The sequence below is a fragment of the Acinetobacter sp. TUM15064 genome (assembly GCF_008980265.1).
GTDB lineage: Bacteria > Pseudomonadota > Gammaproteobacteria > Pseudomonadales > Moraxellaceae > Acinetobacter.
In genome coordinates, this window is sequence record NZ_BKFU01000026.1 from 1 (window position 1) to 46242 (window position 46242).

Annotated in this window: 38 protein-coding genes; 24 read left to right on the forward strand and 14 right to left on the reverse strand. The window is 39.2% G+C overall.

Annotated features, from left to right (window positions below; genetic code table 11):
- Positions 1-105: 105 nt before the first annotated feature.
- Complete coding sequence (locus GBI16_RS09550; protein WP_151706971.1) at positions 106-738, reverse strand: AraC family transcriptional regulator ligand-binding domain-containing protein; 633 nt, start codon at positions 736-738, stop codon at positions 106-108.
- Between the two features lie 2 nt (positions 739-740).
- A complete protein-coding gene (locus GBI16_RS09555; protein WP_151706972.1) occupies positions 741-1637 on the reverse strand; it encodes a bile acid:sodium symporter family protein in 897 nt (298 codons plus the stop codon).
- A gap of 417 nt (positions 1638-2054) precedes the next feature.
- On the opposite strand from GBI16_RS09555, the gene GBI16_RS09560 reads away from it, so the two are divergent.
- Positions 2055-2915, forward strand: a complete 861-nt coding sequence (locus GBI16_RS09560) for a patatin family protein (RefSeq protein ID WP_171494552.1) — start codon at positions 2055-2057, stop codon at positions 2913-2915.
- A 96-nt stretch (positions 2916-3011) separates the two neighbouring features.
- Here the strand turns inward: GBI16_RS09560 and GBI16_RS09565 are convergent, their stop codons facing one another.
- Positions 3012-3632 carry a TetR/AcrR family transcriptional regulator gene (locus tag GBI16_RS09565; RefSeq protein ID WP_151706974.1) on the reverse strand — a complete coding sequence of 207 codons (621 nt, stop codon included), beginning with the start codon at positions 3630-3632 and terminating at the stop codon, positions 3012-3014.
- A gap of 195 nt (positions 3633-3827) precedes the next feature.
- Here GBI16_RS09565 and GBI16_RS09570 point away from each other — a divergent pair, with 195 nt between their 5' ends.
- Genes GBI16_RS09570 through GBI16_RS09580 form a run of 3 tightly spaced genes read left to right on the forward strand, consistent with a single transcriptional unit; the run spans position 3828 to position 6461 of the window.
- Positions 3828-4784, forward strand: coding sequence for a M24 family metallopeptidase (locus GBI16_RS09570; RefSeq protein ID WP_151706975.1), 957 nt, complete (start codon positions 3828-3830; stop codon positions 4782-4784).
- 1 nt (position 4785) lies between these two features.
- Positions 4786-5559, forward strand: coding sequence for an SDR family oxidoreductase (locus tag GBI16_RS09575; protein ID WP_110975065.1), 774 nt, complete (start codon positions 4786-4788; stop codon positions 5557-5559).
- 44 nt (positions 5560-5603) lie between these two features.
- Positions 5604-6461 (forward strand): N-acyl homoserine lactonase family protein, encoded by an 858-nt coding sequence (locus GBI16_RS09580; RefSeq protein WP_110975064.1) that lies wholly within the window; start codon positions 5604-5606, stop codon positions 6459-6461.
- Between the two features lie 129 nt (positions 6462-6590).
- Here GBI16_RS09580 and GBI16_RS09585 read toward each other — a convergent pair whose 3' ends face one another.
- A complete protein-coding gene (locus GBI16_RS09585) occupies positions 6591-7049 on the reverse strand; it encodes an SCP2 sterol-binding domain-containing protein (protein WP_151706976.1) in 459 nt (152 codons plus the stop codon).
- A gap of 203 nt (positions 7050-7252) precedes the next feature.
- Between GBI16_RS09585 and GBI16_RS09590 the strand changes: the two genes are divergently transcribed.
- Positions 7253-7792: an AraC family transcriptional regulator ligand-binding domain-containing protein gene (locus GBI16_RS09590; RefSeq protein ID WP_151706977.1), complete on the forward strand. Its 540-nt coding sequence runs from the start codon at positions 7253-7255 to the stop codon at positions 7790-7792.
- 135 nt (positions 7793-7927) lie between these two features.
- Positions 7928-8296 carry an AraC family transcriptional regulator gene (locus tag GBI16_RS09595; protein ID WP_151706978.1) on the forward strand — a complete coding sequence of 123 codons (369 nt, stop codon included), beginning with the start codon at positions 7928-7930 and terminating at the stop codon, positions 8294-8296.
- A gap of 84 nt (positions 8297-8380) precedes the next feature.
- On the opposite strand, the gene GBI16_RS09600 is transcribed toward GBI16_RS09595, so the two are convergent.
- Together GBI16_RS09600 and GBI16_RS09605 are read right to left on the reverse strand one after the other, a co-directional pair.
- Complete coding sequence (locus GBI16_RS09600) at positions 8381-9454, reverse strand: hypothetical protein (RefSeq protein ID WP_151706979.1); 1074 nt, start codon at positions 9452-9454, stop codon at positions 8381-8383.
- Positions 9455-9496: 42 nt separating this feature from the next.
- A complete protein-coding gene (locus GBI16_RS09605; RefSeq protein ID WP_151706980.1) occupies positions 9497-10018 on the reverse strand; it encodes an ester cyclase in 522 nt (173 codons plus the stop codon).
- A gap of 276 nt (positions 10019-10294) precedes the next feature.
- Between GBI16_RS09605 and GBI16_RS09610 the strand changes: the two genes are divergently transcribed.
- From GBI16_RS09610 to GBI16_RS09625, 4 genes are all read left to right on the forward strand, one after another.
- Positions 10295-10882, forward strand: coding sequence for a TetR/AcrR family transcriptional regulator (locus tag GBI16_RS09610; protein WP_215900683.1), 588 nt, complete (start codon positions 10295-10297; stop codon positions 10880-10882).
- Between the two features lie 65 nt (positions 10883-10947).
- Entirely contained in the window at positions 10948-11631 is a 684-nt protein-coding gene (locus GBI16_RS09615) for an NAD(P)H-binding protein (protein WP_151706981.1), read from the forward strand.
- A gap of 36 nt (positions 11632-11667) precedes the next feature.
- Entirely contained in the window at positions 11668-12531 is an 864-nt protein-coding gene (locus GBI16_RS09620; protein WP_151706982.1) for an SDR family oxidoreductase, read from the forward strand.
- 34 nt (positions 12532-12565) lie between these two features.
- Complete coding sequence (locus GBI16_RS09625) at positions 12566-13672, forward strand: metallophosphoesterase (protein WP_171494553.1); 1107 nt, start codon at positions 12566-12568, stop codon at positions 13670-13672.
- A gap of 74 nt (positions 13673-13746) precedes the next feature.
- Here GBI16_RS09625 and GBI16_RS09630 read toward each other — a convergent pair whose 3' ends face one another.
- The gene (locus GBI16_RS09630) at positions 13747-14592 is read right to left on the reverse strand and encodes an SDR family NAD(P)-dependent oxidoreductase (RefSeq protein WP_151706984.1); all 846 of its coding nucleotides are present in this window, start codon (positions 14590-14592) and stop codon (positions 13747-13749) included.
- Between the two features lie 148 nt (positions 14593-14740).
- Positions 14741-15199, reverse strand: a complete 459-nt coding sequence (locus GBI16_RS09635) for a DUF2147 domain-containing protein (RefSeq protein ID WP_171494554.1) — start codon at positions 15197-15199, stop codon at positions 14741-14743.
- 285 nt (positions 15200-15484) lie between these two features.
- Here GBI16_RS09635 and GBI16_RS09640 point away from each other — a divergent pair, with 285 nt between their 5' ends.
- Positions 15485-16315 (forward strand): N-acyl homoserine lactonase family protein, encoded by an 831-nt coding sequence (locus tag GBI16_RS09640; RefSeq protein ID WP_151706986.1) that lies wholly within the window; start codon positions 15485-15487, stop codon positions 16313-16315.
- 176 nt (positions 16316-16491) lie between these two features.
- Here GBI16_RS09640 and GBI16_RS09645 read toward each other — a convergent pair whose 3' ends face one another.
- Positions 16492-17820 carry a basic amino acid/polyamine antiporter gene (locus GBI16_RS09645; RefSeq protein ID WP_151706987.1) on the reverse strand — a complete coding sequence of 443 codons (1329 nt, stop codon included), beginning with the start codon at positions 17818-17820 and terminating at the stop codon, positions 16492-16494.
- 12 nt (positions 17821-17832) lie between these two features.
- Positions 17833-18708: a homocysteine S-methyltransferase family protein gene (locus tag GBI16_RS09650; RefSeq protein WP_110975047.1), complete on the reverse strand. Its 876-nt coding sequence runs from the start codon at positions 18706-18708 to the stop codon at positions 17833-17835.
- A gap of 503 nt (positions 18709-19211) precedes the next feature.
- On the opposite strand from GBI16_RS09650, the gene GBI16_RS09655 reads away from it, so the two are divergent.
- Complete coding sequence (locus tag GBI16_RS09655; RefSeq protein WP_404814596.1) at positions 19212-21809, forward strand: TonB-dependent hemoglobin/transferrin/lactoferrin family receptor; 2598 nt, start codon at positions 19212-19214, stop codon at positions 21807-21809.
- Positions 21810-22058: 249 nt separating this feature from the next.
- Entirely contained in the window at positions 22059-23117 is a 1059-nt protein-coding gene (locus GBI16_RS09660; RefSeq protein ID WP_151706989.1) for an asparaginase, read from the forward strand.
- A gap of 95 nt (positions 23118-23212) precedes the next feature.
- Here GBI16_RS09660 and GBI16_RS09665 read toward each other — a convergent pair whose 3' ends face one another.
- The gene (locus tag GBI16_RS09665) at positions 23213-24229 is read right to left on the reverse strand and encodes an AraC family transcriptional regulator (protein ID WP_171494555.1); all 1017 of its coding nucleotides are present in this window, start codon (positions 24227-24229) and stop codon (positions 23213-23215) included.
- 121 nt (positions 24230-24350) lie between these two features.
- Between GBI16_RS09665 and GBI16_RS09670 the strand changes: the two genes are divergently transcribed.
- Together GBI16_RS09670 and GBI16_RS09675 are read left to right on the forward strand one after the other, a co-directional pair.
- Entirely contained in the window at positions 24351-28337 is a 3987-nt protein-coding gene (locus GBI16_RS09670; RefSeq protein ID WP_151706991.1) for a molybdopterin-dependent oxidoreductase, read from the forward strand.
- A 219-nt stretch (positions 28338-28556) separates the two neighbouring features.
- A complete protein-coding gene (locus tag GBI16_RS09675) occupies positions 28557-29264 on the forward strand; it encodes an SDR family oxidoreductase (protein ID WP_171494556.1) in 708 nt (235 codons plus the stop codon).
- Between the two features lie 84 nt (positions 29265-29348).
- On the opposite strand, the gene GBI16_RS09680 is transcribed toward GBI16_RS09675, so the two are convergent.
- Entirely contained in the window at positions 29349-29996 is a 648-nt protein-coding gene (locus GBI16_RS09680) for a TetR/AcrR family transcriptional regulator (RefSeq protein ID WP_151706992.1), read from the reverse strand.
- A 274-nt stretch (positions 29997-30270) separates the two neighbouring features.
- Between GBI16_RS09680 and GBI16_RS09685 the strand changes: the two genes are divergently transcribed.
- The 3 genes from GBI16_RS09685 to GBI16_RS09695 all read left to right on the forward strand — a co-directional run bounded on the left by GBI16_RS09685 (position 30271) and on the right by GBI16_RS09695 (position 35632).
- The gene (locus GBI16_RS09685) at positions 30271-31611 is read left to right on the forward strand and encodes an LLM class flavin-dependent oxidoreductase (RefSeq protein ID WP_151706993.1); all 1341 of its coding nucleotides are present in this window, start codon (positions 30271-30273) and stop codon (positions 31609-31611) included.
- Positions 31598-32995, forward strand: coding sequence for an MFS transporter (locus tag GBI16_RS09690; protein ID WP_151706994.1), 1398 nt, complete (start codon positions 31598-31600; stop codon positions 32993-32995). Before GBI16_RS09685 ends, GBI16_RS09690 begins: the two co-directional genes overlap by 14 nt.
- A gap of 213 nt (positions 32996-33208) precedes the next feature.
- Positions 33209-35632: a TonB-dependent receptor gene (locus GBI16_RS09695; RefSeq protein WP_151706995.1), complete on the forward strand. Its 2424-nt coding sequence runs from the start codon at positions 33209-33211 to the stop codon at positions 35630-35632.
- A 237-nt stretch (positions 35633-35869) separates the two neighbouring features.
- On the opposite strand, the gene GBI16_RS09700 is transcribed toward GBI16_RS09695, so the two are convergent.
- Positions 35870-36961: a transcriptional regulator gene (locus GBI16_RS09700; protein ID WP_086210526.1), complete on the reverse strand. Its 1092-nt coding sequence runs from the start codon at positions 36959-36961 to the stop codon at positions 35870-35872.
- A gap of 256 nt (positions 36962-37217) precedes the next feature.
- Positions 37218-38192 (reverse strand): lipoyl synthase, encoded by a 975-nt coding sequence (gene lipA, locus GBI16_RS09705; protein WP_151706996.1) that lies wholly within the window; start codon positions 38190-38192, stop codon positions 37218-37220.
- A 342-nt stretch (positions 38193-38534) separates the two neighbouring features.
- On the opposite strand from lipA, the gene GBI16_RS09710 reads away from it, so the two are divergent.
- Genes GBI16_RS09710 through GBI16_RS09735 form a run of 6 tightly spaced genes read left to right on the forward strand, consistent with a single transcriptional unit; the run spans position 38535 to position 45358 of the window.
- The gene (locus GBI16_RS09710; RefSeq protein WP_005237630.1) at positions 38535-39497 is read left to right on the forward strand and encodes a thiamine pyrophosphate-dependent dehydrogenase E1 component subunit alpha; all 963 of its coding nucleotides are present in this window, start codon (positions 38535-38537) and stop codon (positions 39495-39497) included.
- 15 nt (positions 39498-39512) lie between these two features.
- Complete coding sequence (locus GBI16_RS09715) at positions 39513-40532, forward strand: alpha-ketoacid dehydrogenase subunit beta (protein ID WP_004979604.1); 1020 nt, start codon at positions 39513-39515, stop codon at positions 40530-40532.
- Between the two features lies 1 nt (position 40533).
- Positions 40534-42069, forward strand: coding sequence for a 2-oxo acid dehydrogenase subunit E2 (locus GBI16_RS09720; protein ID WP_086210528.1), 1536 nt, complete (start codon positions 40534-40536; stop codon positions 42067-42069).
- 11 nt (positions 42070-42080) lie between these two features.
- Positions 42081-43481, forward strand: a complete 1401-nt coding sequence (gene lpdA / locus GBI16_RS09725) for a dihydrolipoyl dehydrogenase (RefSeq protein ID WP_086210529.1) — start codon at positions 42081-42083, stop codon at positions 43479-43481.
- Positions 43482-43492: 11 nt separating this feature from the next.
- Positions 43493-44278 carry an acetoin reductase gene (locus GBI16_RS09730; protein ID WP_086210530.1) on the forward strand — a complete coding sequence of 262 codons (786 nt, stop codon included), beginning with the start codon at positions 43493-43495 and terminating at the stop codon, positions 44276-44278.
- A 21-nt stretch (positions 44279-44299) separates the two neighbouring features.
- Positions 44300-45358 carry a 2,3-butanediol dehydrogenase gene (locus GBI16_RS09735; protein ID WP_151706997.1) on the forward strand — a complete coding sequence of 353 codons (1059 nt, stop codon included), beginning with the start codon at positions 44300-44302 and terminating at the stop codon, positions 45356-45358.
- Positions 45359-46242 lie beyond the last annotated feature (884 nt).

Here is a 46242-nt window from a genome sequence, read left to right on the forward strand (position 1 = left end):
AAAATCATTTGAATGATTTCTTCTTGGTCTACGTGCCATAAAATACTCCATATATTGATGTTTATAACATCATTTGGGGAGCAAAATATCACTTATAAGTGTTGTTCAAATTTCCTGATCCACCTCTGAGCTATGTTTAGGATCATGGATAATAAGTTGTGTTTCAGGTTGATTCCATGAAATTGAACAGGGTAGAAAATGGAGTTGTTTGGCATGGCTCGGTATTGAAAACTCAAAATGGAGCTGTAAGTTCTCAATATCAAACAATTGGCTAAGCAGTCGAATGAGTAAGATGCTGATGACTTCCTGACTATATTGATAAATGTCCCCTAGAGGGATCATTTTACGATAGCGAATCACAAAATAATCTTGATCCTTTTCAACCTTAAACCATAATGCAGGATCAATTAGCACGCTATATCTTTCCAACACATAGAGTGCATCCTTGAGTGTTGGGCAGTGTTGTAATAATTGACCAATGAGACCCAAATCCTGCAATTGAATATGCTGTCCGACTTTGATGGACAATTGATTCAAATCAAGTGCTGAGAGGCAATTTCCCACCAAAATATTCATTTCCGAATAGGTCAATTTAAAATGAGGGTCACGTAATTGCTGAATACACAGTTCTAATTGTGCAAAAATCACATCTTCAGAAATATGCTCTTGCAGACACAACTCTACGATCGCCCGAGGAATATAACTCGGTAAGAACGATTCATGAAAATCAATGTGCATCCTTAAACCTCTTCTGATTGAACCAAACGGTGTTCATGGCTGAGAGGTTCTAAGCGTTGAATGAGTAGACCAAAAATAAAAGAAAATACGTACATAAACAGTGAATACACTGCCGCAGGCATTGCAATGGTGGTATTCATCAGCACAGTTAGTGCAATGGTCATTGCCAAAGTGCTGTTATGTAAGCCAATTTCAAAGGCACAAGCACGAGCTTGGTAGCTATTAATCTTAAATAAACGAGGGATAAAATAACCCACAGCCAAACTAGAAAAACAAAATAAGGCACTGGCGATACCGACTTGTTCTAGATAATTAGCAAGATTTTGACGCTCTAAGAAAATCGCACCAGAGACAATCAAGATCAGAAAAATCACTGAGAAAATTTTTACAGGTTTTTCTAATTTGTGCGCAATATTGGGAGAAAGGTGTCGAATGAACATACCAATGAGAACAGGCACAATAATAATCAGAAACACTTGGATGATTTTACTGAATTGTAAGCCCAGTACTTGATGATTCTCTGAAAAGAATGTAATTGCAAAATTAGCAATCAGAGGAAGCGTAAAGGCAGCCAAAACTGAGTTGATGGCTGTTAAAGAAATATTAAGTGCAACATCACCTTTGAATAAATGGCTATATAGATTCGCTGTTGGTCCACCAGGTGTCGCAGAAAGTAGCATTAAACCAATGGCTAGCAATGGGGGAAGTTTTAATACATGACAAATGGTAAAGGCGATGCCAACCAAGAGTACCAATTGACAAAATAAGGCCACTAAAATGGCTTTAGGATGTTTGCTGACACGTGAAAAATCTTTAGGTGTTAATTCTAAGCCTAAGCCGACCATAATAATTGCCAATGCTGCTGGCAAAAGAACGGTAATAATACTGAGCTGTCCCATGCGTTTATCCTAACTGGGATACAGCAAACGCAATCCTTGCGAGTTGAACAGTCATGATGGACTGTTTTCGTGATTATTCGATTTTACTCATTTCGATGCTAAGTAATTGGACGAATAATAGATTGTACGCCTTGCTGAATCACTTCATGCTGAATAGTGCTTTGCAATCAAAATTAATGTTTAGGCAAAGCACTAAAAAAGAAGAAAAATAAATACGGTTTATAAATTTCTCGCTATTCATCACAGTGAATGACTTATCCACAAATGTATTGAGCAGTACCCATTTTTCTTTCCAAATCTGTTGCTGAATTTTTGATTGTGAATTCAGTATTAAATACATTAACGCAAGTTTAATTGCGTTAGCAATAGGTTGTGCTATATTTAATGCAAGTTTTGTTGCTTTAAATGGTTGGAGATATGAGTAATGTCGACAAGGTGCCTACTGCACTGATCGTAGAAGGCGGTGGTTTACGTGGGATATTTTCAGCAGGTGTGCTGGATGCTTTTATTGAAAATGACTTCTATCCCTTTGAAATCTATATTGGTGTTTCTTCAGGATCGGGTGTTGTTGCCAGTTATTTATCAGGAAAATTAGGACGAATGTCAGCAGTTTTTTCTGATTATGCACGGCGACCACAAAGTATATCTATTGTTCGCTTTCTACGTGGTGGTCATCTGATGGATTTGGATTGGCTATGGGAGATTACACTCAAAGAGTTACCGCTTGATTATGATGCGATTTTTGAACGAAAGTCGAAGTTTCTGATTGGCTTAACCTCTGTTACAGCGGGGGGGGCAGTATATATGCAACCAACACCTGAAAATTTTATTGATTTGGTAAAAGCATCCTGTGCTATTCCAATGGTTTATCGAAATTTTCCTTTGATTGATACTCAGCCAATGGTTGATGGGAGTATTGCGGATTCACTTCCTGTACAAGCAGCGATTGCACAAGGTGCTCAGCGAATTATGGTGATTCGATCTCGACATCAGCATTATCAGAAAACATGGAATCCCATCACACATCTCGTGGCTGCCTATGCTTTACGAAAAAGCCCAGCACTCAAAGCGACTTTTGCACAACGTACCACTCGCTATAATCAAACTCTTGCACTCATGCGAAACCCGCCATTGGGTGTGGAAATCCTAGAAATATGTCCACCAAAGGCATACAAAGCAAGTCTATTTGGGCGAAGTGCCGTACATTTGGAACATGGTTATGCGCTTGGATTAAAAGCAGGTCAGCAAGCAATGGCGCAATGGAAAAATCTTGTGTAGTGATCATGATAAATCGCTTTTTTTACAACCTATTTCATATGCTTATATTGAATTAATGGGATTAATATCAAATTCCTATGGTGTTTGATTTAAATATTAATCTAGGATTTCAAATAAATCACGATCACGTAAAATCGACTGTACACGCTGCTGAATCATTTCATCACTGATTGGTCGCTGTAATAAAAAATAATGGGTCAGTAGAGGTCCAACGACCTCTGAAAAAACGCGATATTGATCATATTTTTTTGGCCATTCACCACGTTCTATCGCATGTTCAAAAATACTTTGACCAATGCGGATCCTATCTTCCCAAAGTTGAAGATTGAGTGCTTTAAACTCAGGAACAGTATGGGCTGTAAATCCAAGAAAAATCAGTGTACTTCCAACCGGTGTTTGAATGAGCTGCACGATGGAACGCATATTGTGTTCTAAATCTTTGACCAAACTTCCTGAGTCAATTGTTGTCAATTGTGAGTTTGCAAACTCGGAAATCGTATCCAAAATTAATTCTTCACGTGTCGGCCAGCGGCGATAAATCGTAGTTTCATGTACTTCAGCACGTTTTGCCACAGCAGCAATGCTAAACGCCAAATATCCATTTTCGCTGAGCTCTAATAACGCTTTTTCCAATACTGTATTTCTGACTCGGGCACTACGTCCTCCTGTACGGCGTTTCACTTCAGGTTGCTCAGTTTCTTTCTTTGATTCAGTCATTACAAATAATTTTCCAGCATGGTTTGCTCTATAAGTTCAATATCTTAAAGCAAAAATCCTCATTTTCCGTATTCATTATGAATCTGGTACGAAATAAATTAACGCAAGTACACTTGCATTAACAAGATATTTTGTTATATTTAATGCAAGTTTTATTGCTTTAATGAGTTTCACAAGACATGAGGTAGGTGAAAAATGGCAATTGGATACAAACAAAAACCGCAAGGTGTATTAGAAAAACTCTATCGCTTTGTGTCAGAGCAAGGATCGAAGCTCACCCCAAATACCGATGATGTCTTGTTGAAAGATGCGCAAGACGGTTTTCGTAAAGCACAACGTATCGCATATGACTGTGTGACCGAAGTTGGGAAAAAACTGCATCATGGAATGACTGAAATCGAAGCAGCTGATTTGCTCGATCAGTATCTAAAAGCCGCTGGCTGTGACCGTTATATTCATCGACCTTTTGCTTGGTTTGGCGAGCATACTCGTTTTGATCCTTATCAAGGCTATGGTGAATATCATCCTAGTGATAAGCAGTTGAAGCAGGGCGATGTGGTGATTTTAGATGTTTCACCTGTGGTGAATGGTTACACCGCTGACGTCGGCTATACCACGAGCTTAGAACGGCATGAAGAATTAAAGCAGGCACAAGATTTTCTATTGAATTTGCGAACAGATTTGCCTCGTATGTTTGAATCTAGCATGACACCAAAAGAAATTTGGGCGGCAGTTGATCGCAAAATTGCAGATGAAGGCTATGACAATATCCCTGCGAAATATCCATTCTGCGTATTAGGGCATCGTGTATTCAAGATAAAAAAACAAGCAGCTAAAGCCAAGCGTATTCAAGTCGGTTCTATGGGCTGGTTTTCAGTTGAAACCAATTTGAAATTTTTAAAAACTGGATTCAATGCTGCTTTATCCCCTGAAAATGTAGGCTCAAAAATAGGCTTATGGGCAATTGAGCCACATATCGGTTGGGCAGGTGCAGGCGCTAAGTTTGAAGAAATTTTAGTGGTCGATCATCAGGGTGCACGTTGGTTAGATGATGATGTACCGCATATGCAATCGAACAATCACGTCGTTAAGCAGATAAAAAAGCAAGCAGATGGGCAAGCGAATAGGCAAATAACGAAAGGAGAGCACTAAGATGACCACGGCTTTAATTACAGGTGCATCGAATGGGATTGGACTAGAAATTGCCAAGCGACTTGCGAAACAAGATATCAATTTGGTTCTGGTGGCACGGAGTGCTGAGAAGCTTAAACAAATAGCTGAAGAACTCACACAGTCTTTTCAAATTAAATGCATTGCTATGCCATTGGATTTAACGCAAACCAATGCTGTTGAAACACTATACCAGTCACTTGAACATACAGAAATTGATTTATTAATCAATAATGCAGGTTGTGGTGATTTCGGATTATTTCATGATGTGGATTGGCAGAAATACCAACAAACCATCAATCTGAACATGACCGTACTGACTGAAATGACGCATCGTTTTTTACCACAGATGATTGCACGTAATCACGGACAAGTTGTCAATATTGCCTCTACCGCAGCATTTCAACCTCTACCGTGGATGGCGGTTTATGCGGCGACTAAGTCTTATGTCCTCAGTCTGAGTGAAGCTTTGGCATATGAGCTGAAAGATAGCCAAATCAAAGTATTAGCAATCTGCCCAGGTGCAACCGATACAGGTTTTGCTTCAGCTGCTGAAGGTGGTCAGTCTAATAATTTTACCGATAGCAATATGTCAACGGTGAGTGATGTCGCTGATTTTGCTGTGCAAAAAATTTTAGAAGGACAAGGTGGTGTGGCAGTGCATGGGTTGAAGAATAAAGTGATGTCGATTCTTGCCCCAATGTCACCCAAAGCTGTCGTACTGCATATGGCAGCTAGTGTTATGAAACCTTTCTGATTTTTTTAATCTTCTTATTCATATTTTTAAATATAGGTGTCGTTATGATTCGCGTGACTCCAATCCAAACAGGTACAGTTTCAATCCGTCCACATCATCATTGTGGTGAAGAAGGTAAAGGGCCAATTCGACGTAAAATTGATATGTTGATGGATAAAGACTGGGTTGAAGATCTGCCAATTTTTACTTATCTGATTGAGCATCCAGAAGGGAATTTTTTAGTTGATAGCGGTGATACTGCTGAAAACTCAGCACAGGACTTTTTACCAAGTTGGCATCCATTTTTTAAACATGGTGTGGTGGTAAAAGTTGCACCAGGTGAAGAGGTAGGAGATCAACTCTGGAAGATGGGTTTAAATCCAAATAAAGATATCAAAGCTTTAGTATTAACTCACATGCATCACGATCATGCAGGTGGTTTACATCATTTTCCGCATATCCCAATTATTGTGACACGTGAAAATTATGAATTGGCTTCGAGCTTTAAAGGGAGAATCTTTGGTTGTTTACCTCAGTATTTTCCACGTTGGTTTAACCCCCAATTAATTGAATTCAACAATGAGCCCTTTGGTCCATTTGCACAAAGTTTTTATCTGACTAAAGATAAAAATGTGATTTGTGTACCTACCCCAGGTCATATGCGCGGACATATGTCGATTATTGTTAAATCACCTGATATGACCTATATCATTGCGGGCGATGCGACCTATGATGAGCGTTTTTTACTTGAAGAATTGGTGGATGGTGTGACTTATAATGTTGATTTATCAAAACAAACATTAAGAAAATTCAAAGAGTTGGGGCGTGAACAGCCAACGCTTTTACTTCCTGCACATGACTTGAATGTAAGAGAGCGTTTGGAAAAACAACTGATACTTCCATGTGATTCGCTGATTATTTAAATTGAGTGAAATAGCCAACATACATTTGGCGATGACATAACCTTGAAATAAAATGTGTTTATTTCAAGGTTCAGTGATATGAAGTTAACTTTAAGTACTCATGTTCGTGTCTATAGTAAACTGCAGTTTTTATAAGGTATCCCGAGCTACAACTGAATTGACCAGCTTTTGACGTTTGTCTTTATATTTGAAGATAAATCCAACTGCAAAAGCAAAGAAAATCATAATCACTGAATACACCGCAGCAGGGATGGCAATGGTGGTGCTGCCGAGTACCGAGATCGCAATAAAATAATCGCTAATTTCTTTCGCCAACATGATGTCGCCATCAATTTTGAGTTTGCCACTCATAAAGGCCATTGCACCTGCAATTTTGCCCGTGATCAATTCAATGAAGACCTCATCACTGGTGGTCAGTACAACATCGGCATCAGCATTTTCACCTTGCTGAATGTCACAAGTGCCATCATTAATTTGAATCACGTAAGGGGCAGAAAGCTGTAGCTGCAGAATGCATTCAACACCATCTGTATTTTCTGGGTTTAATGCAGTTGGCAGTTGATTTAAGATGAAATCATTGATATTCATGGTCTAATCCTTTAATGAATGATGTAAAAGTGTTTAAGTTTGTATTCAGACTCATCTTCAAATCTATGTTCATCGTTTGGATTTAAAGTTGAGTGCTGAGCTGACTATAGGGCACAATGCAAAAAGGGTATTGACGTGAAATGGAATTCATTGACCTGAGATTTTGAAATGATGTCTCAGTCGAGATATGGATATGTAGAAAAATGATGCAAGATATTGATCCTGTAAAGAAAAAGCATAGTGTTGCCGTGCACTATATGCGTTTGCTTTTCGACTATTTACAGCGAAAAAATTATCCTGTATCGCAGTTTTTAGCGGAAATTAATCTCGCACCAGATCTGTTTGATCGCCCCAATGATCGTGTCGATTTTCAGACGTTCAATCAGGCCTGTCATTTATTACAAGACAAATTTAAACAGCCTAACCTTGGAATTACGCTCGGGCAGTTGGTGACGACAGGACACTTAGGCCCACACGGTTTTGCACTCATGACTTGTGCAAATGCACGTGAAGTCATGCAACAAAATATCCATTATTCTGCGCTCACTATTGATGCGGGCAGCAATATTTTTGAACGGCATGGGAAAGAATATATCCGCTACTGGAAAAGTAATTTGTCAGGTGATCAGCCTTTAGGAAAACTGCAAGATGAATTACATCAAGCTTCTTATGTGACTTTATCTCGTCAGTTGTTTAATCGGCAGGATTTGAGCCCACTTTGGGTCTCTTTTCAGCATGAATAGCCTGAAGATATCAGTGAATATACTGCGCTGTTTCGTTGCCCACTGATTTTTAATGCCAAAGATACAGCGATTGGTTTTCATGAGGACTTTTTAGATTATCCATTACCCAGCTCAAATGAGTCGGTGCATCTGGTCATGAGTGATTTGAGACAGCAACTTTTAAAGCAATTGGGTAATCATCTCGAACCCTCTTGGTTAGCAGTCGCACGTAAAGCGATTATTGAATCGTTTCAGCTAGGTGGCTTGACCTTTGAAGAGCTGGCACAGCAGACAGATTTTACCGTGGATGAACTTAAAACAGAGATGCTTCGGCATAATTTGAACTTTAGGTATTTTGTCGATGAAATCCGTCAAAGCCTTGCGATGAGCTATGTGAGAAACCCTCAACTCAGTTTAGTGGAGATTGCATTCTTACTAGGTTTTTCAGAACAAAGTGCTTTCCAGCGCGCCTTTAAACGTTGGACAGGAAAAACCCCAAAAGAATATCGAAGTTTTAATACATAATACATCTGAGAATAAAAAAAATCGCTTGAAGCTCAAGGGTCTTCAAACGATATAAAAAGCATAAGCGAGATAAAAAATAAATGATTAAATCACTAATGTCCCAAATTGAAGTGCACCTAAAATTTCCGTTTGCTTAAGTCCAGGGAAAAGCCAATAGGGCGTAGATTCACTGCTACATGCACAACTTGGAAATGCAGGATTAGTTTTTAATGGGCCAGCGATGGTTTTTTCCATGACCATGGAAATATATTGATCATTACTGCCTTCTTGGGTATTTCCGTTCAGAATCACTTCTACACCTGTGCTTTCGGCATAGTCTCGAATCGCTTTGATTTTTGAACTTTTCGGCTCATAAGCATCTAAACTGATGCCATTTTCAGAAGAAACAAAAATCTGCTGATCGACTTTTGCCACCAAGGAATGATTACCTTCAGTATGACCTGGCGTATGAATTAAAGCCAAACCTTCCCCCAAAGCTAGACTTTTCTTAAATGTAATGACTTTATTTGCATCAATTCCTTCAACGGCATTTGGACAATACCAGTCCGATTGCACAGGAAGTAAGCCTTGAACACAGTTCCACTCTTTTTCATGCACCAGTAATTTTGCATTTGGAAAATAGGCAGGCTGATCCTTTGTACCGAGCCATTTGCGAAGTTCTTGGGTGTGCAAATGGTCATAACTAATATAATCCACTTGTTCAGGCTTAATCTTGAGTTTTTCCAGCGTTTGCTCAACAGAGGTGTATTGTGGAGCAAAAACTTTTGAGGCACTTTCGGGTAATGAACCTGCAAGTCGTTCAAAAAATGGCGTTTTACGATTATTCACCACATCGGTAGGTGAGAACAATAAAACTCTCAGTTGCCCATGAAAGTCTTTGTATTGAATCACGAACAAACGGTTGAGCAAATGTAAAAAAGGGAAGGTCAAAGACTTTTGTGCAAACACACCTGTGTAACCATACCAAGTCGGATAAGGTGCTCGAACCAAATCAATACTTTGATAATATTGCACATCTGCTTGTTGCATGAGTTTTTGTCGAAATTTTAACGATGCTGTTCTGACATTTTCCAAGCGTTGTTTAGGCGAAGGCGCATTACGAGTACCATCAAAATCCGAAATTTCCTGCATGCCTAAGGGTTTGAATAGATCTGCCATCAATTTTATCCTTTATTTAATATTACAGTGATCTATACGTTGTTAGCGCTTCGCTTTTGTGACTTTGCTTAAGTCTTTCATGTCGTGTAGAAGACCTGATGCTGCTTTGTAGAACTGCAAAATACCTTTGGGGGATTTGAGGTTAAAGCCTTTAAAGAGCTGTTTGATAATGCTTAAAGTATCGAAATAAATACGCTCACACACCAACTCTTCACCTTCAAAAATAAAGAAAGCACACATACGCACACGGAACGAATTTCCTGTAGGAGGTACAGAACCTAAATAACCTTTGTGTGTACCCAAAAGCCAAAATTCACAAATCACAGCATCTTCGGTATGACGTAGTGCGATTAACTCGTGATGTTGGTCGGGAAATGCTTTACGTGAGGTACGGTGATAATTTAGTACATCATCACGACCATCATGTACCGCACCGGTTGCAATCAGTTCATAGTGAGGATGAGGGAAGGTGTGTAACACAGCATCAAAATCCTGTTTGACTTCATCGGCAAAGTGATCCAGTACCAGCTTTTCGCGAAAATCCATTAATTTTTGATCTAACATATTGGCATCCATTCATATGGGCTAAGGTTAGTTTTCAATGTAATGAGATCTGCTCTATTGAGATGGTAGTGGCGTGTCATATTTATGGTGAATAAGTGCCAAATTTCATGAGGTGTTGAAGTGTTGCAAGGATCGAGCTACGCGATATAGGCAAAAGTCATTGTTTTAAAACATAAATAAAATATGCTTATACCGCATATAAATGACCAACTATAGAAAAGTTAAAAAATATTTGACTTCATTTTAAATTATATTAATAATTGAGTGAGTACTTAATTGTTTTATTCTGTTGATATGGCACGTCCTTTAAGTGAAGAAAAACGTCAAGCGATTTTAGATGCAGCGACTAATTTGATTGCAGAGCAAGGTCTCAGCGTATCCACAGCAAAAATTGCGAAGCTAGCCAATGTCTCTGAAGGTACGATTTTTACGTATTTTCAAAATAAAGATGAGCTTATTAATCAGTTGTATCTGAGTCTCAAACAACAGTTACGTTCAGCGCTCATTTTGCCTGAACAGTCTGTTGAGTTACGTGAGCAGGTTCAAGTTGCTTGGCGAGCTTATATTTCTTGGGGATTGTCTAATCCTCATGGACAGCAGGTTTTAGCCACATTGAGCTTATCTTCTATTGTGACAGATACAACCAGAGCGATAGGCAATGATGCTTTCTGTGATATCAGCATTGTTCTTAAAAATGCGATGGCAGAGGGAGCGTTAAGTCATCAGTCTCCTGATTATGTCGGCGCAATCATGGTGACGATGGCGAATACCACGATGGAATTTATGAAACTTGATGCAATCAATGCTGAAGCGTTATTACGCGATGGTTTTGCAGCATTTTGGCGGGTGATTGCATATCAGTAATTTTTTTAGATATTAAATGAGTAATTAATCACTCAATTAATATAAATTTAAAAGGCAATAAATTTATGAAACTTATTATTTTTGGTGCAACAGGCATGGTCGGGAAGAGTGTATTGCGTGAAGCCTTGCAGAAAGATGATATCGAAGCCGTTCTGGTGGTTGGGCGGCAAAGCTGTGGCATCGAGCATGCAAAACTAAAAGAGTTGTTGCTAAAAGATTTATTCCAAGTGACTGAAATAAAAAATGAACTTATAGGATGCGACGCGTGTATTTGGGCGATCGGGACAAGTTCTGTGGGTAAAAATGAAGCTGAATATGCCAAAGTTACCGAAGAGCTTACTGTATTTTGGGCTGAAAACTTAGTCCGAATCAATCCTCAATTTTCATTTTGCTATTGCTCTGCGGGTGGTGCTGGTGGTCGTGGTATGTGGGCACGAGTACGTCAGCGTGTAGAACAAAAATTACAGAAGATGCCTTTTCAATATGCCGGCGCTGTACGTCCAGGTTTTATTCGAGCAGGAACAGGAATTTCGAGTAGAACCAAAGCATATCAAATCGGTGTGGAGCTGATGAAACCTTTGAATCCTATTTTTCCATATCTGGTTCGATATTGCCCGTGGTTATTTACGACGTCGGAGATCTTGGGACAAGCCATGATTGGCATTGTACAAGGTCAAGCAGACCGTTTCATTCTTGAATCAAAAGACATCAACCAACTGGGACAACGTTTACTAAACAGTGCGGCTTAAAGCTTAATTTATATATTTTTATTTGGAGTTTCAAAAATGAAGCAAGATTTAATAGGCAAAATCATATTAGTTACAGGGGCGACCAATGGTATAGGCAAGGCAGCCACCACTGAATTTGCAAAACGTGGTGCATCTGTCACTTTAATTGGACGAGATCAAGAGAAAACAGAACAGATTGTAAACGAGCTCAAAGCTTCGACTGCTAACCCTAACTTGGACTATATTCTTTGCGATTTAACAAAGTTGGCTGACATTCGTCGTGCAGCAGAAGAGTTTAAATCTAGACATGATCGTCTTGATGTATTGGTAAATAATGCAGGGGCGACATTTAAGAAGCCAGTATTGGGTTCAGATGGTTATGAAATTACATTTGCATTAAATCATCTAGCCTATTTTCAAATGACTACGGCATTACTCGATTTAATTAGAAACACACCCAATGCACGTGTGGTCAGCACTTCAAGTTCTATGCAGGCACGAGGAAAGTTAGACCTTGCTCAAACGCCTTATAACACAGAAGTTTCTGGGCCAAGAGCGTATGGAACTTCCAAGCTGGCAAATATTTTATTTACCAAAGAATTACAGCGAAAACTTGAGGGCACTTCGGCCGTTGCCAACTGTTTTGAACCTGGCATGGTCAATACAAGTTTTGGTGCATTTGGTACAGATCAAGGTTGGTTCATCAATTTAGTTTACACCTTAGCACAGCCGTTTGCAGTTACTCCTGAACAAGGGGCTGATTCTTTGATTTGGCTTGCAACATCTGCTGAGGCAGCATCATTAAAAGGACAATATATTTCGAAACGAAAAATTGCTAAGCCAGCTAAGCAAGCATTAGATGACCAGCTTGCTACTGATCTATGGACTTTGAGTGAAGAACTCTGCGAAAAAGCCAAGTAATTTGAATTAAGAATCAAAGGGAGTCATGGTCATCATGCAATACATTCTTGTTATCGGAGTTCCATTACTCTTCTTTATTGGCATTGCTGCATCTGCAATTTATGTGGATGCTAGATTAAGAACATCATTCGGCCTAAACGCAAATAAGAAAACGGCGATGCTCGCTATTGCCGTCGTGACTATGCTGTTGATCATGATTATTTTAACTGCGACATCTGCAAGTAAAAATATGGGTTATTTGTATGTTGTCGGCGGTTATTTATTTACCTTTTATATTTTTTTATTACTGATGCTGGTATTTTTTCACCTTTTAAAATTAGTTAAATTTCCAAGTAATCAAATAACAGGAATATTGTCGATCGTTTTTGCAATCATCATCACGGTAATTGGTGCGATCAATGCACGTAGTTTTTCAATTACAAGCACTGAAATTAAGCTGAAAAATTTATCCAGCGATTTAAATGTTGTACAGCTTTCAGATGTTCATTTAGGTCATCATCGTGGTGCTGATTATTTAAGTAAAATCGTACAGGAAACCAATCAGCTCACGCCAGATTTTATTTTAATTACAGGTGATTTGGTTGATGCTGATGTTGCTTTGTCTGAAGATGAATTTAGACCATTAAACAAACTGCAAGCCCCAGTTTATTATGTTGGAGGAAATCATGAAAATGAAATTGATACCACCAAGACTTTGCAACTCATTCATCAAAATGGGGTGAACATATTACACAACCAAAGTGTAGAGACGCATGGTGTTCAATTGATTGGTTTAAACTATATGAAAGCAGATGACAAAACCATTGATTTACATCCATCAAATCAAAAGCAAAGCATTCAGTCTGTCATGAATCAGCTTGATATTTCACAGCATCAGCCGACTATTTTGATGCATCATAGTCCTGTTGGGATTGAATATATTGCAGATAAAAAAATTGATTTCATGCTTGCAGGACATACACATGCAGGACAAGTTTTTCCAGCAACTTGGATTGCAAAATATGTTTTTCCATTTAATCAAGGATTATATCGAATCAAGGATACTCAAATTTTCGTATCACAAGGTGCAGGAACGTTTATGCTACCTATTCGATTAGGGGCTAAAAATGAGATTAACTTTATTCAGTTAAAAGCTGAGTAAATGTCATAAATCAACATCATAAATTAATAAATCTCTAACGATATTAATGGTTAGAGATTTATAAATGAAACTGATTAGATTAACCCAGTCTTTTTGCTAATGAGATAGTCTTTTAAGCTCATTGGTAACTTACGAAGTAAATAATAATCGCGCAGTTTATTGGTATGGATTTCATATTGATATTCGGGTTTTTCTGCATCTAATATATCTACGATAGTATCTACCACAGCGATTGCAGGCAATCCAGTTTCAAAAGATTTTTTTGAACTGTCGTAAAAGCGTTGCATTGCTTTTCCATAGATTGGGTGTGATAAATATTTTTTCACGTCTTGCAATATTTTTTCTGCCATAGGGGTTTGAATTTGTGCAGGCTCGACGACGGAAACCTTGATGCCTAATGGCTGAAATTCTAATTTCATCGCCGTCGATAATGATTCTAGTGCAAATTTACTGGCAGAATAAAACCCTGTAAATGGTAAAGTGCGTAGCCCACTTTGTGAGCTCATATTAATAATTTTAGATGGTTCTGAATTGTGAGATAAGAAAGGGAGCAGTGCTTGAGTCATGGCATGTACACCAACCACATTAACACCTAAAATATGTTCAAACTGCTTTTTACTTAATTCCATGAGTGGTCCATTGTAGATCACACCTGCGATATTGATTAGGGCGTATAAGGGTTTTTTGTCTAGTAATTCAGACAATGCCTGTTTTACATTTTGTATATCATCTTCATTTAAAATATTCATGATGAATGGGTGGAAATTTTTTGGAATATTTTCTATTGAGTTTTTATGCTCTTGTTCATTAAGTACCGTGCCATACACTGTGTAGCCTAATGCAGATAAGGTTTTTGCGCATTGAAAGCCAATTCCAGATCCTGCACCTGTAATAAAAACGGCTTTATTTAAATTTTTCATGAGAAACTCCTTTTATCGTCATATCATAATTTATTATCTATTACAGATAAGAGATGGTAAGTCAGTGCCATTCAGTATTTCAGTTGCGCCAAATTATCTTTGGTGTGAAATTTAAGATTTTGGATGATTGAGAAGACTATTTTATCTATTAGTCAGTAGCTCTGAGCCAAGTTTCTGTTCTACCTAAAAGACTAGATCCAATATAGCCCCTCATGCTTAAACGTCTGCCATTTTGAGTGACTTTGGCTTTACCTCTATATATTTTCCCATTTGTCACATCTAAGGCATAACCCTGAATATATTCACCATTTTTTGTTGAGGGCTTTAAATCCCAAATTACTTTACTACCTAGCAATGGTTTATTTTTAAAAGGTTCAGGGCATTTAGAACAAACTGAATTTTGACCTAAATTTTCATCCAATATTTTAATGTTTGTGCCTGAAATGGTATGATCTGATTCTTCTTTAAATTCTACGATTGCCTTTACTTTTCCTGTTCCTGACTCAACAACCAACCATTTTCCAATAATGGGTTCTTCGGCAAATAGTGATGTAGAAAATAAAAAAATACAGGAAATGAGCATTTTAATGGACAAGTTGGAATTCATATTCATTCCTTGAATAATATAAAAAAATAGAATTGATTGATTGTGTTTGAAATTGATAACAGTCGTTAAAATTATTTTTAACGCTAATATATGCTTCTATCAAGGTTGCAAAATCTTTATTTGGCCTACCTTTAATGGGTTAATTTAGTTTTTGTTGTGATTTGTTAATGGTGAATGAGTGCCATTTTATATTGCATCTGTGCCAAAAAAGCATTGTTTCAGTATTCTGATATTGTCTATTTTTAATACTTGAATATCATTTCCTAATCATTTTAGGAGATAAAAATGAGTTCAAAAATTAAATTAAGGATTTTACATAGCGGTTCAACGATTGTGGATGGTTCTACTATTTTTGCCCCTGAAAAAATGCCGAAGTTTCCCAAATTGGCAATGTTGGGCATAATGCGAACGGATAGCGATAAACTTGAAATTCCTGTAACAGCCTATTTAATCGAACATCCGAAAGGAAAAATTCTGATTGATACTGGGTTTCATAAAGATGTTCGACTGCATCCAGTCAAGAATTTAACTCTGATTCATTATTTAGTGAATAAACCATTACAAAGTCGTGGGCAAGCAGTTGATGAAATGTTGGCAGAACTTGGGATTCAACCTGAAAACCTTGACTACGTTATACTCACACATTTACATACTGACCATGCAGGGGGCGTCAAACAATTCAAGCATGCAAAAAAGATTTTGGTGAATGATCGAGAGTTGGCTTATGCGCAGAAAAATAAACTCGAATTTGTGGCGAGTTTATGGGAAGGTGTTCCCTTAGAAACATTTAAATTTGATCGCTCAGATATCGGTCCTGCCAATGAATCTTATGATTTATTTGGAGATGGAACGATTCAGTTGGTTTACCTGCCCGGTCATACCCCTGGATTGACAGGTATACTCATTCAAAACAATGGCAAGTGCTTATTGTTAACCTCAGATTGCGGTTATGCTAGAAAATCTTGGGAGCAAATGATCTTGCCTGGGGTGATGGCTGATCGTGAAAATACCATCAAATCTCTCAAATGGATTCAACAATTATCTCAACAAAAGGATTGTATAGACTGTCTAGCAACTCATGAAATGGAGTTAGACGCGATGATACTTGAGATTTAGAGAGAATATATTTGATTTAAAGTCTTAAAAAATATGGATTTTTAGTATGTACTTTAAATTAAATTTCAGTAAATAGTCATAAGAAAATATACGAATAAATAAAATATAAAAGTGTTCTAATGATAATAGGATCATTAAAGCGAGAGCACCTTTAGGTGCTCTACTGTAGGATTTAGTTACAATACGATATTATTTTTGCGTTGATTGGAATATCTACTGTAGAAAAATACTGAGAGACCAATGATATATAAACACATTGAAAGTAAGAGCAAAGAAATCCCAGCAGCATAAAGTAGCCATGCTGCATAAATTACAGCGACTATTGCGATCAAGATATGTTTAGTTCGCCTATTTCTCCATGACTCTTTCAAATAAAAAGCTGAGACTAAAAAGTAGGGAAGTAAAATCATCACAGAAGAAATTAGTAATAACTGCGTATAGTTTTTATTGAAAAAATAAACAGAAATTAGTGCAATTTGTACAACTATTGATGTTAACCATAATGATGCAATTGGTACATTATTTTGATTCGTTTTTAAAAAGACCTGTGGGAATGCTTTATTTTTTGCTGCGAGAAAGGGAATTTCTGTGGCAAAAAGTGTCCAACTTAGATAAGACGAACTGACTGAAATTATCAATCCTAAGGTGATAATAATAGTCCCAGGCAGCCCAATCAATTGCTCTAAAATAGTAGCCATTGATGGGTTATGCATATTGGCTATGTCCGCACGATTTGCCACACCATAGGACAATACCGTAACCAATACATAGAAACTTAATGCGAGTAATACTCCAAATACAGTAGCACGACCAATGTCATTTCTATTTTTGGCGCGAGAAGATAAAACAACAGCACCTTCAATACCTGTAAAAACCCACAATGTAATTAGCATCAGATTTCTGACTTGTTCCCATACGGGCATCTGTAAAGAAAAATCAAAATAATTGGATGTGAATAAATCTAGCTTAAATGCAATATATGTGAAGACGATGAATATTAAAATAGGAACTGTTTTAGCGATGGTTGCAATTAAATTGACTACGGAAGCTTCTTTAATTCCTCTGCTAACTAACCAATGAACTAACCATACAAATATTGAAGAACCAATAAGTGCATAGATCGTGTTACCTTCACCAAAATAGACATGGTGGGGGCTGTCGGTAAACATACCTACGCCAGAGAATGCAATAACAACATAGCCAACAATGCCAATAGTCGTACACAACCAATAGCCCCATGCGGAGCAAAAACCGATGAGCTCACCGAAACCCTCACGTGCATAATTATAAATTCCGCCATCTAAATCTGGTCGTTGCCGAGTTAGATAGAGTAGTGCAAATGCAAGAAACAGGATTCCAATGCCCGTAATGAGCCAAGCAATAATTAAAGCTTGTCCATTGGCAACTAATGCCATATTTTGAGGCAAACTAAACACGCCAGAACCAACCATTGAGCTAAAAACAAGGGCTGTTAAGGACAGTAAGCCAATTTTAGATGTCGACATGAAAATTATTTACTATTTAAAAAATTTTGAAAGTTCTGCAATATGTTCTGGACCGATACCACAACAGCCACCCAATAGCGTTGCTCCAGCTTCTTGCCACTCCTGAGCAAATTTTAAATACAATGCTGGATTTAAATCGGCACGAACTTCATCTAAACCATCATTTGCAGTTGCTTCACTATTTTGTGGAGGAAAAGCATTCGCATAAGCACCAATTTCGACACCATTTGGTAATAAGGGTTTAATCGCAACGATTGCTTGGAGAATGACTTCAGGCTGGCAACAGTTAAAAAGTACAGCTTTGGCTCCTAGGCGTGTAATCGTGTCAGCAGCTTGTTGAATACTTTCACCTGATCTTAATCGTGGCTGTTCAAGTTGGACTTCATCTTGTAAGGTAAATGAAACCCAGAAATCACGTTGATCTTTAGGTAATAAAGCGTGAACAGTTTCAACTTCCTTTAAGCAAGATTGTGTTTCAGCTAACCAGAAATCCACATGCGGCGCTAGCGTTTCTATGATGGGTTTTGCAAGTTTTTCTGCTTCATTTTCCTGAAATAAATCAGCACGATATGAACCAAATAAAGGAGGGAGACATCCTGCAATTAAAACCTTTTTTCTGCTTTCTTCAACAGCTGTTTTGGCCTGCATAACAGCAATATTGACCAAATCTTTTACTTCAGCATCAAAGCGTTCTTGACCAATATGAAATGGAACGACAGCATAATTGTTTGTTGTAATGACTTCCGCACCAGCGCGGATAAAATCTAAATGAACCTCTTTAACAATTTCAGGTGCTTCAGTTAAAGCAAGTGCTGACCATTCAGGTTGTCTAAAGGGAGCACCTCTGCGAGCAAGTTCACGTCCAAAGCCGCCATCTAAAATTTTCATATCTTTAGTTTATCATTTAAAAGAGACAGCCATTATAGTTAACTCAGAAAGGGGATTATGGATTTAAAAGTAAATAAATTATATTTTTTTTGATTATAGTAAATTAAATTTTTTTATATATTTAAAATGTTTATAAATTAGATTCTGCATATTTTTAATTGCTTGAAAACTAATCACCAACTTATAAGGAGCCTCATTCTAAAAATAATTCTTTTCGGAGCTATAGTCCACTGTTGAACATGATTGATGTAATTATATTTTACATTAAATCAATACATTGTCATTTTATATCTTAGATAGACGTCAAAAAGGCAACAATTAAGATTAAACAAGAGCAATCGTTCAAAAATGACACATGGATGGTTATTTATACTAGATATTGGTGGATTGTATAAAAAAAGTACGATTATTTAATAAAATTGCGTCTTTTTTTTAGCTGGATCGTCTTATAAAGCTTAGAACATATTTTAAATTAGCGAAGTTTAATTTTTATTAAGCGCTGGATGACCCGACCAATGCCACAGTTTTTATATTGGAATTCCATAAAACCATTTGCTTTGACTGCTACAGTGCTAGCTGTTACAAGTTTGATGAACACACAAATTTATGCGGTGAGTGAAAATACAGCCAGTTATTATCAAGTTCAAACAGGTTCACTAACTCAAGCACTCAATAATGTTGCACAACAAGCCAATATCTCGGTGTTATTTGATCCTGCTAGAACCAATCTGTATCAAGTAAAAACCATTCAAGGAAAATATACCTTAGATCAACTTTTTGCACGTTTAATTCAAAATACACCATTCAAATTACAAAAATCAGTATCGGGCTACATATTGATTGAGATGCCTGATACGAAAAATTTGGCTGGAGTAGAATCTAAAAAAACAGATTTAAATCAATCTGTTTTATCAAATATGGCTCTGGATAATCAGATTTATCAAATGCCTGCTATCGTATTAGAAGCGGAAAAAGAAGATACAGTTAAATTTGGACAAAGTGTACTGAATCAAAAAGCAATTGACCGATACCAAGCCAATAATGTCGCACAATTATTAGACAATATGCCAAGTGTTGGTTCGGCTGGATCACCACGACCAGGTGGGCAGACGATCAATATTCTAGGGCGAGGTGGGGTTGCAGATGTGCCCATTACTCTCGATGACTCTGTTAAGAGTTTTGACAAATACCGACAGGGCTCAGTTTTTATTGAGCCTGAAATTTTAAAGAAAATAACAGTAGACAAAGGACCTCACAATGTTGAGGTTGGAAATGGTGGTTTTGGTGGCAAGGTGACATTGGAAACAAAAGATCCCAGTGATTTGCTCGGTGCAAATAAAAATGCAGGTGCTTTTGTAAAATATTCACGTTTTTCCAATAATAGCCAGAACACGTATACTGGTGCAGTTTACGGCAAAATGAAGAATGGTTTGGTTGATGGTTTGTTTTACTATACAAACCGAGACAGTGGTGATGTAAAACGTCCAGATGGCAGCAAATTCTTATATTCTGCACAAGAGCAGGACACCTACTTAGCGAAACTCAACTTTTATCCAGCCGATGGACATAAAATTTCATTAAATGCCATGCGTAGCGGTCATGAAGGGTGGGAACCATTTGCGGCTATGCGTGACCAAGATGCAGTGCCGAGCCAAGCAGATATTGATAAATATGGTTATGATGAAGCATGGAAGCGTCGTTTAGTTTATCGAGACCAAAAGGATACCAGTTACTCAGCTGCGTACGAATTCAATCCAGAATTTAATCCCTTTATTAACTTTAAAGCAGTTGCTTCATACTCAAAAACTTTTCAGCATGACCAACGACTACCAAGCGTGAATGGCTCCGCTGCACTATTAGGTAATGAAAGTTGGGTCAACTATACAAATACAGCATTAAAAGTAAGTAATATCAGTGATGTAAAATCAAAATATGGTGACCACAAATTAAAAATCGGTGCGCAATACCAGAAAATGGAACAAAATTCTTTGATTTTTGATAAGAGTAATGCATCTAAACCTGATTACAATTTTGGCTATTATGAACCCAATTATATGCCTGCTGGTGATCAACAGATGCTGAGTGCTTTTGTTGAGGACCAATATCAATTTAATAATATTATTATTACACCATCCTTGCGCTATGATCATATCGTAAATAATGGGAAACCAAACCGCGCATCAAGATATAACAATCCTCTTGCGGGACATGATTACTCAAGTAAAACCTATACAGGCTGGTCTCCTCGTTTGGCAATGTCTTGGGCTCAAACAGATCAACTTACTTGGTTTGCAAATGTCAGCAAAACATGGCGTGCGCCTCGGGTGGATGAGCAATATTATGTGCAGTCGGCAGCTACAAGCGTTCCCTCCACCAGCCTTTATTTACGCCCAGAAAAAATGCTTGCAGTACGTATTGGAAATGAAATGAATTTTGATGATCTGTTGAGTAACGATGACCATCTACAAGTTCGTTTAACCTATCACCACAACCGTGGCTCAGATGAAATATTTCGAAACCGCTCAACTTTTTGTCAAGCCCAAGCTGAAAACCAAGCCAATAATGGTTCTGGAAGCATAAGTGATTGTAATGGCAATTATCATCACGGTTTCTACCGAAATGTCACAGATTACACGATTCAAGCCTATGAAGCCGAATTGTTCTATAATCAACCGACTTGGTTTGCAGGGTTTACTTATTCATATATTCGAGGAGAACGTGATAACTCTCCAGTAAATCCATGGTTTGATGAAAAAACATGGATGACAGACATCCCGCCTAAAAAAGCAACCGCAACTTTGGGGGTAAATGTTCCAGAACATCATTTAACCATGGGGTGGAGGGGCATTTTCGTTGATGCACAGGACAGAAGCTTATCTGATAATGATAAGTCGATTGCTGCATCGTCTTTCTCTTTGCCCAAAACAAAAGGGTACTCACTGCATAGTGTATATGCAGATTGGCAGCCCCTTGGTGAGAAAGGGCCTGTATTAAATTTCTCGATAGATAATTTATTTAATCGTGATTACAAAATGTATCTTGGTGAATACATGACAGGTACAGGACGGGATTATAAGCTAAGTATTTCTCAGAAGTTCTGATTGATATCAACAGTATAGAAACCAACTGAACTCTTTTATATTTCTTCAATAGCCTTCAAAAGAAGGCTATTTTTAAAATGGATGTATGCGTATTGCATATTCTGGCATGTATATTTTGGGCTAGCTATTTATGTAAATAAAGCGAATGACAAAACATAGCGATGGTATCTATACAATCCGATCCTTTTCCAGTAATTTTACTATGGTATGAAAAATGCTAAGAATAAAATGACTCAAAAAGGATGACCTATGAAAAAAACAGTTTCAGCTTTAACACTTAGTTTAAGCCTATTACTCCCATGCGTAGCATTTGCCAAAAATAGTGTAGTTGTTGTGGCCACTGGTGGAACAATTGCAGGTGCAGGTGCAAGTTCAACCAACAGTGCAACGTATACCGCAGCAAAAGTTCCTGTGGATGCATTATTAAATGCAGTTCCTCAAATTCAAAACTTAGCCAATGTGACTGGTGTACAGGCGATGCAAGTTGCATCAGAAAGTATTACCGATAAAGAGTTATTATCTCTTGCACGGCAAGTTAATGATTTACTTAAAAAACCCGATGTAAATGGTGTGGTGATTACGCACGGAACGGACACGCTAGAAGAAACGGCTTTCTTTTTAAATTTAGTGATTCATTCAGACAAGCCAATTGTATTGGTTGGGTCAATGCGCCCAAGTACAGCGCTGTCTGCTGATGGCCCACTTAACCTTTATAGTGCAGTTGCACTTGCTGCCGATGATAGTGCAAAAGGAAAAGGCACTTTTGTGCTGATGAATGACGATATTTTCGCAGCACGTGATGTTTCAAAAACAATTAATATCCATACCAATGCATTTGCGAGCCAATGGGGTGCACTCGGCACCTTAGTTGAAGGTAAACCTTACTGGTTTAGAAGCACTACGAAGCGTCATAATACAAGCTCCGAATTTAATATTGAGAATATTAAAGGCGATAGTTTGCCACTCGTACAAATTGTTTATGGCTCTGGCAATATGTTACCTGATGCATACACCGCTTATGCTAAAGCTGGAGCGAAAGCCATCATTCATGCTGGGACAGGGAATGGGTCGGTAGCGAACTATATTGTTCCAACTCTAACCGAGTTGCAGAAACAAGGTGTTCAAATTATACGTTCATCTCGTGTACCGCAAGGTTTTGTGCTTAGAAATGCAGAGCAGCCAGATGACAAATATGGCTGGGTTGTTGCACATGACCTTAACCCACAAAAAGCCAAATTACTTGCAGCCCTTGCTTTAACAAAAACGAAAGATGCAAAAGAAATTCAACGTATTTTTTGGGAATATTAAGACCGAGAAATATGTTCTAATATTAAATTAAACATTTTAAAGAGGCACCTTATTTGGTGCTTCTTTTATTTGCAAATATATGTGCTTTTTTAAAATTACATTAAGCCATAATGGTGGCGATACATGGAAGGAGACTGACCATTCCAACTGATAAATGCGCGCGTAAAAGCACTTTGTTCTGCATAGCCTAACATGAGTGCAATTTCTGCTAATGATAGCGTTTGGTCTTGAAGATAGGTTTTAGCTAATACAAAACGTGTGTCTGCGAGCAATGCCCTATAGCGAAAACCTTGTTCATCTAGCCGTCTATAGAACGTTCGCAGGGATAAATCTAATTGATGTGCAATATCTTCAGCACTACATCGGTTTTCCTCTATACCCGTTTTAATCGCAAGTTTGACTTGAGTGAGAAAGTCATTGCGTACAGAAGCATCATATTGTCCAGAGAAGTCAAGTAGCAACGCAGCAGCCTGTCGGTCATACAGGCTTCGAAGATAAGGATCACTGGTACTAATTTTCATTGCATATAAAGCACGAGGTAGGGTAATCCCAACTGCATGGGTTCCAAATTTCACAGGGCAACCAGCCAAAATTTCATAAATTTTAGGATCACTGTCAGGCATATAAGGCAGTTCAACACATATCGGTGCAATATCACGTCCGATTAATGCCTGATAGAAACTAATAAATACCATGACACCAAACTCTCCCCAAATGCCATGGGTACTTGGGTCATTATGCCACCAGCGCATAGTGATTTCATGATCTGTTAATGCTAAAGAAATCTTGAGCTCTGAATCGACTAAAGTTTGATGATGGTGATAACGACCTAATGCTTGTCCTAAGCTTGAGCAGGTTACCCCCATATAACCGATCATTCCAAAATGTTCTGGCTTTAGACTTCGTCCAATGCGGAAACCCAGCGCTGGTTTTGGGTAGCGTGTTTGAATAATGTCTAATACATTGAGAAAGTCGTCTTTGGGCATGCGCCATGCGTAGCGTTCTTTGAGCTGTTCAATTTGAGCAATAAGAGTTGCATCCTGATAAGCATTGCAACTCAGATAAACCAGTAAGGTATTCAGAAAACTAGAAGAAACGAAGTTTTTTGACATATTTGTATTTTTACACGCTCTTTGGCACAAAATGTCAAATCGGTGCCTTTTTGTCAATACACCTTTTGCAGGCGGCATTAATATTTTAAGGGTTTAAATGGATGACAATAGGTATTGCAAGATGGCATATATAATTACGGATGCATGTATTGGTGCAAAACACACGGGATGTGTAGATGTATGTCCTGTAAATGCGTTTCGTGAAGGCGATGAAATGCTATTTATCGACCCAGATGTGTGTATCAGTTGTAATGCCTGTTTGACCGAATGTCCTACACATGCAATTTATCCCGAAGCATCCGTCCCTAAAGATCAAATTCAATATATTCAAATCAATGCCATTGAATCTAAGCGTCATCCGATCATTACTGAACGTAAAGTGGATGCTGAACATCGAATAGCAGAAGCAAATGCGACTCAAAAGTCCACATTACCAAACAAGCGTTTTGCCATTATTGGTGCAGGACCTTCAGGTTTTTTTGCCAGTGAAGCTTTACTCAAGCAGTATCCTGAGGCAACGGTTGATCTGATTGAAAAATTACCTACACCTTTTGGATTGGTGCGCTTTGGTGTTGCTCCTGATCATCCTGAAATCAAATCTGTTACGGAAAACTTTACGCAGCTTTTCCAACAGTATTCAAATTTAAAATTCTACGGCAATGTTGAAGTTGGTAAAGATATTGATCGAGATATTTTGCTAAAAAATTATGATGCCGTGATTTATACCACAGGTGGATCATCCAGTAAGCCTTTAGCAATTCAAGGTGGTTCAGTCACAGGTGTTTATGGTTCTGCGGCGTTTGTTGGTTGGTATAATGGCCATCCTGAGCAAATAAATCTAGCACCGCAGTTAAAGCATCCGCACATCTCTATCATTGGCATGGGAAATGTCGCACTGGATATTGCGCGTATTGTATGCCTACCTGTTGAAGAGTTACATCAAACAGATATTGCTGATCATGCTTTGCAAATGATTGCTGAAAGTGGCATTAAAAATGTCAATATCATTGCACGTAAAGGTCCTGCGCAGGCGGCATTTACGCCCAAAGAGTTACGCCAATTGATTGATCATCAAGGCATTCGTCTTGAGGTCAATCCTCAAGATCTTGATTTAGATCCAGCAATTGAGGTGATGTTGGATCTGCCAGAACACAGTGAAGCCAAAGAAAATATGATTTTGCTGCGTAGCATTCTCAAACGAGAAGTTCAAGCAGAGAAAACCATCCGTTTCATTTTCAATGCCAACCCAGAAGCTGTGATACATACTGATCAAGGCGTACAAGGTTTAAGTATTGGGATGAATAAAGTCACTTTAGATGCTGAACAAAACCTTATTGTTGAATCTACTGGAGAAAGTCAGACACTGGAAACTGGTCTGATTGTTACTGCGACAGGGTATCAGGGCAAAGCAATACAGGGCTTAAAATTTGATGAGGTGCGTGGCACCATTGCACATTACGAAGGCAGAGCGCTACTGTCCAATGGTGATTTATCTGAAAAAGAATATGTTGCTGGTTGGATTAAGCGTGGTGCTAGTGGTGTGATTGGAACCAATAAGCAATGTGCTGTGCATACGGTAAAAACGCTTGTGGCTGATTTACATAGCAAGGACTTCAAATCTGAGGACTTAGAAGTTAGGAGCTTAGAAACTAGGGACTCAGTGCTTGGAAGTTTGGAGCATCCCAGCAGTGAAACACAGGCAATGGAGGTCATGTCACTTAAAAAGTATTTGAGTCAGAACAAGATCAACTTTTTTACATTTGCAGACTGGATTGCTTTAGACATACAAGAACTAAAACTGGGTCGTTCAGTGGGTCGTCCACGCCGTAAGTTGATTGATTTGCAAGAGATGATTCACGTGCAATCGACGAATCGAGAACAGATTGCTAAAGCCAACACGAATAATGACGTCGTTGCAACAATCAAAGTTTACGATGCTTCAAAGCCGATTCAGACACATTATCGTACATGTACATTATGTGAGGCGATGTGCGGCATTGTGGTCAAATATCAAGGTGAAAAGATTATTTCGATTGCGGGTGACCCACAAGATACACATAGTGATGGGCATATCTGTCCGAAAGGATATGCCCTACAAGATCTACATAATGATCCCGATCGTTTGAAAACACCAAAAAAACGTATTGGTGACCAATGGGTAGATATAGATTGGGAGGATGCGCTTGAAGAAGTCGCACAGCGCCTTGTGGATGTTCAGAAAAAACATGGTAATGATGCTGTCGCGGGCTACTGGGGCAATCCAACCTCACATAATATTGAAGTCATGATGAACATTGGACCCTTTAAAAAAGTACTGGCATCAAAAAATATGTATTCAGCCTCAAGCCTAGATCAGATGCCACATATGTTGACGTCATATTTGATGTATGGCCATAGCATGAATTTTACGATCCCAGATATTGATCGCACAGACTATATGCTCATGCTTGGTGCAAACCCTGCTGCATCCAATGGGAGCTTGATGACTGCAGGTGATATTTTAGGACGGCTGGATCGTATTAAGACACGCGGTGGAAAATTGGTATTGATTGATCCACGGCGTACAGAATCTGCCCGATACGCCAGTGAACATCATTTTATTAAACCTGGTAGTGATGCACTTTTTTTACTTGGGTTGATTCAGGTTATTTTTGCTAAAGGCTTGGTTCAAGTCCAGTCAAGACTGCCACTCAATGGAAAAATTGAAGATATTCAAAATTTAGTCAGTCGCATTCCACTGACCACAATTGCTGAGCTAACGCATATTCCTGTCACCGAAATCGAACGTATCGCTGTAGCGTTTGCAAGTGCGGACAAATCTGTGTGTTATGGTCGAATGGGGATTGCAGCTCAAGAGTTTGGTGCACTCAATCATTGGCTCATTCAGCTTCTTAATATCATCACAGGGAATTTAGATCGGGCAGGTGGGATGATGTTTACAACGCCAGCAATTGATATGACAGATATTGCAGGTCGAGGTAGTTTTGCTAGTTTTCATAGTCGTGTACGCAAACTTCCAGAATTTAATCGTGAACTTCCTTCCGCAACTTTGGCGGATGAAATGCTGACACCGGGAGAAGGTCAGGTCAAAGCATTTGTGGTGACTGCTGGGAACCCCGTGATTTCTACGCCGAATGGTGCCCGTTTGGAGCAGGCTTTGGCGAATCTTGAGTTTATGGTCGCCATTGATTTCTATATGAATGAGACAACAAAGTATGCCGATATTATTCTGCCGCCATGTGGACCATTTGAACATGCGCTATATGATTTAGTGTTTACCAATTTGGCTGTTCGTAATGTCACTCGATATTCTGAACCACTGTTTAAGAAAAAAAGTTTTATGCGATCAGATGCACAAATTTATATTGCTCTCACACATCGCATGGAAGAATTAAAGGCAAGAAAGCAAACTACGATCACCAAGTTGAAAATGAAACCAATGCATCAGATTAAATCGCTAATGACAATCGAACGTGTGATTGATTTGGGCTTGCGACATGGCCGTTATGGTGGTGGGTTTAAAAGTTTTATCACAGGCGAAGGTCTTACTTTGGAAAAGCTAAAAAAATATAAACATGGTATGGACTTAGGGCCTTTAGAGCCACGTATTCCCAATAAATTGTTTACGAAAGATAAAAAAATCCAACTTTTCCCAAAGCAATTTTTGGATGATCTCGGCCGACTACACGACTACGTCAAAAGACATGAACATCTTCAAAAATTGACACTCATTGGTCGACGCGACTTACGTACCAATAATTCATGGATGCATAACAGTCAGCGCTTGGTAAAAGGTAAAAACCGTTGCGATTTATTTATCCATCCACAAACAGCAAATGACTATCGCATTACTCAGGGCGAGCAAGTGTATATTTGCAGTGAAGTTGGTGCTTTAAGAGTCACCGTTGCAATTACTGAAGATATTATGCCAAATGTAGTGAGTCTACCGCACGGTTGGGGACATCATCGCAAAGGCATGCAGCTCTCAGTTGCTTCATCTAATCCGGGTATTAGCGTCAACGACATCACAGATCACCAATTCATTGATGTTTTATCGGGCAATGCTGCACTTAATGGCATTCCAGTTGAATTGCAGAAGATATTTTAAATACAAAAACGATAAAAGGGCATTTGAATTTATTTGAATAAGGATTGAAATGATGTTGATAATTCATGTAAAAAATAAAGCCTTAGATGGAGATCCATAGAGAGAAAACTGGATGTCCTTTAGACTTGTATATTGTTGTCGTTTATGACTAAAAAAGATGCTATACATCTGCTTTTTAGATATTTTCTAGACGGTTCATAAAGTGAATAGGAACATATTATGTTGAATGCGAATAAACGTGCAATTGTAGTTGGTGCTTCAAGAGGGATTGGTTTAGGTTTAGTTCGTGAATTACTAAATCAGCATTGGGAAGTTATAGCGACCATTCGAGATATAAACCAAGTCTCTACAGAATTGAATCAATTGCTCACTGAGTTTGCAGACAAGCTTGAACTGGTCGAAGTGGATTTAAACCATGTGCAAACAGTGGAGTCTTTAACCCGCCAATATCATGAAAAATCAATCAATTTACTGTTGGTTTCGGCGGGTGTTTTAGGGCCGGAAAATCAACATGTTGAGAGTTGTACACCAAATGAAATTTCTCATCTATTTTGGGTAAATAGCATTGCACCTGTGACAGTTGCGAGAAAACTTCTTCCTTTAATGGCTGAAGAGAGTGTGATTGCATTTATGAGCTCTCGTATGGGAAGTGTAACTTTAAACGATGATGGAAACATGGAACTGTATCGTGCGAGCAAGGCGGCTTTGAACAGTCTTACACGTGGCTTTGCAGTAAATGAAGCCATTCCTGCTCAGATTGGTGTACTCAATTTACACCCTGGTTGGGTTCAAACTGAAATGGGCGGAAGTCATGCTCCTATCAGTGTGAAACAAAGTACCACGGGCATGGTTGCTGTGATTGAAAATTTTATGGGTAAAAACGAACAGCGATTTGTCGACTTTCAGGGCAATGAAATTGAGTGGTAATAGCACAGCCTAAATAATGAAATGCAGTTTCGCTTCTATTGAGGGACTGCATATTGTTTTTATTTCAAATAAGATCACAATATTTTAAACAGTGCGATAACCATTCAAAAATAGGTGCACTGTATTTTGCACGTTTTCGCGCAATAGCTCTGTATTTGGTAAATAAGACTCATCTCGAAGCAAATAATAATGTCCAAAAACACACAACTGAATAAATTGAATGGTTGCCATCCCGAGATTTTTAATATGATAGCCTTTCTGTTGATTGAGTTTAGCTAAGAATTCTTCGACAGGTTGACGGCTTTGCATCATCAGGGCGTTGATCATATCTGATAATTCTTGAATCCGTTGTACTTCAGGAATTGTCATCCGTAGCAACCGTATATTCTCCAAAGAAAACCAGCGTGTCGCAATAAACATGCCCAGTTCATATAAACTTTCGGCATCCACTGTCTTATTTCTAGACCAATCACGAATATCAGCAATATATTGTTCAACCCCTGCTTGAATCACGGCAATAAATAAGTTGGTTTTATTTTGATATTGTCTATAAATCGTCAGTTTGGAAACCTGTGCTTTTTTAGCGATTCCTTCAATACTACTGGCTTGGAAACCATGTTCTAAAAAATAAACAGAGGCAATATTTAATAAGTGTTCATGCAATGCCTCAGAATCTTGTCGTGTCGGGCGTCCCGTCAATACCTTTTTTAATTTTGTACAATCATTTGTCATCTAGCTGGCTTTTTGATATGTCGTCTAAAGGTTCTATTAAAAAGACAATTAAAAGAATAATCAATCTCTGTTCGTATAATCATTCAACAAAACTATATATGAACAATGAATAACATTATCCCGATTAATTATTTTTGATTTAAAACTATTTCTCTTATTTTAAAAACATAAGTGAACGATATCGTTTACTTAAATTCTTATTATCAAATATCAAAAAACGATCAAGAAATTTGAAAATTTGTAATTTAAGTAAGCTCAATTATGTGAGAAAAATATGAGTGAATCAAAGCGACAAATAAAATTAGGGGCATTTTTACAGAGTGTGGGGCATCATCTAGCTGCTTGGCGACATCCAGAGGTGAATCCTGAAGACGTGACAAGCCTAGAACACTTAAAGAATTTGGCAAAAATTGCAGAGCAGGGCAAATTTGATGCTATTTTTTTTGCAGATGGTCTAGGTTGGCCACAAGCTGCACCGCATTTATTGGCCAAAGGAGCGCCTGCATACTATTGGGAACCTCTAACTGTTTTGTCGGTACTGTCTCAAGTCACTGAGAAAATTGGCTTAATTAGCACTATCTCAACTTCATACTTAGCACCATTCCATTTAGCCCGTTTATTTGCATCTTTGGATCACATTAGCCATGGGCGCACAGGTTGGAATTTAGTGACTTCAGGCACTGACTTTGAAGCTAAAAATTTTAATTTAACTGAGCAAAACAAACATACAGAACGCTATTTACGTGCACGTGAATATGTCGATGTGGTCAAAGGTTTATGGGATAGTTTTGATGATGATGCCTATTTATTTGACCAAACATCAGGTAATTTTTTTGATGCAAGCAAATTGCATTATCTCAATCATCAAGGTGAGTTTTATTCGGTTGCAGGACCATTACAATCTGCACGACCAGTACAAGGTTATCCTGTCATTGTACAAGCAGGTTCCTCGGAAGATGGCCGCCACCTAGCAGCAGAGACTGCTGAAGTTGTGTTTACAGCACAGCAAACTTTAGAAGGTGCTCAGGCTTTTTATCAAGATATCAAAGCACGCGCCGCTGCTTTTGGTCGTGATCCAGACAGTATTAAAGTCATGCCAGGTATCATGCCAATTGTTGCAGAAACGTATGAGCAAGCACTGAAAAAATTTGAACAATTACAATCTTTAATTGATCCAGTTGTCGGTGTTGGTTTGCTGTCTGCATTTTTAGGTAATATTGACTGGGAAAAATATTCTTTGGATGATCCTGTGCCTGATTTTCCCGTGACAGAAGGTTGGCAGAGCCGTCAGCAATTATTGCTTGATTTAGCACGTGCAGAAAATTTAACCATTCGCCAGCTCTATAAAAAAGTCGCAGGGGCGAGAGGTCATAAAATTTTGATTGGCACACCAGTTCAAGTTGCAGATGAGCTTGAACATTGGTTTAACAATGGTGCAGCCGATGGTTTTAATATTCTAGCTCCGACATTTCCCATTGGTTTAACCGACTTTGTCGAACAGGTGATTCCTGAGTTACAGCGCCGTGGCCTGTTTAGACAAGAATATGAAGGTACTACCTTACGTGAACACTTAGGTTTAACCCGTCCACGGAGCCAATATCATGACGCAGCTTAACCTTAAACATGTGGACGTAGAACCCGCCGAATTTGCTAAAGTTGAGCAACCCACTCTCGACTATTTGTTTGGACGCAAAGTCACAGCGAAAGTCTTTTTTCTACTATGTTTATTGATGGTTTTTGACTTTGCTGATCGGATGATTATTGCCAGTATTTTGCCATATATACAAAAAGACTGGGGTATTAGTGATGCACAGGCAGGTTTATTGAGTTCTATTTTGACTTTGGGCATGGTTTTGTTTGCTTTTCCAGTATCCATGCTAATTGAACGCTATGGCCGTATTAAAGTTGCCAGTTTGATGGGAATATTCTGGGGTATTGCGTCTGCTTTAGGTGCATTCAGCTCTAGCTTTTCTCAGTTAGCTACCACACGTTTATTTGTGGGTATCGGTGAAGCGGCGTATGCCCCAGCTTCATACTCGTGGATAAGTACCGTATTTCCACGCCGTCGATTACAACTAGCACTCGGTATCTTTTCTGCCAGTCAACCGATTGGTATGGCGGTCGGTATTGCCTTCGGTGGGTATGTGGCACAGCATTATGGTTGGAGACATGCGTTAGGGTTGCTCGCAATTCCAGGAATAGTTGTTGCATTTCTGTTGTATCGTGGTCGTGATTATCAAAGTGTTTTAGTTCATGAACATGTTGTACAAACCAAGCAGGCTCAATCTGGAACGTCTCATTCAGAAATATCTTTAGCTTCTTCTGTGCCGTCTCGCTGGACCTTGATCAAACAGAATTGGAACGCGATTCGGCACACGCCTTCGTTGTTACTCACTTATGTAACTATGGCGGTCGTTACCTTACAGTGGATTCCTGTGGTGTTCTTTTTGCCAAGTTATTTACACCGTGTGCATCATTTAGAATTGGCGCAAGCTTCGCTCATGACCAGTGCATTTTTACTGGTGGGTATTCTTACTTTACCGCTCGGTGGTTGGGTTTTAGATCACCTGACACAACGTTTTTTTAAAGCAAAATTCTATGTTTCACTGGTTGGCTATGCTTTAGCTACAGTATTTTATGCAATTGCTTTTGGATTTTTGACAGATTTAAAACTGCAATTTGGTCTGATCGTTTTGGCAGGGGCAGTTTTAAGTTTTTGCAGTTCTGGCCCATTGAGCTTGACCCAAGAGTTAGTTCCTGTCTCTGCCCGGACTTTGTCGGGAACAACTTCTGTGATGACGATCCACTTATTAGGTTCAATCCCGGGGCCATTTATTGCTGGTTTGATTTCTGATGCCTATGGCATCTCTGCTGCACTTACAGTGCTTCCAATCATCAGTGGAATAGTTGCACTAGGGTTATTGGTCGCTGCTTTGTATTTTTATCCAAAAGACATTGCCAAAGTTAAGCACAGTCATTTCGAGGTCTTAAAACCATGAGTGTCGAAATATTATTTTCCTTCAACTATTCAATTGAACGGTTACAAAAGCACATACAACTTGAGCGATGTTGATTCGCTTAGATACTCAAAAAACGTTATTGGATCATTTAAATATTATTTTTCAATCGAAAAGTACGAGCAGTTTTTGACTTCTAAAATGGCCCATTTTCACAGTACATGCACTTAAAACACAATTTTTTCGGGGTAAATCATGAGTTTAAACACATTGAAAGTAGCAGGATTTCGCGTGGTCGCATCAAGACCATTTATATTCACCACACTGTCTGTTGCAATCGCGGCAGCATCACAATGCCTTTATGCAGAAGAATCACAGACTGACGTTGAACATCTAAAAGCCAGTGAGCAAAATGTAGATGCGATTCAGCTTGAGACAGTTACAGTTACTGCCCGTAGACGGGTGGAAAGTGAACAAAAAGTTCCAGCACCGATTACCGTGCTGAAAGGTAAACAGCTTGAAGAAGCCAAGATTTATCAGGTACAAGATTTACAACAACAACTGCCTAACTTCACCTCACAATTTATTCATGCGCGACAATCTAGTGTGGCTGTGCGAGGGATTGGCAATAATACTGCCAATGAAGGCTTGGAAGGCAGTGTAGGGATTTACTTGGATAATGTTTATTTAGGGCGACCGGGACAAGCGGTATTTGACCTATTAGATATTGAACAAATTGATTTACTGCGTGGGCCACAAGGAACTCTATTTGGTAAAAACACCACAGCAGGAGTTTTAAATATTACATCGAAGCAACCCATTTTTGATCGAGAAGGGAGTGCTGAAATTTCGGTAGGTGAGCGTGGCTATAAACAAGCGAAGGCGACGATCAACCAACCTTTGTCTGATACTGTAGCTGTTCGATTATCGGCTTATGGAACCCATGATGATGGTTGGGTTGAAAATACTCATACAGGTGAAGATCTCAATGAAATTAATCGCTTTGGTGCGAGAGGACAACTTTTATATAAACCTGACGATGCGTTTAGTCTAAGAATTATTGCTGAGCATAATCGCGAAGATTCAAGTACAGGTTCTTTGGTGCCTTATAGCTTTGCGCCTTGGAATCCAAATGGAAATCCAGCCAGCTATTTACCGTTAGGCGTAGCAGGTTCAAATGCAACAACCTATGCAGAGCGTGCTAAATTGCTCGGTGCAAAAAATATTGACCGTAATCCCTATGATTATAAAGTCGACTTCGATGCCGAACAGCAATCTAAAGTAGACCAAAGTGCTGCTTCTGCAGAAGCCAACTGGTTGTTTGACAATGGTTTTAAGCTAACCTCAATTACAGCATGGCGAGATTGGAATTTTAAACCCAAGAATGATTTAGACTTTACCCCTTTAGATGGTATTACAGGTGGCTTTGAAGTTGAGCAAGATCAGTTTTCTCAGGAAGTCCGCCTAGCCTCACCAAGCAGTGATACTTTCGACTATGTCGTCGGGGGTTATTATTTCTATCAAGATATTAGCAGTAACAATGCATATTGTACGGGGGCGGATGCAGCAGCACTTACAACGGCCTATCCGAACAATGCCTATCTTTCAGGGACAGGTCGTTCAACCACTGACAGTTATGCTTTATTTGGACAGTCGACATGGCATGCGACAGACAAGTTTGATTTAACCACAGGACTCCGTTTAACTTCCGAACGTAAAAGTGGCGAAGTTCAACAAAATAACGTCGAGCCTATTATCTATGCATCATTAAGCCCTTTATTTAAAGCATTTAATTCGGGGCCTTTATCAAGGAAAGACAACAGTGTTTCGGGGTTGGTGACAGCAAGTTACGCGTTTAAACCCAATATTTTAGGTTTCGCAACTTTCTCTACAGGGGAAAAATCAGGCGGCTTTAATATCAATAGTGTTGCCACGCCTGCTGCTATTCTAGGTAATGATGCTTTAAATATCGACCCAGAAAAAGCCGAAAACATTGAAATTGGACTAAAAACTACATGGTTAGATCAGCGCTTATATGCAAATATCAACGCCTTTTATACCAAAATTAAAGACTATCAGGCTGTCACCAATATTGCTTTAGGCAACCAGTTTTTAGGTCTGTTGACCAACGTTGGAGATTTGACCAGTCAAGGTGTCGAAATTGATTTAAAGGCGAAACTGAACCGTCAATTTTCCCTAAACTTCAATGCCGCATATACGGATGCAACTTTTGATTCGGGAACAGCACCGACACCTTTTGAAGAGTTTAATGGTGCCGGGGGGACAAGCGATAGCGGCTATGGCAAGGGTTACCGTGATATTTCGGGCAATCGCGTCAATGGTGCGCCACGTTGGACGGCAAATTTGACTGTTCAGCATCAGCATGACGTGTTTGCCAATGCACAGCACTATAGTTTAGTTAACTATGGTTGGCGCTCAGAGACTTTTTCAGATGTAAATAATTCAATTTATTCTAAAATTCCAAGTTATGGGGTATTGAATTTAACCACAGGTATTCGTATTCCTCATGGTAAAAACGAGGTCGATATATCTATTTGGGCAAAAAATGCCTTGGATAAACATTATTATTTAGGTTTGGTTAATTCTGGAAATGGTGTTTATGCAGGCTCTGCTGCACAACCTCGAACAGTAGGGGCAAGTATTAAATACAGCTTTTAGTTAATGGATTTCTTGCATCAGTCATTTTTTGAGCTGTATTGAAATCACAATGAAAGTTCCTTCTCCTTTTTAAAGGAGAAGGCTAGGGAGAGGATTTTAGGAAGAATCCGCCCTCATTCTAAACTTGTGAATATAATTTACATATTGACGATGCCGAACTTTAATAAAAAGTAAGATCAGATTTGGGAATATAGTCTTTAACTTATTATTTATTAAATTTAAAGTCAGCCACTGGATCTAAATAAGATCTAGAAAATAGTTACGATGAATACTGTCCTGCGGTAGCAATTCTAGTAGACGTTGTACAGCATCAATCCGGTCATGTGTCTGCCCAATAATTCGTAGCAGTTGATCTATATCTTCCATTTGATAAATCAACTGGCTTAAACGAGCATCAAAACAATGCCTCCATGTGCTGAGTAAAGGGCTTTCTGATTTAGATAAAAAGCTTCCCTTATATAGCGAGAATGTACTGGCAATAAGATTTGCATTCAACGAGTGTTCAGCACGCAAAAAGTCACATTGAACCTCACAGGTGAGTTTATAAATACGTGCCTCAATGCAATGTGGAAGCAGGCTACGAAGTTGTGAAAGCTCAGCTTTGAGTGTTTTTATACTAACATTACGTTCACCATAAAGGGCATAGTGTAATTCGTCTAAACCAATACCATAAGGATGCAAGGCTAAAATGCAGAGTATTTCAATTTGACGGTGACTCAAGTTCAATGTATGTCCATTAAATTGGACCCAAGGTGAACCTAGTGCTTTAATATATAAAAAATTTTGCTGTTCAAATTTGATAGCCCGCTGTATTAAGTCTGAACAGCGTTCAACGGCAAGTAGCCCTAAAGGGGTATGTTTTTTATATTTTGTGGAAAGATTAATAATGCCATGAAATTGACCTGATGTTGGATCCCAGATCGGTGCGGCATAACAGACCCAGTCCCGAACACTATCCATTTGGTTTTCATGAGAATAGACACAACTTGACATTTGACTGTTCAAGGTCATGCCAATGGCATTGGTTCCAACCGCCTGTGTAGACCAGTGTCCACCCTCAATAAAATGAACCTGTTCAGCAGAAGAGAGCATTGCGGAACTACTCCATGTCCATAAAAGCGTACCCTGATGGTCTGTCAAACCAATAGCCATGTCAGAATCATTGGCTATTCTTAATAAATCAGCATAATTGTGTTGGATAGAGCGACGAAATAAAGAGGTTTGATCCTCTTCTGGCAAAGCCAAAACAGGGGCGGCATGAACGATGTGCTGATTAATTAAATGGGTTGTTTGCAGCTTCTTTGCAGATGCGGTATTGAACAGGTTCATATCATATTCCTTTATGATGAGACTGTAATATTTTTAAACGTTATAGATCAGTTTTTAGATTATAGTCATTCATGCCATTTTCTTGCTCAGGCTTAAAATTGTTTTTCTTTGGTTTATTAAACCATCTCAATTTAGCTTTCTGTACCTTTAGATTACTTTAAAAGTGTTCTTATGGGCTGAAAATGACTATTTCCATCTGAAATGTTAATAAACGTAACTGTCATATTTATCAATGAAGCATGTAAATAATGAAAAGTCATTCACGTATATATGGGGCAGGTACAGACTCGCCATAATACTGACGGTCAGCAAAATAACTTGATCTCACTAATGGCGCACTCCAAATGTTTTTAAACGCCAAGCGCTCTCCATGAGTTTGATAATGCTTAAACTCTTGTAATGTAACAAAGCGATGAATTGGCGCGTGAGACTTGGATGGCTGTAAGTATTGACCAATTGTGACATAGTCAACTTGATAATCTTTCAAATCATTTAACAACACGATAACCTCAGCCTCAACCTCTCCCAAACCGACCATCAAACCACATTTGGTTGGGATATCTGGACAGTAGTGTTTAAATTTCTGGAGTAAATCCAACGAGTGCTGATAGTTAGATCCCGGTCGCATGGCTTTATATAGACGTGGAACGGTTTCAATATTGTGGTTAAAGACATCCGGTGGGTTTTGGCTCAGAATCTTAAGGGCAATATCTGCACGACCACGAAAATCAGGAACTAAAATTTCGATCAAAGTCTCTGGACTGGTTTGACGAATTTCTCGAATACAATCAGCAAAATGCTGTGCACCACCATCTTTTAAGTCGTCTCGATCAACAGAAGTAATCACGACATACTTTAAGTTTAGATTCTTGACTGTTTCAGCCAGATGCTTGGGCTCATTAAGATCCAATACATTTGGTCGACCGTGAGCAACATCACAAAAAGGACAACGTCGGGTACAAATATCTCCCATGATCATAAACGTTGCAGTTCCACCGCTAAAGCATTGAGGCAAATTAGGGCAAGCCGCTTCTTCACAAACGGTATGTAGTTTTTGTTGTCGTAGTAAATCCTTGATGATTTGTACTTCTTCTGGTTGACTGATTTTAGTACGAATCCATTCTGGTTTTTTGGGCGCCGTTTCTGTCGGAATAACTTTAATCGGAATACGTGCCATTTTTTCAGCGCCACGTAACTTCTTTCCTGTTAATACTGTGTTATTTAAATCCATTTTAAACACTCCATTATTTAAATTAATTTATATAGAATTTCATATTAAATAAGCTCTTTCAGTTGCGACAATAATATTAAAATAGTGCAAAAAACTTATCATATAAAACAAAGGTTGGTTAAAGGTTTGTTTTTATATGTGATTGAACTATTGTAAAATTTTACAAAAAAATTTAATCCCATAACTTTTTGTTTTTCATATTTATCTTATCTTTTTATGCATTATATTTTTTTAGTCTAATATTAAATTGAATAAGAATATCTTTATATAAATATACGGTTTAAAAATCCAACCCTTCATTTTTGGATTTTCTTTTAAGCGTAGTTAATAAGGAACAAAGATATGCAATTAACGGAAGAGCAATTGCTAGCAGCATACAAAAGAATGCGCGACATTCGTGAATTTGAGGATCGACTTCACGATGAAAACAATACTGGTGATATTCCCGGTTTCATCCATTTATATAGCGGTGAGGAAGCTGTTGCAGTCGGGATTTGTGAAAATTTAACAGATAAGGACTTCATTACATCAACGCATCGTGGGCATGGTCATTGTATTGCTAAGGGCTGTGACATTCACGCCATGATGCTAGAAATTTTTGGTAAAGATGATGGTTTGTGTCGTGGTAAAGGCGGCTCAATGCACATTGCGGACTTAGATAAAGGCATGCTCGGTGCAAACGGTATTGTGGGTGGTGGCCCACCTTTAGCGATTGGGGCTGCTTTAAGCGCCAAAACACTCAAGAATGGTGGGATTGGTCTGTCATTTACGGGGGATGGTGGGTCAAATCAGGGCTTAACTTTTGAAGCCATTAATATGGCTGTGGTGTTAAAGCTCCCTGTCATTTTTGTTTTTGAAAATAACGGTTTTGGTGAAGGTACTGCACATGATTATGCCGTAGGCAGTAAAGATATTGCAGGTCGAGCAGCAGGTTTTGGCTTACCTGCTGAAAAGGTAGACGGAACAGACTTTTTTGCTGTGTATGAAGTTGCACAAAAAGCCATTGAACGTGCCCGCCGTGGTGAAGGTCCAAGTGTGATTGAAACTGTAACCAACCGTTTTTATGGACATTTTGAAGGTGATCCGGGACTTATCCGTTCCAAAGAAGAACTGGATTATGTCAAAGAGCATAAAGATCCATTGAAGATATTCCGTGAAAAAGTCAAAGGCAAAATTGAGGAAGCCAAACTGGATGCAATTGATGCCCAGTCTAAAGCCAATGTAGACGATGCCGTTGCAAAAGCACGTGCAGCTAAATACCCAGAAGTCTCTCAGCTACTTACTGATGTTTACGTCTCTTACTAAAGGAATAGTAGAAAAATGCCAAATAAAAGTTATCGAAATGCGATTAAAGAAGCAATTGAATTAGAAATGCGCCGAGACCCAAGTGTCATTGTGGTCGGTGAAGATGTTCGTGGTGGGCATGGTGGTAAAAATACCGATGACAATAAACTAGAAGGTTTTGGTGGTGTACTTGGTGTAACCAAAGGCTTATGGACTGAATTTGGTTCTGAACGAGTCATTGATACTCCAATTACAGAGTCGGCGATTATTGGTATGGCGGCAGGTGCTGCTGCAACGGGTTTAAGACCTGTGGCTGATTTAATGTTTATGGATTTTTACGGCGTTTGTTATGACATGTTGTATAACCAAGCGGCTAAATTCCGCTACATGTTTGGTGGCAAAGCTAAAGCACCACTCGTCGTGCGAGGCATGATCGGTGCAGGATTTTCTGCCGCAGCGCAGCACTCCCAGTCTCCATATAACGTGTTTGCCTCAGTGCCAGGCTTAAAAGTGGTGGTGCCTTCTAGTGCTTACGATGTCAAAGGATTGTTAATTCAAGCCATTCGAGATGACGACCCAGTGGTCTTTTGTGAACACAAGTTGCTGTACGACATTAAGGGCGAAGTGCCAGATGAGGCCTACACCATTCCTTTTGGTGTCGCAAATTACACTCGTGAAGGCACTGATATTACCATTATTGCTTTAAGTTTGATGGTGCATCGTGCCAATGAAGTCGCTGATAAGCTCGCAAAAGAAGGCATTTCGGTTGAAGTGGTTGACCCTCGAACCATTTCTCCATTAGATGAAGACGGTATTTTAGAGTCAGTGGCTTCAACAGGCCGCGTGGTGATTGTAGATGAATCAGCAGCACGTTGTGGTTTCGGACATGATGTGGCTGCGCTTATTGCCCAGAAAGGCTTTCATTATCTTAAAGCACCAATCGAATTAGTCACACCGCCGCACTCACCCGTACCATTTTCACCAGTATTAGAAAAAGAATGGCTACCCAGTGTAGAACGCATCGAACAGGCTGTACGTAAGACGTTGGAGGCTTAGGATGAGCGAAATTAAAACCTTAGAAATCCCAAAATGGGGTTTGTCCATGGAAGAGGGCACGATTGCCCAATGGCTGATTCAGGAAGGTACGCAATTTAGTAAAGGACAGGAAATCTGTGAAATTGAAACCACAAAAATCGTCAATGTATTGGAGGCACCTTTTGATGGCTTGCTACGAAAAATTATTGCTAAAGATGGTGACACCCTTGTTGTAGGTGGAGTCATTGCAATTTGTGCAGACGCTCAAGTTTCCGATGCAGAAGTTGCAGCATTTGCACAGTCCTTAGGTGGAACACCTGCTGTAACTGAACATAAAGCGGTAGCAGCGGTTCCTGAAAAAGTAGCTGCGGCTCAAGTTGAAACCAAAGTACAAGCTACGCCTAAACAGAACAGTGTTGGTCATGCATCAAAAGTTGTGGCTCAGGGTGGATATTCAATTCCTGCTACGTTACAAGGCTTCCAACAAAGCGATGATATTTTTGCAACGCCACATGCCTTGAAATTGGCTGAAAAGCATAATGTGAACTTGGCTAAGATTACGGGTTCTGGACGTGAAAGCCGTATCAGTGTTCAAGATATTCAGGCCGCGGTTCAAGCTGCTGGTGGTTCTTGGCCAGATGTGCGTCATCAAGCCAGTACGAAAGCCGCGAAATCTAAAGTAGATGACAGTTATGTTCTAGCGACACCTGTAGCCCGCCGTTTGGCAAAACAATGGGGCATTAATTTACATGATTGTCGTACATCGGGTTCACGTGGACGAATCTGTAAGGAGGATGTTGAAGCAGTCTATCAACGTGAAAACCCTGTACAAGCTCAACATGCTGAGCATGGGCATCCAACAGAGTCAGCAAAATTCACCACCGTGGCTATGAATGGTATGCGTAAAGCAATCGCTGCACGGCTACAAGCAGCAAAACGCAATGCACCACATTTTCGCTTAACGATAGACTTAAATGTTGAGTCAGTTCAGGCTTTGCGTCAGCAAATTAACAGTACCGTACCGCAAGTCAAACTCTCCGTTAACGATATGCTGATTAAAGCTGCTGCTGCTGCACTGATCAAAGTTCCACAGGTCAATGTTCAGTTTGATGAAGAAAATCAGCAAATTTTACAGTTTGAACAGGCTGATATTTCGGTTGCTGTGGCCATTGAAAACGGACTGATCACGCCAATTATCAAAGCAGCGAACCGTAAATCTTTGGCGCAAATTTCCAATGATATGCGTGATCTGGCGACACGTGCCAAAACTGGAAAATTAGCACCTGATGAGTTTCAAGGCGGCAGTTTCAGCATTTCCAATTTGGGAATGCTTGGTATTCAACAGTTTGATGCCATTATTAACCCACCTCAAGGTGCAATTTTGGCCCTAGGTGCAGCAGAGAAACGTGCGGTCGTCGAAAATGATGAGATTGTTGTTCGTCAAATGGTGACAGCAACATTGTCTTGTGATCATCGTGTCATTGATGGTGCGTTGGGTGCTCAATTCCTTTCGGCATTTAAGCAGTTTGTCGAAAATCCTGCATTAATTTTGGTGTAGGAGGAATAGCCATGTCAGATACACAATTTGATCTTGTGGTTATTGGTGCTGGTCCTGGAGGATATGTCGCTGCGATTCGCGCAGCGCAACTGGGATTAAAAACAGCAATCGTTGAAAAACAACACTTAGGTGGAGTATGTCTTAATTGGGGATGTATTCCAACCAAGGCATTATTGAGCGGGGCTGCGCTTGCGCAGCAATTCAAACATGCAGAGCAGTTTGGCTTTACGCTTAACGCGGTTGATTTTGACATTCAAAAACTGGTCCGTCATAGCAGACAGGTTTCTGAGCAACTGGTGCAAGGTATCGGGCAATTATTGAAAAAGAATCAAATCACTGTTTTTAATGCAACAGCCCAATTTATTGCCAAAGAGCAATTAGAACTTACTGATGCAAATGGTCAAAAACAGCAGATTTCTGCACCGCATATTATTGTCGCAACAGGTGCACGTGCGGCCAATTTGCCTCATATTTCTGTAGATGGTGATCAGGTCTGGAGTTATAAAGAAGCCTTAGTTCCAGAACAATTACCAAAATCTTTACTGGTCATTGGTTCGGGTGCTATAGGCAGTGAGTTTGCAAGCCTATACCAAGACTTAGGTTGCCAAGTCGCCTTGGTTGATATAGCCAAGCAGATTCTCCCTAGCGAAGACATTGAAGTTGCCAAGTATGTGCAAAAGCAATTTGAACAGCAGGGTATGCAGGTTTTAACCGAAGCGACCGTAAAAAAAATAGAAACTGATCAGGCTCAAGTACATTGTCATATTGAAACGGCCACAGGTATGCAAATCATTAGCGTTGAAAAAGTGCTTTCAGCTATTGGCGTGAAACCGAATGCTGAAAATCTGGGCCTAGACGCTTTGGGTGTTGAATTTGAGAATGGTTTTATCAAAGTTGACTCATGGTGTAAAACCAATGTTGTGGGTGTTTATGCAATTGGCGATGTCGCAGGCGCCCCCTGTTTGGCACACAAAGCCAGTCATGAAGCCATTCTTTGTGTGGAGAAAATTGCGGGGCTAAGTCATGTACATGCTTTAGATCGTACACAAATTCCGGGCTGTATTTTTACCCATCCGCAAGTGGCTAGTATTGGTTTGACAGAACAGAAAGCGAAAGCTGCGGGCTTGAATATCAATGTGGGTAAGTTCCCTTTACAAGCCAATGGCAAGGCATTGGCTTTGGGCGATAGCGCAGGATTTGTTAAAACCATTTTTAGTCAGGAAACGGGTGAATTGTTAGGTGCTCACATGGTCGGACATGAAGTCACCGAACACATCCAAGGTTTTGCCATCGCAAAATACCTAGAAGCTACGGATGAAAGCTTAGCACAGGTCATTTTCCCTCATCCTACTTTATCTGAGGCGATGCATGAGTCGGTCTTGTCGGCAATGCAACGTGCCATTCATATTTAAGGAGTCGCAACATGCCTAGGGGTTTAAACAATAAAGTTGCATTAATTACGGGTGCAGCACAAGGAATTGGACGTGGTATTGCCTTACGTTTAGCGCAAGAACGTGTTCATATTGCTTTGGTCGATCTTCATCAAGAAAAGTTAAATGTTGTTCAAAAAGAGGTTGAAGCCTTTGGCGTAAAAGCCACTACATTTATTGCGGATATTTCAGATCCAATACAAGTCAGTCATGCAATTGATCATACCGAATCGGCACTTAATGGCTTTGATATCATGATCAATAATGCAGGGATTGCACAAGTCAAAGCTTTAGCAGAAGTAACACCGAATGAATTTAACCAAATCATGAACATCAATGTCGGTGGTGTACTTTGGGGGATTCAAGCCGCAGCAAATAAATTTAAACAACGCCAACAGGCGGGAAAAATTATTAATGCCTGCTCAATTGCAGGTCATGAAGGTTTTGCTTTACTCGGTGTTTATTCGGCAACTAAATTTGCAGTTCGTGCATTGACGCAAGCAGCGGCTAAAGAATATGCCAGTGCTGAAATTACTGTAAATAGTTATTGTCCGGGTGTTGTTGGTACAGATATGTGGGTCGAAATAGATCAGCGGTTCTCTGAAATTACAGGTGCACCAATTGGTCAAACGTATAAAAAATATGTAGATGGTATTGCTTTAGGACGTGCTGAAACACCAGATGACGTGGCTGCATTAGTTGCATTTTTAGCCAGTGAGGATGCAAACTACATTACAGGTCAGTCTATTTTGACAGATGGTGGAATGGTTTACCGTTAATATCAACATAAGGAATACAGAATGAAAGCAGCTCGTTTTTATGATCGAGGGGATATTCGAATTGAAGATATCCCTGAACCGAAAGTACTTCCAGGCACAGTGGGAATTCAAGTTGCATGGTGCGGTATTTGCGGTACAGATTTACATGAATTCATGGAAGGCCCTATTTTTATTCCACCTTGTGGTCATCCACACCCAATTTCGGGAGAATCTGCACCTGTAACAATGGGACATGAATTTTCAGGCGTGGTTTATGCAGTTGGTGAGGGTGTAGATGATATCCAAATTGGGCAACATGTCGTCGTTGAACCCTACATTATTGCTGACAATGTGCCGACTGGGCCGAATGATAAATATCATTTATCAAAAAATATGAACTTTATTGGTTTAGGCGGACGCGGCGGCGGTCTTTCTGAAAAAATTGCGGTGCAGCGCCGTTGGGTACATCCTATTTCAAATGATATTCCCTTAGACCAAGCAGCATTGATAGAACCTTTGTCCGTTGGTCATCATGCCTATGTACGAAGTGGTGCAAAAGCTGGTGATATCGCACTGGTTGGTGGAGCAGGCCCAATAGGTTTACTCTTATCAGCCATTTTAAAGGCCAAAGGTCTCACGGTCATCATTACTGAATTGAGTGCAAAACGTAAAGAAAAAGCGATAGAGGCTGGGGTTGCAGATTATGTGCTAGATCCATCTAAGGTTGATGTGGTCGCTGAAGTGATGAAAATTACGGAAGACCGTGGTGTTGATGTCGCTTTTGAATGTAGTAGTGTTAATAAAGTGATGGATACACTGGTGGCAGCGATGAAACCAACAGGGGTGGTCGTCATTGTTTCTATTTGGAGCCATCCTGCCACAATTAATGTGCATAGTGTGGTGATGAAAGAGCTAGATATTCGTGGCACGATTGCTTATGTCAATGATCATCAGGAAACAATCTGTTTAGTCGAGCAAGGTAAGATTAATCTAGAACCTTTTATTACCCAACGTATTGCATTAGATGATCTTGTATCTAAAGGCTTTGAAACACTAATTCACAATAATGAGTCTGCTGTAAAAATTATTGTTCATCCGTAGTTAGGCTTCGATACAACTTTATGTAATACATAGTGACAGAGAATGAGTCTGTATATGCAGACTCATTCTAATATTTGTATCAATAATTTCTCCAAATTTTAAATGACACTTGAAGCACATTTACAAAACAGTCAACTATGACAGATCAAAGGGTGTTTTAACCAAGGCTGACTATGTGTACATGCGCGATCTACTGGAGAACGTGCTAGAACAACTGCAAAATTCAGAATTAGACAACGATAGAGAAATAGATCAGCTCAAACAGTTTTTTATAAAACTCGATCATCACATTGATCGGTTGCGCGCGTAGATTTCGGCATAACGTATATTATGTTCATTAGGATACTCAGCAACGTGAATATAATTTTACAGATTCACGTTGCTGAGCTGTAGCACCAACTGCGTTGCGTAGGCTACAGTCTTAGATATTCTATTTAACATAATATACATTATACGAACTAAGTGTAATAATAATTCTGTTGTCTATATAACATCATTACGTAGGTAAAAAATTATTAAAGTGTACTTTTATGTGTTGTTTAAAAAATATTGAGGTTAAATATTAGCTACGATAAAGATATGCACTTGGTCAATGGTTCTATATGGTTCAGCCAAAGTGCTTAATTGTGGTAGCCGAAGTCCACTGATTTCTCTAGATCTTGATTTTTTTCAATAAAAAAGAAATTACACTTCAATCATGATTTAAAAACTGAAATCGGTCGTGTGTTCATGATCATTGAATGACAGCTTAGTGAGCTTACTCTTTTCAACTTTTAATACGTTGGCGTGTTCCATATATCCTCATGTAGATTTTTTACTATATATGTGTAAATTTAGCTACTTATAAGTGGATTATTAATTAATCACCATTTACTAGAGGATAC

Coding starts and splice junctions, on each gene's coding strand:
- GBI16_RS09550 (WP_151706971.1), bottom strand. CDS start 738: ATGCACATTGATTTTCATGAATCGTTCTTACCGAGTTATATTCCTCGG.
- GBI16_RS09555 (WP_151706972.1), bottom strand. CDS start 1,637: ATGGGACAGCTCAGTATTATTACCGTTCTTTTGCCAGCAGCATTGGCA.
- GBI16_RS09560 (WP_171494552.1), top strand. CDS start 2,055: ATGAGTAATGTCGACAAGGTGCCTACTGCACTGATCGTAGAAGGCGGT.
- GBI16_RS09565 (WP_151706974.1), bottom strand. CDS start 3,632: ATGACTGAATCAAAGAAAGAAACTGAGCAACCTGAAGTGAAACGCCGT.
- GBI16_RS09570 (WP_151706975.1), top strand. CDS start 3,828: ATGGCAATTGGATACAAACAAAAACCGCAAGGTGTATTAGAAAAACTC.
- GBI16_RS09575 (WP_110975065.1), top strand. CDS start 4,786: ATGACCACGGCTTTAATTACAGGTGCATCGAATGGGATTGGACTAGAA.
- GBI16_RS09580 (WP_110975064.1), top strand. CDS start 5,604: ATGATTCGCGTGACTCCAATCCAAACAGGTACAGTTTCAATCCGTCCA.
- GBI16_RS09585 (WP_151706976.1), bottom strand. CDS start 7,049: ATGAATATCAATGATTTCATCTTAAATCAACTGCCAACTGCATTAAAC.
- GBI16_RS09590 (WP_151706977.1), top strand. CDS start 7,253: ATGATGCAAGATATTGATCCTGTAAAGAAAAAGCATAGTGTTGCCGTG.
- GBI16_RS09595 (WP_151706978.1), top strand. CDS start 7,928: ATGAGTGATTTGAGACAGCAACTTTTAAAGCAATTGGGTAATCATCTC.
- GBI16_RS09600 (WP_151706979.1), bottom strand. CDS start 9,454: ATGGCAGATCTATTCAAACCCTTAGGCATGCAGGAAATTTCGGATTTT.
- GBI16_RS09605 (WP_151706980.1), bottom strand. CDS start 10,018: ATGTTAGATCAAAAATTAATGGATTTTCGCGAAAAGCTGGTACTGGAT.
- GBI16_RS09615 (WP_151706981.1), top strand. CDS start 10,948: ATGAAACTTATTATTTTTGGTGCAACAGGCATGGTCGGGAAGAGTGTA.
- GBI16_RS09620 (WP_151706982.1), top strand. CDS start 11,668: ATGAAGCAAGATTTAATAGGCAAAATCATATTAGTTACAGGGGCGACC.
- GBI16_RS09625 (WP_171494553.1), top strand. CDS start 12,566: ATGCAATACATTCTTGTTATCGGAGTTCCATTACTCTTCTTTATTGGC.
- GBI16_RS09630 (WP_151706984.1), bottom strand. CDS start 14,592: ATGAAAAATTTAAATAAAGCCGTTTTTATTACAGGTGCAGGATCTGGA.
- GBI16_RS09635 (WP_171494554.1), bottom strand. CDS start 15,199: ATGAATTCCAACTTGTCCATTAAAATGCTCATTTCCTGTATTTTTTTA.
- GBI16_RS09640 (WP_151706986.1), top strand. CDS start 15,485: ATGAGTTCAAAAATTAAATTAAGGATTTTACATAGCGGTTCAACGATT.
- GBI16_RS09645 (WP_151706987.1), bottom strand. CDS start 17,820: ATGTCGACATCTAAAATTGGCTTACTGTCCTTAACAGCCCTTGTTTTT.
- GBI16_RS09650 (WP_110975047.1), bottom strand. CDS start 18,708: ATGAAAATTTTAGATGGCGGCTTTGGACGTGAACTTGCTCGCAGAGGT.
- GBI16_RS09655 (WP_404814596.1), top strand. CDS start 19,212: ATGACCCGACCAATGCCACAGTTTTTATATTGGAATTCCATAAAACCA.
- GBI16_RS09660 (WP_151706989.1), top strand. CDS start 22,059: ATGAAAAAAACAGTTTCAGCTTTAACACTTAGTTTAAGCCTATTACTC.
- GBI16_RS09665 (WP_171494555.1), bottom strand. CDS start 24,229: ATGTCAAAAAACTTCGTTTCTTCTAGTTTTCTGAATACCTTACTGGTT.
- GBI16_RS09670 (WP_151706991.1), top strand. CDS start 24,351: ATGGCATATATAATTACGGATGCATGTATTGGTGCAAAACACACGGGA.
- GBI16_RS09675 (WP_171494556.1), top strand. CDS start 28,557: ATGTTGAATGCGAATAAACGTGCAATTGTAGTTGGTGCTTCAAGAGGG.
- GBI16_RS09680 (WP_151706992.1), bottom strand. CDS start 29,996: ATGACAAATGATTGTACAAAATTAAAAAAGGTATTGACGGGACGCCCG.
- GBI16_RS09685 (WP_151706993.1), top strand. CDS start 30,271: ATGAGTGAATCAAAGCGACAAATAAAATTAGGGGCATTTTTACAGAGT.
- GBI16_RS09690 (WP_151706994.1), top strand. CDS start 31,598: ATGACGCAGCTTAACCTTAAACATGTGGACGTAGAACCCGCCGAATTT.
- GBI16_RS09695 (WP_151706995.1), top strand. CDS start 33,209: ATGAGTTTAAACACATTGAAAGTAGCAGGATTTCGCGTGGTCGCATCA.
- GBI16_RS09700 (WP_086210526.1), bottom strand. CDS start 36,961: ATGAACCTGTTCAATACCGCATCTGCAAAGAAGCTGCAAACAACCCAT.
- lipA (WP_151706996.1), bottom strand. CDS start 38,192: ATGGATTTAAATAACACAGTATTAACAGGAAAGAAGTTACGTGGCGCT.
- GBI16_RS09710 (WP_005237630.1), top strand. CDS start 38,535: ATGCAATTAACGGAAGAGCAATTGCTAGCAGCATACAAAAGAATGCGC.
- GBI16_RS09715 (WP_004979604.1), top strand. CDS start 39,513: ATGCCAAATAAAAGTTATCGAAATGCGATTAAAGAAGCAATTGAATTA.
- GBI16_RS09720 (WP_086210528.1), top strand. CDS start 40,534: ATGAGCGAAATTAAAACCTTAGAAATCCCAAAATGGGGTTTGTCCATG.
- lpdA (WP_086210529.1), top strand. CDS start 42,081: ATGTCAGATACACAATTTGATCTTGTGGTTATTGGTGCTGGTCCTGGA.
- GBI16_RS09730 (WP_086210530.1), top strand. CDS start 43,493: ATGCCTAGGGGTTTAAACAATAAAGTTGCATTAATTACGGGTGCAGCA.
- GBI16_RS09735 (WP_151706997.1), top strand. CDS start 44,300: ATGAAAGCAGCTCGTTTTTATGATCGAGGGGATATTCGAATTGAAGAT.